Source organism: Pseudomonas sp. GM60 (assembly GCF_000282415.1).
GTDB classification, from domain to species: Bacteria; Pseudomonadota; Gammaproteobacteria; order Pseudomonadales; family Pseudomonadaceae; genus Aquipseudomonas; species Aquipseudomonas migulae.
Window position 1 is genome coordinate 1 of record NZ_AKJI01000007.1, and the last position, 55,239, is coordinate 55,239.

The following is a 55,239-nucleotide window of genomic DNA, read 5'->3' on the forward strand; positions in this document are numbered from 1 at the left end:
GCTTGCCCGCGAAGAGGCCCGTGCATTCACCACAAAATCTCAGACCGGCAAACTCGTCGTCGACTTGATCTCCGACAACGCCACAATCGAGTTCACCTCCTGAATCCCCGGCACCATCGACAGCTTCTCAAAGAAAAACCGCTCATACGCCTCGATGTCCGCCGTGACAATCCGCAACAAGAAATCCACCGACCCCATCAGCACATAACACTCCAGCACTTCGGGAAAACCGCGAATCGCCTCGGTGAACTCAGTGAAGTTCGAACGCCCGTGCGCGTTGAGTTTGACCTCGGCAAAGATCTGCGTGTTGAGCCCGATTTTCTTCCGGTCCAGCAGCGTCACTTGACCACGAATGATCCCCTCCTCCTTCATCCGCTGAATCCGCCGCCAGCACGGCGACTGCGAAAGCCCCACCTGCTCGGCGATCTGCGCGCTGGAGAGCGAAGCGTCCTCTTGCAGCAACGCGAGAATCTTGCGGTCGTAGCCATCCAGTTCGCTTTGCATAGAAAAACCTGTAATTGACGCCTTGTTGAATCGCACGATTCGATAAATCGTTAATTAGCCCCATCATAGATAAGAAATGCCCGGCATCGAATGTAAAAATTCCTCCAGTGATTTTGGAGACCGACCATGCCGCATCTTGAAGCCGTGAACACCTCGCCCACCCGCGCCGATGTCTGGAACGCCAGCAACACCCAGTGTCGTGTGCACTATCAACTGCTGGCCGAAGCCGAACCGGACCTGCTGTGTCGGGCGCTCAACCTGTTCGCACTGCAGTTCCTGACGCCGCAACAGGTCAACGTACAGCGCACGGAAGATCTGCTGGCGATCGACATCGTCATGGATGGACTGAGCTGGCACCGCGCTCAAGTGATCGCGGAAAAACTGCGTAACCTGATCAGCGTCTGCTCGGTAGACCTGCAAGCGTCTGATTCTGCGTGGGCTGAAGCCGCTCAGGCGACGGGCTGAAAAAACCCGATACGGATTCGTCGGGTAGTGGCCCAACGGTCGGTGGGTCCACGACTATCCTTTGCGAACTGTTGTTCACGAGGAGCCCGCATGTCCGTTCAACTTGCCCTTCAGGACCGCTGGCTGGATCTCAATGATTTGCTGCGCGAGTTGGTCGCCCAGGGCTTTATCAGCCAGGACTCGGCCGAGCACGCACTGAATGCCCGCCGCCGTCACGCCGCCAATGGCCAGATGCACCCGCTGGAGTTCATCGCCAGCCAACAGCTGGATGACCTCAGCCGTCCCGGTAAACACCTCGATCTGGAAAGCCTGACCCTGTGGCTGTCGCAGCAGGCCGGTCAGCCTTATCTGCGCATCGATCCGCTGAAAATCAATGTCGCGGCCGTTACGCCGTTGATGTCCTACGCCTTCGCCCAGCGCCACAAGATTCTCGCGGTGTCCATCGATCGCGACGCCGTGACCGTGGCCAGCGCCCAGCCTTACGTCAAAGGTTGGGAAGCCGACCTGACCCATGTGTTGAAGCTGCCGATCAAACGGGTGGTGGCCAACCCGGTGGACATCCAGCGCTTCAGCGTGGAGTTCTTTCGCCTGGCCAAATCGGTCAGCGGCGCAACCAACAACGATCATCAAACCAGTACCCTGGGCAATTTCGAACAACTGCTCAACCTCGGTGCCAGCGATCAGGAACCGGACGCCAACGACGCGCACATCGTCAATATTGTCGACTGGCTGTTCCAGTACGCTTTCCAGCAACGCGCCAGCGATATCCACATCGAGCCCCGACGCGAGCAAGGCACGGTGCGCTTTCGCATCGACGGCGTGTTGCACAACGTCTATCAATTCCCGCCGCAGGTGACCATGGCGATTGTCAGTCGCCTGAAGAGCCTGGGGCGGATGAACGTCGCGGAAAAACGCAAACCCCAGGACGGCCGGGTCAAAACCAAGCCCCCGGATGGCGGCGAAGTCGAACTGCGGCTGTCGACGTTACCGACGGCGTTCGGCGAAAAAATGGTCATGCGGATTTTCGACCCGGAAGTGCTGCTCAAGGATTTCGATCAGCTTGGGTTTTCCGCCGAAGACCTGCGCCGCTGGCAGGACATGACGAGCCAGCCCAACGGCATCATTCTGGTGACCGGCCCGACCGGTTCGGGCAAGACCACCACGCTCTACACCACCCTGAAAAAACTGGCGACGCCGGAGGTCAACCTCTGCACCATCGAAGACCCGATCGAGATGGTCGAGCCGGCCTTCAACCAGATGCAGGTCCAGCACAACATCGACCTGACCTTCGCCGCCGGTGTGCGCGCACTGATGCGGCAAGACCCGGACATCATCATGATCGGCGAGATCCGGGACCTGGAGACGGCCGAAATGGCGATTCAGGCCGCGCTCACCGGCCACTTGGTGCTATCGACGCTGCACACCAATGACGCGCCCAGCGCCATCAGCCGCCTGCTGGAACTCGGCGTGCCGCATTACCTAATCAAGGCCACAGTGCTCGGCGTCATGGCGCAGCGGCTGGTCCGTACGTTGTGCCCGCACTGCAAGGCCCCGCTGACCCTGAGTGAAGAAGACTGGCAAACCCTGACCAAACCCTGGCAAGCGCCATTGCCTGGCAATGCGCAACGCGCCATCGGTTGCCTGGAATGCCGCGACACCGGCTATCGCGGCCGCGCCGGGGTGTACGAAATCATGCAACTGACGGACGGCCTCAAAGCGCTGATCAACCCCGACACCGACTTGCTGGCGATACGGCGCCAGGCTTTCAAGGAAGGCATGCGCAGCTTGCGACTGTCGGGCGCACAGAAAGTCGCCGCAGGTTTGACGACGATCGAGGAGGTGCTGCGGGTGACACCGCAGAGTGAACAAAAGTAGCTGCGACCGTGATGGAACTCGGCAGGGTCATTGGCAATCCAACCCCGCGTAGTTAACCCAGTGGAGTCACCCATCATGCGTTTCAAACTTGCTGTTGCTACCCTCGCCGTGTTGTCCCTTCCAGTCGGTTCGGCGATGGCTGATGACAGCTTTTGGCGTAACGTCCTTACTTCCGGTGCCACCACCGGTTCGTCCTACCTGACCTCCAGGGATCAAAAGCTGATCGTCGCCGCCCAGGACGACGCCGGCAGCTTTGTCGCCAGTGACGGCGCTATTCGCGGCCCCTATCTGGAAGCCGCAATGCAGAAAGTACGCGCCGACAACCCGGGCCTGCAGGCCACGGATATGGAACTGGCGAATGCGATCCTGGCGAAGAATGCCGTCGCGTCGAAGTAAGATTTACGGCTGAACAAAAATGCCGCTCACATGAGCGGCATTTTTTGTGCCCAACACAAAACCCCTTGTAGGAGCGAGGCTTGCCCGCGAAGACGGCAGGATATTCAGCATTTATATCGACTGATACACCGCCTTCGCGGGCAAGCCTCGCTCCTACAGGGACATCGTTTCAGCGATAGTCGTCCACCGGGACACACGCGCAAAACAGGTTCCGGTCGCCGTAGACGTTATCGACACGATTCACCACCGGCCAATATTTATGCGCCTTGGTGTGCGCGTCCGGCGTGACGCCCTGTTCGATGGTGTAGGGCCGTTCCCAAACCCCAGTGATGTCGGCCAAGGTGTGCGGCGCCCGTTTCAGCGGATTGTCTTCCGCCGGCCAATTGCCGTTTTGCACTTCGGTGATTTCCGCACGGATACTCAGCATCGCCCCGATAAAGCGGTCCAGTTCCGCCTTCGATTCACTTTCGGTCGGCTCGACCATCAAGGTGCCCGGTACCGGAAAGGACATGGTCGGCGCGTGGAAGCCGTAGTCCATCAGGCGCTTGGCGACGTCCTCTTCGCTGATGCCGGTCAGCACTTTGAGCGGCCGCAGATCAAGGATGCATTCGTGGGCCACACGCTCGTTGCGCCCGGTGTAGAGCACCGGGAATGCACCCGACAAATGCTGCGCCAGGTAATTCGCTGCGAGGATCGCCACTTCGCTGGCGTCCGCCAGTTGCGGCCCCATCATCGCGATGTACATCCAGCTGATCGGCAGAATGCTCGCGCTGCCCCAGGGCGCTGCGCTGACTGCGCCGTTCTCCGGCAGCGGGCCGTCAATCGCCACTACCGGGTGGTTGGCCACGAACGGCGCCAGGTGCGCCCGCACGCCAATCGGCCCCATGCCGGGCCCGCCACCGCCGTGGGGAATGCAGAAGGTCTTGTGCAAATTCATATGGGAAACGTCGGCACCAATGTCCGCCGGCCGCGCCAACCCGACTTGCGCATTGAGGTTGGCGCCATCCATGTACACCTGACCGCCGTGACTGTGGATAACTTCACAGATCTCGCTGATGCCTTCTTCGTACACGCCGTGGGTCGAAGGATACGTCGCCATCAAGCAGGCGAGTTTGTCGCCCGCTTCGGCAGCCTTGCCTTTCAGATCTTCCAGATCGACGTTGCCCGCCTCGTCACATTCGACGATCACCACGCGCATTCCGGCCATCTGCGCTGAAGCGGGGTTTGTGCCGTGGGCCGAGGACGGGATCAGGCAGATATCCCGCCCGCCTTGATGCCGACTCTCGTGGTATTTGCGAATCGCCAGCAACCCCGCGTACTCGCCCTGGGCACCTGAGTTGGGCTGCATGCAGATCGCATCGAAACCGGTGATCGCGCAGAGCCAGCGCTCCAGTTCTTCGATCATCAGCGTATAACCGGCCGCCTGCTCTTTCGGCACAAAGGGGTGCAAGTTGGCGAATTGCGGCCAGGTGATGGGGATCATTTCGCTGGTGGCGTTGAGCTTCATGGTGCAAGAGCCGAGCGGAATCATCGATTGATTGAGCGCCAGGTCCTTGTTCTCCAATTGCTTGAGGTAACGCAGCATCTCGGTTTCGCTGTGATGGGCGCTGAACACCGGATGACGCAAGTAAGGCGAAGTGCGCAGCAGCCCGTCAGGAATGCCGGAAGGCAGAGTTTCAGCGTCCAGTTCGTCGACGTTGAGCCCGTGATCGGCTCCCAGGAAGACATCGAACAATTTCGCCACGGTACTTTCGTCAGAGGTTTCGTCGAGGCTGAGGCCCAATTGCCCGCGCCCCAGAATCCGCAGGTTGATCTGCGCGGCCTGCGCGCTTTCGATGATCGCGGTTTGAGTGCCACCGACCTCCAGCGTCAACGTGTCGAAGAAGTGTTTGTTCGGGCGGGTGATGCCACGGCGCTCCAGACCCGTGGCGAGGATGCAGGTCAGCCGGTGAACACGCTGGGCAATCTGCTTCAGCCCCTCCGGACCGTGGTAGACCGCATAGAAACTGGCGATATTGGCCAGCAGCACTTGGGCGGTGCAGATGTTCGAGTTGGCCTTCTCCCGGCGGATGTGTTGCTCGCGGGTTTGCAGGGCCATGCGCAACGCAATGTTGCCGCGCGCGTCTTTCGAGACGCCGATGATTCGCCCCGGAATCGCACGTTTGTATTCATCTCGACTGGCAAAAAACGCCGCGTGGGGGCCGCCGTAACCCATGGGCACGCCAAACCGCTGGGACGAGCCGAACACCACGTCGGCGCCCAATTCTCCCGGCGGCGTCAGCAACAGCAGGCTCAGCAGATCGGTGGCGACGCAGGCCAGGGCTTGCTGGGCGTGCAAGTGATCAATCCACGGACGCAGATCGCGAATCTCGCCGTGGGTGTCGGGATACTGCAACAGCGCGCCGAATACCTGGTGCTGCTTCAAGTTATCCACAGCGTCGATGATCAGCTCGAAACCGAAACCTGCGGCCCGGGTCTGCACCACGGAGATGGTCTGCGGATGACAGTTTTCATCGACGAAGAACAGATTGCTCCTGGACTTGGCGACACGCTTGGCCAGGGCCATGGCTTCCGCCGCCGCCGTGGCCTCGTCCAGCAGCGAGGCATTGGCCAGTTCCAGCCCCGTGAGGTCGATGGTCAATTGCTGGAAGTTCAGCAGCGCTTCGAGCCGACCTTGGGCAATCTCGGGTTGATACGGCGTGTAGGCGGTGTACCAACCGGGGTTTTCCAGGACATTGCGCAAAATGACGGTCGGCGTCAGCGTGCCGTGGTAGCCCATGCCGATCAGGCTGGTCCAGACCTGGTTCTGCTCGGCGTAGCCCCTCAGCTTGGCCAGCGCGGCCTGTTCGTCGAGGGCGGGTGGCAGGTCTAGCGCCCGGTTAAGGCGGATTCCCGGCGGCACCGTCTGCTCGATCAGCTCGACACGGCTACCAACGCCGAGGCTGTCGAGCATCGCCTGCTGCTCGGCGGCATCGGGCCCGAGGTGACGGCGGAGGAAGGCATTGGGGTCGCGTAACTGGCTCAAGGACGGCAACTGGGACATGACGGGCTCTCTCTTGACTGGCGCTCAACGTCGATGCAACACGGTCAAACCAGCATAGCTCCCCTGCGCGAGGCATGGCGTCTTTGGACGCGGCCCGTCCCTGATGCATATAAAACACGCCAGGACTTTGAGGCTCTTTCATTTCAGCGATATATACATCGCCGATAGTTATAAATAGTTATTCTTACTCGCCAAAAATAAAACTCTTCATAAGTTCCCGCGCAACGGCGCTTGCAAATAGGTGAAAAGCCAACACTTATTAAAACAGTCAAATTCTTAAAAAACCAATCGCGATAGATAGAATCAAACCATAGCCAATAGATCTATAGCACAATAATCCGCATGCTATGTTTGTTGAGGACTGGGCAACGGAACCAAAAAGCCACTACCCAGTTACAAACAACCCAAGCTACGCTTTATTCGAAATGGAGTTCAAAAATGAGCAGCCAACAAATAGTTGCATATATCGAAGAAGAGCAATTGAAGGCACAAAAAAATAACAACTACAGCTTCTATCTGGCAAAAAAAGTAAATAACAGCTTCACCGTGATCTGGCAGTCAAAAGGCCCTGTAGCTACCGTCAACAACCCTAGCTATCAATACAAAAATACGTTTGATTTAACGACTCCCTCATTCATGGTCAACTATACAAACGACCCCGTGACAACAGGCAATGTCACCTTCACATCCGGTGGGAAAAACCGGCCAATCAGCACAGGCCAATCGACCATACTGGATACAAACGGCACATTTTCGCCACCAAAAAATGACACCAAGCCATCGGATATTCTGATCGTCAACCAGTTACAAGCCAACCCACACGAAATATTGCTGGATGCCAAGGGCCAAAATATTTGGGTAAACCGTGAGAGTGGCATGAACATTGGTACCGCGACGTTAACACCAAAAAGTGAATACCAACTATGGTTCGGCAATCTACAAGAAACAGGCTCATTGATTGCTCAAAACCTGTCTTACTCGACTACCGTATCCGTGGTCGATGGACAAAGCGTGACCATTACCTATACCAATGCCGGTGTTTGGGTAGCAGGTGAACCCGCAGACCGCCTCAGCGACAAGGACGTCGCCGCACTGCATGCCAGGGTGGGGATCAAAGTAGCGGCATAGCATGGAGGGCAGATCGAGCATCGTTTGCACAATGGACCGAAAGCATATCGTCTAACCGTTGACCGTCTTCAACGTGCAAACCTGTTCAAAAAACCCTGTACATCCTGGATCTACAGGGTTTTTTATTGACTGTTCCAACGCTGTAGAAATGCAGGACAAAATGGAAAACCGCCATGAGCCAACAACAAATTATTGTTTATATCGAAGAGGCACAACTGATCGCTCAAAAAACCAATAACTACAGCCTTTACCTTGCAAAAATGGTAAACAACAGCTTTACCGCCATATGGTTCTCAAAGGCTGCAAAGGCCACAGTAACCCAGCCTAGTTATCAATACAAAAACATATTCGATATATCCAGCAATTCCTTCATGATCAACTTTACAAACACTCCATTTCAAGAGGGGGATATTACATTTACTTCAGGAGGTAAAAACCTCCCCATCAACATGGGACAAAAAACGACACTCAATGAATATGGCGTATTCAGCCCCGCCACAAATGGCGGTGTCTCTGGCGATGTTTTGATCAACAACCAATTACCGGGCAACCCTAGAGAAATATTGCTGGACTCCAAAGGTAACAATATTTGGGTGAACTGTTCAGGCGGCATGAGCATCGGTGCAACCACCATGACACCAAAAAACCAGTTCCAACTATGGTTCGGCACAGCCCAGGCGGTGGGGTCTTTAATCGCCGGAAATGTATCTAACTCTTACGTCGTCACGGTCAATGACGGAGAGACCAAAACAATCACTTACAACGACAGCGGTGTTTGGGTTCCGGGCGAACCGGCAACACATCTGACAGACGACCAGGTAACGGCGCTTCACGCCAGGGTAAACAAAGCGGTAGCAATGGCGGCATGACTGTTCAGCAAACCTTCACAGCAAGACCTCACCGCACGGCATTAAACAAAAACGCCGCGTTCTCCAGGAAAGGAAAACGCGGCGCTCTTGTAGCGGATCCGCTTTTGGCGATGTTTACTCGCCGATGGCGGCCTTGTAGCCAGCCGCATCAAGCAGTTTGTCCAGATCGGCGGTGTTGCTTGGCTTGAGCTTGAAGATCCAGGCACCGTACGGGTCGGAGTTGAGCAACTCAGGCGAACCGCTCAGGTCTTCATTGACCGCGATCACTTCACCGGCAATCGGTGAGTAGATGTCGGAGGCGGCTTTAACCGACTCCACAACACCCGCCTGATCTTCGGCTGCAAACACATTACCGACTTCAGTCAGCTCAACGAACACCACATCGCCCAAGGCTTCCTGAGCGTGATCGCTGATGCCCACAGTGACGGTGCCATCGGCTTCCAGACGGGCCCATTCGTGACTTTCGGCAAAACGCAGGTCGGCAGGGATATCGCTCATGTTCTGTGTCCTCAAGAAAATTGTCAGCGGTCGTTGCCCGCCAGAAAAGGTTAAATCAAGGTTTTGCCATGGCGTACGAAGGTCGGTTTGACCACTCGGACCGGGTACCACTTGCCACGGATTTCCACTTCTGCGCGGTCGGCAGTCGCCATTGGCACGCGCGCCAGTGCAATCGACTTGCTAAGCGTAGGAGAGAAACTACCACTGGTGATCTCTCCTTCGCCAACATTGGCGATGCGGACCACTTGATGAGCGCGCAAAACCCCACGTTCCTCAAGGACCAGCCCCACCAGTTTGTGCTGTACGCCGCCTGCCCGTTCAGCTTCCAGAGCGACGCGGCCGATGAACTGGCGAGAGGCCGGCTCCCAGGCAATGCTCCAGGCCATGTTCGAGGCCAGCGGCGAAACATCTTGATGAATGTCCTGACCGTACAGGTTCATGCCGGCTTCGACACGCAGCGTATCCCGTGCGCCAAGGCCAATCGGCGAGATGCCTGCACCCACCAGATCGTTGAAGAAACCCGGTGCCTGACTGGCCGGCAAAATGATTTCCAGACCGTCTTCGCCGGTGTAGCCGGTGCGCGCGATGAACCAGTCACCGTCAGGCTGACCTTCGAACGGCTTGAGCAACTGGATCAGGTTGCCGCGAGACTGGGTGACCAGTTCGGAGATTTTGTGTCGGGCATGTGGGCCTTGAATGGCCAGCATCGCCAGCTCGGAGCGCTCGTTGAGCTGCACATCGAAGCCGTCGAGGTGCGCCTGCATCCACGCCAGGTCCTGATCGCGGGTGGAGGCATTGACCACCAGGCGATAACCGTCGTCGAGACGATAGACGATCATGTCGTCGACGATGCCGCCACGTTCATTGAGCATGGTGCTGTACAAGGCACGGCCGGGGCTGTGCAGGCGTTCGACGTCGTTGGCCAGCAAATGCTGGAGCCAGGCCTTGGCCTGCCCGCCGCTGACATCGATCACGGTCATGTGGGATACATCGAAAACCCCGCAATCGCGGCGCACCTGATGGTGTTCCTCGACCTGCGAGCCGTAATGCAGAGGCATATCCCAACCGCCAAAATCGACCATCTTCGCGCCGAGGGCGAGATGAAGGTCATACAGAGGCGTACGCTGTCCCATGGGTTTCTCCTTCCGGGCGTGGCGAAGGTGCGGGCCGATGCTGCACGGAGTGAACGCCTTGAAATAGAAGGCTTTCAGCCGATATCAGCAACCGGGTCTGTAGGACGGACCGCACCGAATGCCGCGCATTGTAGCCTCAAGGTGTAGGACTGACACCTAGGTGTTTCGATGCGCTGAACGTCGAATCAATCCGATGACCGGTAACAGCCCGACCAAAACCAGGGTCAACGCCGGCAATGACGCCCTCGCCCACTCGCCCTCGCTGGTCATTTCGAAGATGCGCACGGCCAGCGTATCCCAGCCAAACGGCCGCATCAGCAGGGTCGCGGGCATTTCCTTGAGTACGTCGACGAACACCAGCAACGCAGCGCTCAATGTGCCGGGCAGCAATAACGGCAGATACACTTTGAAAAACAGTCGCGGACCACCGACTCCAAGGCTACGTGCCGCTTCGGGCAAAGATGGCCGTATTCGCGCCAGGCTGTTTTCCAGCGGCCCGTAAGCCACCGCGATGAATCGCACCAGATAGGCCAGCAGCAAGGCCGACAGGCTACCCAACAACAACGGCTTGCCGGCACCACCCAACCATCCCGACAGCGGAATCACCAGTTCGCGATCCAGATAACTGAACGCCAACATGATCGACACCGCCAACACCGACCCCGGCAACGCATAGCCGAGATTGGCCAGGCTGACACCGGAGCGGATCGCCCGGGTCGGCGCCAGGCGCCGAGCAAATGCCAGCACCAGCGCAACGCTGACAGTAATCAGCGCCGCCATGCCGCCCAGATACAAGGTGTGGACGATCAGGCCGGTGTAACGCTCATCCAGGTCGAAACGCCCGCGCTGCCAGAACCACACAACCAATTGCAGCACCGGGATCACGAAGGCGCAGGCAAACACCAGACCGCACCAGCTCATCGCTGCCAGCGCTTTGAAGCCGCGCAGGTGATACAGCGCTTTGACCCGCGGTCGTTCATTGCTTGCGCGGTTGGCCCCGCGCGCGCGGCGCTCGCCGTACAGCACGACCATCACCACCAACAGCAACAGGCTGGCCAGTTGTGCGGCAGTCGAAAGGCTGAAGAAGCCGTACCAGGTTTTGTAGATCGCTGTCGTGAACGTGTCGAAGTTGAACACCGACACCGCACCGAAATCCGCCAGGGTTTCCATCAGCGCCAACGCCACGCCCGCACCGATGGCCGGGCGTGCCATCGGCAGCGCGACGCGCCAGAACGCCTGCCACGGCGATTGCCCCAGGACTCGCGCCGCTTCCATCAGGCCTTTGCCTTGAGCGAGAAACGCCGTGCGCGCCAGCAGGTAAACGTAGGGATAGAAGACCAGTACCAGAACAAGGATGACGCCGCCGGTCGAGCGGACTCGCGGCAGTCGCAGGCCCGTGCCGAACCATTCGCGCATCAACGTTTGAACGGGACCGGCAAAATCCAGCAATCCGACGAAGACGAACGCCAACACGTAGGCGGGAATCGCGAACGGCAGCATCAACGCCCAATCCAGCCAGCGCCGACCTGGGAATTCGCAGAGGCTGGTGAGCCAGGCGAGGCTGACACCCAGCAGCGTTACGCCGGCACCGACGCCAAGCACCAGGGTCAGCGTGTTGCCCAGCAGCCGCGGCATCTGCGTGTCCCAAAGGTGGGACCAGATTTGATGATCGATGGTTTGCCAGGAGAGCAACAGAACGCTGAGGGGCAGCAAGACCAGCGCAGCGATGGCGAAGACCAGGGGATACCAGCGGCGTTGGGCGGGGTGGGCCAAGGACAAACTCTCAAGCGGATGGACGATATACAGAGGCCATTGTAGGAGCGAGCCTGCTCGCGATGAACGTCACGACACCGCGGACCGTCAGGCACCCCGCGTTATCGTTAACATTCATCGCGAGCAGGCTCGCTCCTACAGGGTCAGCGGTGTCTGCACACAGGCGGGGCGCAGTATATCGACAGACTCAGTTCCAGCCAGCCCGATCCATCATGCGAATCGCTTCAGCCTGACGTTTGCCAGCGACTTCCACCGGCAAGGTATCGGCGACGAACTTGCCCCAAGCGGCGACTTCCGCGGACGGCGCCACCGTAGGGTTGGCCGGGAATTCCTGGTTCACATCAGCGAAGATCTTCTGCGCCTCAGGCGTGGTCATCCACTCCACCAGCGCCTTGGCCGCTTCCGGGTGCGGCGCGTGCTTGGTCAGGCCAATGCCGGAAAGATTGACGTGTACGCCTCGATCAGCCTGATTCGGCCAGAACAGCTTCACCGCCAGATCAGGCTTCTGCTTGTGCAGACGGCCGTAGTAGTAAGTGTTGACGATGCCGACGTCGCACTGGCCGGCGTTGATTGCTTCCAATACCGCGACATCATCGGAGAACACGTCGGTGGACAGGTTGTTGACCCAGCCTTTGAGGATCTTCTCGGTTTTCTCGGCGCCATTCACTTCGATCATGGTGGCGGTCAGTGACTGGTTGTAGACCTTCTTCGCCGTACGCAGGCACAGGCGGCCTTCCCAGTTTTTGTCGGCCAGACCTTCGTAAGTGGTCAACTCGCCCGGTTTCACCCGGTCGGTGGAGTACGCGATGGTCCGCGCCCGCAGGCTCAGGCCGGTCCAGGCATGAGAAGCCGCACGGTATTGCGGCGGGATGTTGGCGTCGATGGTTTTCGAAGTGAAAGGTTGCAGGATGCCCATCTGCTCGGCTTGCCACAGGTTGCCGGCATCGACGGTCAGCAGCAGGTCGGCGGTGGCGTTCTCGCCCTCGGCCTTGATGCGCTGCATCAGCGGCGCTTCCTTGTCGGTGATGAACTTCACCTGCACGCCGGTTTTCGCGGTGTAGGCGTCGAACACCGGCTTGATCAGCTCGTCGATACGCGAGGAGTAAACCACCACCTCGTCAGCGGCCTGGGCGACGGTGCTGCCGATCAGGGTCAGGGCGAGTGCTGTCAGTAGACGCTTCGGTGCCAACATGGGAGCGATCTCTCAATTCGAAAAGTGAGGGCAAATGATAAGGACTCACATTTACCATCTCAATCGATCAGTTTGCGGAGGAGTTACCAGATGTTGCGTGGTTTGAAATGTGTGGTGGATGTGCCGACGCCTTCGCGGGCAAGCCTCGCTCCTACAGGTTTCGAGTTGATCGCGACATTGGCGTACAACACAAGACCTGTAGGAGCGAGGCTTGCCCGCGAAGAGGCCATCAACCCCGCCGAAGATGTCAGGCCTTGGCCAGAGCCGGCAGATCCCCGGTCAACCCCAACGCCTCACGCACAAACAACGCCTTGGCCTCCGGCATCTGCTCGACGATCTTCAACCCGGTATTCCGCAACCAGCGCACCGGCAGCGGATCCGCCTGAAACAAGCGTTCGAAGCCTTCCATCGCTGCCATCAACGCCAGGTTATGCGGCATGCGCCGACGCTCATAACGGCTCAGCACTTTCGCGTCCGCCAACCGCTCGCCCCGTTCGGCCGCTTGCAGCAGCACTTCAGCCAGGACCGCGGCATCCAGGAAACCGAGGTTCACCCCCTGCCCGGCCAACGGGTGAATGGTGTGCGCCGCGTCGCCGATCAGCGCCAGGCCTTCGGCCACATACCGCTTGGCATGACGCTGGCGCAGCGGCACGCAAAGACGTGGGTCGGCGCTCAGCACCGTGCCGAGCCGGCCTTCAAAGGCGCGTTCCAGTTCGAGGCAAAACGCTGTGTCGTCCAGCGCCATCAGCCGTTCGGCTTCGCTCGGCGTGGTCGACCAGACAATCGAACACCAATCCTGCTGACCGTCGCGCTCCAGCGGCAGAAACGCCAAGGGACCGTTGTCCGTGAAGCGCTGCCAGGCCGTCATTTGATGAGGCCTGGTGCTGCGCACACTGGTCACGATCGCATGGTGCAGATAATCCCACTCGCGCGTGGCCACCCCGGCCAGACGCCGAACCGCCGAGTTGGCGCCATCCGCCGCAATCACCAGAGGCGCACGCAAGGTGCGGCCATCGGCGAGCGTCAGCAGCCAGTCATCGCCAGAGCGGCGCATCTGCTCCAGGCGCGCATTGGCCAGCATCCCGAGGTCGCAGTCGTGCAAACGGTCGAGCAAGGCGTCCTGAACCACGCGGTTCTCGACGATGTGCCCAAGCACCTCGGCATGCACGCTGGCGGCGGAAAAGTGGATCTGCCCGGTGCCGCTGCCGTCCCAGACATGCATGTCGGTGTACGGGCTGCTGCGCCGGCTGGCGATGCCATCCCACACGCCGAGGCGTTCAAGAATCCGCTGGCTGGCCGCCGATAACGCGCTCACGCGCGGTTCGAACGGCGCTTGCCCGTCGAAGGGTTTGACGCTCATCGGGCTGCCGTCCAGCAGCAGGACTTCCAGCCCGCTGTCCTGTAACGCCAGCGCCAGGGCGCTGCCGACCATTCCGGCTCCGACAATCAGCAGATCTGCGCGCATGTCCATGCTTTAAGCCTGTCTCGCTTGCGGCTTGAGCCGCACGTAAAGGGTTTTCTGGACCCGCGCCACCAAGGTGCCGGCGCCGTCGTGGATATCGACCTGCAATTGCGGCAGGTATTTTTCGCCGTTCGCCGTTTGCCGGCGGACTTCGTCGAGCAAGGTCTCGTCGACCCTGAAGTTGGCGAACACCGGGCCTTTGCCCGGCGAGATGAAATCGATGTCTGCCGTTTTGTCCCAGACGATGTAATTGCGTCCGAGGTTTTCCATCAGCATCAGCATGTAGAACGGATCGACCATCGAATACAGGCTGCCACCGAACTGCGTGCCGACGTAATTGCGGTTGTACCTGCCCAGGCCCATGGACACCGTGATGTCCCGAAAGTCATCGCTGATGTGCCGCACGCGAACCCCGGCGCCCAGGTACGGCGGGTAGAAGGTCATGAACCAACGCATCAACCGCGCTTTGCCGAACCTGCTCGTCAGCCACTTACGCATCGGGACGCGTACCCAGGCCCATGGCCTGTCGGGCGAACCAGCGCTTGGCCGGCGGCAGCAGATCGAGGCCGAGCAGGCCGATGTTACGGCCCAGCGAAACCAGCGGTTGAGTGCTGCCGAACAACCGCGTGACCTGATCGGAGAAGCCCACGGTCAGGTTCTGATCCATCCGCTGGCGTTCGCGGTAAGCCTGCAAGGTCGCGAAATCGCCGAGCGAGGTCTCGCTCGCCAGCAGCGCGTCCGCCAACGCTTGCGCATCACGCAGCGACAGGTTGAAACCCTGGCCGGCAATGGGGTGCAGACTGTGGGCGGCGTTGCCGAGGATCGCCAGATGCGGACGCACCTGCTCTTCGGCTTCGATCAGCGTCAACGGATAAAGATGCCGTGCGCCGACCTGTTTCAACGTGCCGAGGCGGTAACCGAACACGCCCTGCAATTCGCTGAGGAAACTGCGTTCATCCAGGGCCGCAAGCCGTTGCGCGTCCATGCCCAGACGGGTCCAGACCAATGCGCAACGATTTTCCGGCAACGGCAACAACGCCATCGGACCGTCGTCGGTGAAACGCTCGAACGCCATGCCGTTGTGCGCTTCGCTCGGGGTGATGTTGGCGATCAGCGCGCTCTGGTTGTACGGGCGCTTTTTGATGCCGATCCCCAGTTGCTCGCGCAGACCGGAACGGCCGCCATCAGCGAGCACTGCGAGATCGCACTCCAGCATTGTTTCGTCGCTGAGGGTCAGGCGATAGCCGTCGGTCAGCGGTTCCATGCGCGTGACTTCCGCCGGGCAGCGCCAGGTGACCACGTCCTTGTCCAGACCTTGCCAGAGGCATTGGCCGAGCCAGGCGTTTTCCACTACATAACCCAGCGCCGGCACGCCCTCTTCCATCGCCGACAAGCGCGCGGTGGAGAAACGGCCACGGTCGGAAACGTGAATCTGCTTGATCGGCTCGGCACGGCGGGAGATTTCCTGCCACACGCCCAACCGTTGATAAATCTGTTTGGCACCGTAGGACAACGCCGAAGAACGGGCGTCGTAGCTCGGTTGGTAGGTGTGGCCGGGGGCAAACGGTTCGATCAGCACGATCTTCCAGCCGCGCGCCTTGGCTCCGGCCTGCAAGGCCAACGCCAGGCTGGCACCGACCAGGCCGCCACCGATAATTGCCAGATTGACTCGACTCATGCTGCTTTTGTCCGCGCTTGCGCCATCAAGGCTTCAATCTCGACGACCGTTTTCGGTACGCCATTGGTCAGGATTTCACAGCCGGTTTTGGTGACCACAACGTCATCCTCGATGCGCACGCCAATGCCGCGCCATTTCTTCGCTACGTTCTGGTTGTCCGGGGCGATGTAGATCCCCGGTTCCACGGTCAGCGCCATGCCGACTTCCAGCACGCGCCATTCGCCGCCGACCTTGTACTCGCCGACGTCATGCACATCCATGCCCAGCCAGTGACCGGCGCGGTGCATGTAAAACGCTTTATAGGCTTCGCTGGCGATCAGTTCGTCGACGTTGCCCTGCAACAGGCCCAACTTCACAAGACCGGTGGTAATCACCCGGACCGTGGCTTCGTGCGCCTGATTCCAGTGTTTGTTCGGGGCGATTTCGGCAAAGGCTGCTTCTTGTGAAGCCAGCACCAACTCGTAGATCGCCTTCTGTTCCGCTGAATACTTGCCGTTGACCGGCCAGGTGCGCGTGATGTCGCTGGCGTAGCAGTCGATCTCGCAACCGGCGTCGATCAGTACCAGATCGCCGTCCTTGAGCACCGCGTCATTCTGCTGGTAATGCAGGATGCAGCTGTTGCGCCCCGCCGCGACGATCGAACCATACGCCGGCATCTTCGCCCCGCCCTTGCGGAACTCGTAATCAAGCTCGGCTTCAAGGCTGTACTCATGCAACCCGGCCCGGCTGGCCTGCATCGCACGAATATGCGCCTGAGCGGAAATCCGCGCGGCTTCGCGCATCACCTTCACTTCTGCCGCCGATTTATACAGGCGCATGTCGTGCAGCAGATGATCCAGCGCAACGTATTCGTTCGGCGGCTGCGCACCGAGGTGCGCCTTGGAGCGGATCACGTTGATCCATTCCATCAGGTGGCGATCGAATTCCGGGTTGCTGCCCATGGCCGAATACACCCGGTCGCGCCCTTCGATCAGGCCCGGCAGGATGTCGTCGATGTCAGTGATGGGGAAAGCGTCGTCGGCACCGAAGTCGCGGATCGCGCCTTCCTGACCGGCACGCAGACCGTCCCAGAGTTCTCGCTCGGCGTTGCGTTCACGGCAAAACAGCAGGTATTCGCCATGCTCACGACCCGGCATCAGCACGATAACGGCTTGAGGCTCGGGGAAACCGCTGAGGTACTGGAAGTCGCTGTCCTGGCGGTAAACATGCTCGACGTCGCGGTTGCGGATGGCGACCGCGGCGGCGGGCAGAATCGCGATGCTGTTGGGTTCCATCTGCGCCATCAAGGCCTTGCGGCGACGGCTGTATTCCGATTTCGGGATATGAATCATGGGCAGATGGCTTTTCCTGGCTCGCGATTAATGCAACGACGGTTTGGCGGCAGCCGGTGCGTCTGGCTTGCGGGTTTCCGAGAACAGCAGCAGCGGCGCGACACGCAGGTACTCCATGACTTCCATGTAGTCGCTTTCACCGTCGTCGGACTCTTCCAGCGCGTCTTGCACCTGGGAAATGGCCGCCAGATCCTGCAACACTTCGGTGGCCTCGGTGCTGAGCATGCTGCTGTCGCGGCAGTTCAGGCCGAAACCGCTGAGGAAGCCCTGGCACCATTGGCCCAGTGCGGCGGCACGGTCAGCCAGCGGCGCGTCATCGGTCGGCAGCAGCAGAACGACGGTCACGTCGTCGCCGGTGAGCTCGCCCTTGACCATCTCTTGCAAGCCGATCAAGGCGTTGCGAACGTTGTCTTGCGGCTCACCTTCGAGCAGCTCGGCGGCATCGATCAGCCACTCTTCTGCATTGAAACCGGCGCCGGCGCAGCTGCGGCCGAGCAGCAGGCCATGCAGTTCGGCAGGCGAGACGTTGTGACCGCTGGAAGTCAGCAGGGTGGCGAAGGCTTGGTACGGAGAATTCTGAATGGGCATGGGCAGCTAGGCGCCAGACGGCGCTATGTCTAGAATGAAGGCCTTGTATCCTACATCGACTACCCCTGTAGGAGCGAGCTTGCTCGCGATGAACCCGAGAACGCCGCTGGGTGTCAGGGACCCAGCGTTATCGTTGGCGACCATCGCGAGCAAGCCCTCTCCTACGGTTCAACACCCATCAGACATTTCAGTGGACACAATGGAAGACACCGACCTGCAAGCGCTGATGGCCAGACTCGAACTGCTAATTGATCGAGTCGAGCAACTTAAGAGTCAAAATGGACTCCTACTAGCTCAGGAAAAAACCTGGCGCGAGGAACGCGCTCACCTCATTGAAAAGAACGAAATCGCCCGGCGTAAGGTCGAATCGATGATTTCGCGCCTCAAGGCCCTGGAGCAAGACTCATGAGTTCAAGCAATAGCGTCACCGTGCAGATCCTCGACAAAGAATATTCGATCATTTGCCCCCAGGAAGAGCGCAGCAACCTGGTGAGCGCCGCCCGTTACCTGGACGGCAAGATGCGCGAGATCCGCAGCAGCGGCAAAGTCATCGGCGCCGATCGCATCGCCGTGATGGCCGCGCTGAACATCACGCACGACCTTCTGCACAAGGAAGAACGGCCGGATGTACAGGTCAGCGGTTCGACCCGCGAGCAGGTGCGCGACCTGCTGGATCGCGTCGATCTGGTGCTCGCCACCGATCCAGACGTCACCAAGGGCTGATTCGTCCGACCGCTTGGGTTATACTCGCAACACTCCCTGGGGTGCTTGCCAGTTGACCACGTCCCTGAGCCGATTCGCACTACCCTGGAGGCTGCACGTTGGGCTGGTGTGCATGTCCGCTAGACGGAAAGCCTTAAAGCCTACTGCATCTTCCACCTTGAACTTTCGGGTTCAAGGGCTAAGTCAGCAGCGGTTCATCCGGGGAGCCTGATTCCAGTCCGATGCCGGTTTAAATACCGGCATCGGCTTTTTTACGGGTACGCTTTGTGTACCCGCACTGCCGAAGCCCGAATCCATGACCGAACCTGCGCTGCTGCCCCGCCCGCAACTTCGACGCATGCTGCGCAAGGCCCGCCGCGCACTGACAGCCAGTCAGCAGCGCCAGGCCGCCCGCGGGCTGTACAAGCAATTGGCCCAGCAGCCGTTGTTTCGCCGCGCCAAACATATCTCGCTCTATTTACCCACCGACGGTGAAATCGATCCGCGCCTGTTGCTGCGCGCCGCGCAACGTCGGGGCAAGGCGACTTACCTGCCGGTGCTCAGCGCCTGGCCGCGAACCAAAATGGTGTTCCAGCGGATTCGCCCCGGCGAAAAGCTCCAACCCAATCGCTTCCGTATTCTCGAACCCAGGCACAACCTCGCCCGACAACGCAAAGTCTGGGCGCTCGATCTGGTGCTGTTGCCGCTCGTGGGATTCGACGATGTCGGTGGCCGACTCGGCATGGGCGGTGGTTTCTACGACCGGAGCCTGGCGTATCTGGCGCGGCGGAAAAACTGGCGCAAGCCGACGCTATTGGGGCTGGCCCATGAATGTCAGAAGGTCGGAAGACTGGCTCAGGCGAGCTGGGATGTGCCGTTGCAAGGAACGGTTACAGACAAGGCGTGGTATTTCGCAGACTAGACGCCACTCGAATCAGCGGCGTCGAAAAGACAGGTTCAGCGCTTGAAGGCTGACGGCTGTTGTTGCTGCGCGATTTCAATCGGCGCATCGGTCTTGTTGCTCCACAAGCTTTGGGCATAGCCAGTGGTCACGACGCCAAGGCCGAACAAAATAACCAAAATCCATAGTAAATCCGGTTTGCGTTTCATCGATTGCCCCCCAAAGGCACATCAATACGATGACAGCAGCGGTTTCCGTTGTAGGTGTAGGCCGTGCAGCAGCGTCAAGCTTAGAAGGCCGGCATTTTGCGACAACGTGAACCGACACGCAAACGCTGGCGTCAACCGACCGTCGGTTTGTCATAAAATCGCCCGACAACTTGTCCACCTGACTCGCAAGGAGCAAAAACCATGGCCTATTGGCTGATGAAATCCGAGCCCGACGAGCTCTCGATCAAAGGTCTGGAGAAGCTCGGCAAAGCGCGCTGGGACGGGGTTCGCAACTATCAGGCGCGTAACTTTTTGCGTGCGATGGCGGTCGGCGACGAGTTCTTCTTCTATCACTCCAGCTGCCCGGAGCCCGGGATTGCCGGGATCGGGAAGATTGTCGAAGCGGCGTATCCGGACCCGACGGCGCTGGAGCCGGAGAGTCATTATTACGACCCGAAGGCCAGCGCCGAGAAAAACGCCTGGAGCGCGATTGATGTCGCGCATGTGGAGACGTTTTCCAGGGTGTTGAAGCTGGATTATTTGAAGCAGCAGACGGCGTTGGCGGAGATGCCATTGGTGCAGAAGGGTTCGCGGTTGTCGGTGATGCCTGTGACGGCCGAGCAGTGGGCGGCGGTGATTGCACTGCGCTGAAATGTATCTGGTGCACACGCTTTTGTAGGAGCCGGCTTGCCGGCGATGGCGTTTTTTTGGGCGCTATCGCCAGCAAGCTGGCTCCTACAAATCCAGCATTACTGGATAATCAGGTTGTTGAACAACAAATCCTCAACCACCGGCTTGCCGGTTTCATCGCTCATGATTTGCTGAGTCTGCTTCAATGCTTCCTGACGCAGCTTTTCCTTCCCCTCGATGCTGTTCATCGCCTCGGAGGTTTGCTGGGTGAACAACGCCACCAGTTGATTGCGAATCAACGGTTCATTGGCCTTCACCTGTTTTGCGGCCTCATCACCGGTGACCCGCAACGCTACATCAGCCTTGAAGACCTTCAACTTCGCCGTGCCATCCAACCCATAGTTGCCCACGAATGGCGGGCTCAGGGTGAGGTAACTGACTTTCGGGGCTTCACCTTCTTTGGCGGCTTCTTCAGCCACTGCTGCCACAGGCAGAGACAGGGCCAGCAACAACATGATCCACGCTTTCACAATTCGCTCCTTATCCGGTTTGCGGCCTAGCATAGCGACCCGCCGCGCAAGCACAAGCTTATGGCTGACTATCAGGGCGGGGCATGCTCGTTGACCCGTCGACTCACACACCTACACTTATCGGCCATCACTCCCAAAGGAATAGCCCTGATGAAAGCCGTGCTGTGCAAAGCCTTCGGCCCTGCCGAATCGCTGGTGCTGGAAGACGTCGCCAGTCCTGTCGCGAAGAAGAATGAAATCCTGCTGGACGTGCACGCCGCCGGGGTGAATTTCCCGGACACGCTGATCATCGAGGGCAAATACCAGTTCAAGCCGCCCTTCCCGTTTTCGCCGGGCGGCGAAGCGGCTGGCGTGGTCAGCGCAGTAGGCGAAAAAGTCAGCCACCTGAAAGTCGGCGATCGGGTCATGGCGCTGACAGGCTGGGGCAGTTTTGCCGAACAGGTCGCGGTGCCAGGCTACAACGTGCTGCCGATCCCGACCTCCATGGACTTCAACACCGCTGCCGCATTCAGCATGACTTACGGCACCTCGATGCACGCGCTCAAGCAACGCGGCAACCTGCAACCGGGTGAAACCTTGCTGGTGCTCGGTGCTTCCGGCGGTGTCGGCCTGGCCGCCGTGGAAATCGGCAAAGCCATGGGCGCCCGTGTAATCGCCGCCGCCAGCAGCGCCGAAAAACTGGCCGTGGCCAAGGCAGCCGGTGCCGATGAACTGATCAACTACACCGAAACCAGCCTCAAGGACGAAATCAAACGCCTGACCGATGGCCAGGGTGCGGACGTGATCTACGACCCGGTGGGCGGCGACCTGTTCGACCAGGCCATCCGCGCCATCGCCTGGAACGGCCGGTTGCTGGTGGTCGGCTTTGCCAGCGGCCGCATTCCGGAGTTGCCGGTGAACCTCGCACTGCTCAAGGGCGCAGCAGTAGTCGGCGTGTTCTGGGGCTCCTTCGCCCAGCGCCAACCGCAGGACAACGCGGCGAACTTCCAGCAATTGTTTGGCTGGTTCGCCGAAGGCAAATTGAAGCCGCTGGTGTCGCAGGTGTACCCGCTGAGCAACGCGGCGCAGGCGATCAATGACCTTGGCCAGCGCAAGGCGGTCGGGAAAGTGGTGGTGCAGGTTCGCTGAGTCGCCGCAGGATACAAAAAGGCCAGAACAACTGATGAGGTTGTTCTGGCCTTTTTATTTGCAGTTTTGAAAAACCGGCTGCCAATCATCGATTTCGATTGATGTGGCGGTAATTATGCACCGCCTACACCGCAGAAAATTTCTTTAGTTTGATACCCATACAGACACAAGGAGCAACTGTATGAGCGATCAAAACTGGACGCCTGGCTACATGAATATGGAAGATACGCCGTTAGTCATATCCCCGGATACCGAACAAGTTTTCGGAGATTATGAAGGTGGCGGATATGGCGGTTACATTCTACCCACTTACTTCCGAATGACCCCAAACATCGCCACAAAAGCCATGAGCGTAAGCAGCAACATAGAAACAGATTATCGCTCAAAACTTAGCAGCCTACCCGGACAAATACAGTCTGAACTATCCAGCAGCGGAGCAACAATTACAGCAACAAACATACCAACCGATCTTGCAACCATTGCGCGCGACAAATTCATCGTCGACAGAATGATTCAAATAAAAAATGCGGGACTGCAAAACAGTTCAGCAGAGGCGAACTCATTTTACGGAGGCGATCCGCACACCAAATCACAGCGGGACTACATAGAGACTTTCGACAGTTACATGCGACGCCAACGTAGCGCAGGGATCAAGACACAGAAACACTGGATAAAATCTTACACTGCCGGCTACTCGGCCAGACTTTATGCTGAATCCATTCGACTTCTTACGCAGCATTCCAATCAGTTAACTATCGCTTACGCAAATGCACTGGCTCTTGAAGAAGCGGCGCGGCAGGCAGAAGCGTTGGCCCGTGAAGAGGCGGCGCGGCAGACAGAAACTCTGGCTCAAGAGATCGCCGAGAACGATGCACAGAACACAAACCTGCCTACGTCCAACGATACGCCAGCCTATGCACGTCCTTTAGTCATAAACCCCGATGGGCTGATCGCTGGATACGACGCCTTACCCACCTCCTTGACAGGCGCGCTTGATGCTTTGGAAAAGGCCCTGTCAGCATTAGGACGTGGCCAGTTGGCTGCACTGCTGGCAACCGCTTTCTATTCGCCTCGGCTCGGAAACGGTGAACTGCAGCGCACCCCGGTGGTTCTGACAATGCCGCTGTCGCAACTTGTCACCGGAGACTACGCAGACCTGCTCACAGCTGATTCGATCAGTGTGCCGTATCGAGTGACGTCTACTGTTCGTGGAGAACACACCCAGCTTTTTCTCTCCCCGACTGGTAAGGACCTGTCCGACAGAGTCCGGGTTAGAGAGGCAAAACTTGATCCATCGACCAACCTCTACACTTTCAAAACCGAGGGCTTCCATCCAAGAATACTGACCTGGACGCCCAGCAACGCGCCCGGCAAGGACGCCTTAGGCTCAACGGAGCTACCCGAAGACCGGCCTGAAATCAAAATTTATCCAGGCGCCAGAGTAACCCCCGTTGAAGGCCGGATTGACGAGCATCCAGCGCGTGACGAGATTGATGTCGACGATTACGTCTTGGTATTTCCCGCTGAATCCGGGATCAATCCTGTCTATGTCATGGCTAGCCGCAGCGGCCCGCGCTATGAACCGGGGACGGCGACTGGTGCAGGACAAGCTGTAGGAGCAAACTGGCTCGGGAACGCAGCGGAACCCAGTGGCTCTCCGATTCCTGTAAACATTGCGGATGGATTGCGTGGCCAGAATTTCAGGGACTTTAAAGATTTTCGAGAGAAGTTTTGGGAGTTAGTATCAAGCGACGCTGAATTGGCTAACCAATTCAGTAAATCCAATTTGAAATTGATGCGCAAAGGCTCTGCCCCCTTCCCTATTCCAGCTGAGCATGTAGGAGGAAGAGACAAGTTTGAAATTCATCATATAATGCCCATTTCAGAAGGTGGGGCCGTATATGACATGGAAAACCTGAGAGTCACCACTCCAAAAAATCACATTGAAATTCATAAAAAAGGAAATGAATGATGATTTTCAAAGACAAACTTGAAGACTACACAGAATCCGAGTTTCTTTCCTTTCTAAATGAGTTTTTCGAGGACACAAACGATCTACGAGGAGAGGAGTTAGGGGATTACACAAGCAAACTCGTACATCATTTCGAGCGCATCACCGAGCACCCTGAAAAGTCAGCTTTGATTTTCTATCCAGCGAGCGGGCGAGAAGATAGCCCCGAAGGAATTCTGAAAGAAATCAAAGAGTGGCGCAAAGCAAACGGCAAACCCGGTTTCAAATCAGAATAATTCGCTTCAGCTAAAAAGAGCGCGACCTTACTCGGTCGCGCTCCATATCTTCAGTCAAAGCAACTCACGAATTTCCTCCGGAAGAAAATGCACGTACCGGGTCGCCTGATGTGTATTACAACGCCTCACAATAGAAGGCACGCTCTTGTTGAGCTTGGCGATGAGCGCCAGACGCTTCTCCTCTGGCAACTGCGTCGGCGAAAGGGAGTGAGTCAGATAGCTGCGGGTCCAGTTGAACACCGGCATGTCCACCCACGAAAAATCCGCTAGCTGCAGTGCTGCCTTGGCAACGTCTCCACAACTCAACTTTTTCAACTCCTCATTAGCGTGAATCGGCAGCTCGTCGTCCAACCTGAAAACCATTGGCGCGACCACCTGGATTTCCGCAGGCCGCTCGCGGGAAATGTCCCAGGGTTTGTATCGCCATTGGCTCACCGCCGCTCGGGAGGCTTCGACAAGTTCAGGATGAGCGTCCTTTGAAGCCTCGACCTTGCTGACCGATCCATCGGCATGGGCGGTGAAATTGACACGCACCATACCGGTAATACCGGCCCGATAAAGCGCCACCGGATAAACCGGCTTGGGATTGTTCTCCGGAATCAGAAACACCTCACCGGCCCTGACCTCGATGGACAAAACCAGAAAAAACAAACACACAAACCACCGCATAACCCCTCCCCTTCACCACTGAAAAGCCAGATCTGGCAACAGCACAAAGGTTAAGGCTCGGTGATTGTTTACATAACGCCATGGCTTCCTGTTCAGGCGCAGGACATTTCCCAAAGCCCTGCCCTACGCCGGGCATCGCTGCGTCATAAAAGGTTGCGAGGTAACAATTCCCACAGCGCCCTTCACTTATACCTGAGCGACATGTTCGTAAAAGAACATGCAATCTCCAACATTTCCGCTGTTTGGTCGATGTGAACCAGTGCTATTTTCGGTAACGAAACTGTAACATTCGCATCCGCAGTCAAAACAAGAAATCTGGAGCTCTTGAATGTTTGCTTTCTTTCGTCCTGCCGCACATCAGGCTCCATTGCCTGAAGAAAAAATAGACAGCGCCTACCGACGGCATCGCTGGCAGATCTTCGCCGGCATATTCATCGGCTATGCGGGTTACTACCTGCTGCGCAAAAACTTCTCCCTGGCCATGCCCTATCTGATCGAAGAGGGCTATACCCGCGGTGAGCTGGGCCTGGCGTTGTCGGCGATTGCTATCGCCTACGGCTTGTCCAAGTTCCTGATGGGCATTGTTTCCGACCGTTCCAACCCACGCTTCTTCCTGCCGTTCGGCTTGCTGGTTTCGGCTGGCGTGATGTTCATTTTCGGTTTTGCGCCCTGGGCCACGTCCAGCGTGACCATCATGTTCATCCTGCTGTTTATCAATGGATGGGCGCAGGGCATGGGGTGGCCGCCGAGTGGCCGGACCATGGTCCACTGGTGGTCGCAGAAGGAACGCGGGGGCGTGGTGTCCTTGTGGAACGTGGCGCACAACGTCGGTGGTGGTTTGATCGGCCCGCTGTTCCTGCTCGGCATGGGCCTGTTCAATGACTGGCACGCGGCGTTTTACGTGCCTGCGGCAGTGGCCATGGCCGTGGCGGTGTTTGCCTTCGCCACCATGCGCGACACGCCGCAATCGGTCGGCCTGCCGCCGATCGAGAAGTACAAGAACGACTACCCGGAAGGCTACGACGCCAGTCACGAAGAAGAGTTCAGCGCCAAGGAAATCTTCGTCAAATACGTGCTGCGCAACAAAATGCTCTGGTACATCGCCATGGCTAACGTCTTTGTCTACCTGCTGCGTTACGGCGTGCTGGACTGGGCACCGACCTACCTCAAGGAAGCCAAAGGTTTCAGCGTGGATAAAACCTCGTGGGCCTATTTCCTTTACGAGTGGGCAGGTATTCCCGGGACGCTTCTGTGCGGCTGGATGTCGGACAAGATCTTCCGTGGCAACCGTGGCCTGACCGGCATGGTATTCATGGCGTTGGTGACCGTGGCGACGCTGGTTTACTGGCTCAACCCGGCCGGCAACCCGACGGTCGACATGATCGCGCTGATCTCGATTGGTTTCCTGATCTACGGCCCGGTGATGCTGATCGGTTTGCAAGCGCTGGAACTGGCGCCGAAGAAAGCCGCCGGTACGGCAGCGGGCTTCACGGGTCTGTTCGGTTACCTGGGTGGTTCAGTCGCGGCCAGTGCAGCCATGGGCTACACCGTGGACCATTTCGGCTGGGACGGCGGTTTCGTCTTGCTGATCGGCGCGTGCCTGCTGGCAATGGCCTTCCTTGCGCCCACCTTGTGGCACAAGCAGGTCGCCAGTCAGACCCGCGAAGCGATCGCCTGATCGACCTTTGATTTGCAGCGCTTGAGCCGCGCCTCCAGATTCCGGTCTGGCATGGCGTGGCTACGCAGGGCGTTGGCGGTCTGCTCGACATAGTCGCGAGTGGTGCCGTAACGCCCGCAAGCGTTTTCGAACACGTGGCTCAGCACATGGTCCGGCAGGTTGCCGGCATAGCTGGGCAAGTGTCGCTCCAACACAAATCCCAATGCCTGAACCTGATTGCCATCTTCGAGACGGCAGTTCAACCAGTGTGGGCGATAAGAAGGGAATGGCATTTCGCGCTGCCACAAGGCATACAGCGACGCTTCGAGTTGTTCTTCGGGCAAGCGATAAGCGAAGCCGCTGCAAGAGCCGCCGCGATCCAGGCCAAACACCAGCCCCGGGACTTCCGGCGTGCCGCGATGTTCGTGGGACCACAGGTACAAACCGCGATGGTAGCCATGCACCCGACCGCGAACCCGTTCAACCGCCGCGCACTCAGGGCGCCAGATCAGCGAGCCGTAAGCGAACAGCCAGACCGGCCCACCCTTGTGGCGCGCCATGGTCGACTGCATCGAGCTGAGCAATTGTTCGTGCGTCAGCTGCGGCCCCAGATCGAGCCGCGGAGGGTAAGCCAGATTCATAAAAGCAGATTCAATGGCGCTCATGGCGAATAGCGTTCAGCTCCCCGCGGGTAATGAATTACTTAATAGAACGCACCGCTGTAACAATAAGGCACATATGTTTTAAGGCAATTTAAGTGCCACGGCACAGTTCTTAATTAATTGCCTGGATGCGATATAACCTACCGGTATTTATATAAATTTATAAATACCGATCGGCTATATATGAAGTTATATGTAGGAGCGAGCCTGCTCGCGATGGAGGCAGGGACAACGCGTTCATGCTGCTGCAGCGCGTTATCGTTGACCTCCATTGCGAGCAGGCTCGCTCCTACAGGGGAAGCGTCATCCTCTGGGTGCGTAGGCAAACACATCGGCACGCATCTGATGAGCATCCATCCCGGCGTTGACCAACGCGTCCAGTGTCCCGTAGACCATCGCCGGTGAGCCGCTGGCGTATACATGCAGCGCTTTCAGATCGGGAAAATCCTCGCACACCGCCTCATGCAACATCCCGCAGCGTCCCTTCCAGCCACATTGATCGCTGACGACTTTATGCAGGAACAGATTCGGCAGTTTCTGCCATTCGTCCCAATGCTCGATCTCATAAAAGTCTTCAGGGCGACGCACGCCCCAGTACAGGTGCACCGGATGCTTGAAACCCGACGCCCGGCAATGTTCGATCAGGCTATGGATCTGGCCCATGCCGGTGCCCGCAGCGATCAGCACCAGCGGACCGTCCGGCAACTCTGCCAGATGGGTATCGCCGAAGGGCATTTCGATCCGCACCATCGGATTGCGTTGCAGTTGCTCGATCAGGCTCAGCGCACTGCTTTCGCGCGCCAGTACGTGAATTTGCAGATCACGCCCCGCATGCGGTGCCGAGGCCAGGGAAAATGCGGATTTTTCGCCGTTCTCACGCTCGATCATCAAATACTGACCAGCGTGATAGCGCGGTGGCTTGCCGGCCGGCGCGCGAAAACTCACGCGCCAGGTATCGCCGCCGACATCCTTGCACTCAATGACCTGACACGAGACGCTGCGCACCGGCAATTCTCCCAGCGCGAGCACGCCATCCCACAGCACAATGCAGTCTTCCAGCGGCTCTGCTATGCAAGTGTAGAACTCGCCATGGTCGCGCACACCACCGGCCTGCTCGACTCGTCCTTCCACCAGCAGCGCGGCGCACACATGGCAATTGCCGTTGCGACAGCTTTGCGGGCAGTCATAGCCCAGGCGGCGTGCGCCATCGAGAATCCGCTCGCCGGGCAGTATCTCTAGCACTGCTCCGGAGGGCTGCAAAGTTACACGCATCAATCTATTCCTAACTGATTCCAGATGGCATCGATCCGTTGGGTGACGGCTTCATCCTTGACGATTACCCGGCCCCACTCGCGTGTGGTTTCGCCGGGCCATTTATGCGTGGCATCGAGCCCCATTTTCGAACCCAGGCCGGACACCGGAGAGGCGAAATCGAGGTAGTCGATCGGCGTGTTGTCGATCATCACCGTGTCGCGCTTGGGATCCATGCGCGTGGTGATGGCCCAGATCACGTCGTTCCAGTCCCGTGCGTTGATATCGTCGTCAGTGACGATAACGAACTTGGTGTACATGAACTGTCGCAAAAACGACCAGACACCGAGCATTACCCGCTTGGCATGACCGGGATACGACTTCTTCATGGTCACGATGGCCATGCGGTACGAGCAGCCTTCGGGCGGCAGGTAGAAGTCGGTGATTTCCGGGAACTGCTTCTGCAGGATCGGCACGAACACTTCGTTCAGCGCGACACCGAGAATCGCCGGCTCATCCGGCGGACGACCGGTGTAGGTGCTGTGGTAGATCGGTTTGATCCGGTGGGTAATGCGCTCGACGGTGAACACCGGGAAGCTGTCGACTTCGTTGTAGTAACCGGTGTGGTCGCCGTACGGACCTTCGTCAGCCATTTCGCCCGGATGGATCACGCCTTCAAGGATGATCTCGGCGGTGGCCGGCACTTGCAGGTCGTTGCCACGGCACTTCACCAGTTCGGTGCGATTTCCGCGCAGCAAACCGGCGAAAGCGTATTCGGAAAGACTGTCCGGTACCGGCGTCACAGCGCCGAGGATGGTCGCCGGGTCAGCGCCGAGCGCCACGGATACCGGGAACGGCTGGCCCGGATGCTTCTCGCACCACTCGCGGTAATCCAGCGCGCCGCCACGGTGGCTGAGCCAACGCATGATGACCTTGTTGCGGCCGATCACTTGCTGACGGTAGATACCGAGGTTCTGCCGGTCTTTGTTCGGGCCTTTGGTGACGGTCAGGCCCCAAGTGATCAGCGGGCCGACGTCGCCCGGCCAGCAGGTCTGCACCGGCAGCATCGCGAGGTCGACGTCGTCGCCTTCGATGACCACTTCCTGGCACACCGCGTCTTTGACGACTTTGGGCGCCATGGCGATGATCTTGCGGAAGATCGGCAGCTTCGACCAAGCGTCCTTCAAGCCTTTCGGCGGCTCGGGTTCCTTGAGGAACGCCAGCAGCTTGCCGATCTCGCGCAGTTCGCTCACCGCTTCTGCGCCCATGCCCAGCGCAACACGCTCGGGGGTGCCGAACAGATTGCCGAGGACGGGAATGTCATAGCCCGTCGGGTTCTCGAAAAGCAGGGCCGGACCTTTGGCACGCAAGGTGCGGTCACAGACCTCGGTCATTTCGAGCACCGGGGACACCGGAACCTGGATGCGCTTGAGTTCGCCGCGCTGTTCCAGGCCGCTGATAAAGTCGCGCAAGTCGCGATACTGCATGCGTGAGCCTCGTATTGGCCGTGGCGTTCGGGGGCTGGCAGTTTAGCGCCGAACCCTTCTGTTCAGAACAACGAAGTGCCGTTCATCAAAAATCAGATAGCAAAAAGCCGGGTTTCCCCGGCTTTTGCTGGTCTATCGACTTACTTGCGTTTCATCGACAGGAAGAACTCATCGTTGGTCTTGGTCGTTTTCAGCTTGTCGACCAGGAACTCGATGGCAGCGATCTCGTCCATCGGGTGCAGCAACTTGCGCAGGATCCACATGCGCTGCAACTCGTCGTCAGCCGTCAGCAACTCTTCGCGGCGGGTGCCGGAACGGTTGATGTTGATGGCCGGGAAGACGCGTTTTTCAGCGATACGGCGATCCAGCGGCAGTTCCATGTTGCCCGTGCCTTTGAATTCTTCGTAGATCACTTCGTCCATCTTCGAGCCGGTTTCAACCAGCGCGGTGGCGATGATGGTCAGCGAACCGCCTTCTTCGATGTTCCGCGCGGCGCCGAAGAAACGTTTCGGTTTCTCCAGGGCGTGAGCATCGACACCACCGGTGAGCACTTTGCCGGAGCTCGGGATCACGGTGTTGTAGGCGCGAGCCAGACGGGTGATGGAGTCGAGCAGGATCACCACGTCTTTCTTGTGCTCGACCAGGCGCTTGGCCTTCTCGATCACCATTTCGGCAACCTGCACGTGGCGGGTTGGCGGCTCGTCGAACGTCGAGGCAACCACTTCGCCGCGCACGGTGCGCTGCATTTCGGTTACTTCTTCCGGACGTTCGTCGATCAGCAATACGATCAGATGAACTTCAGGGTTGTTACGTGCGATGTTCGCCGCGATGTTCTGCAGCATGATCGTTTTACCGGCTTTCGGCGGTGCAACGATCAGACCGCGCTGGCCTTTACCGATCGGGGCGCACAGGTCGATGACACGACCGGTCAAGTCTTCGGTGGAACCGTTGCCGGCTTCCATCTTCATGCGCACAGTCGGGAACAGCGGGGTCAGGTTCTCGAAGAGAATCTTGTTTTTCGCGTTCTCGGGACGATCGTAGTTGATCGTGTCGACCTTGAGCAGCGCGAAATAACGCTCGCCTTCCTTTGGAGGGCGGATCTTGCCAACGATGGTGTCACCGGTGCGCAAGTTGAAACGGCGGATCTGGCTCGGCGAGACGTAGATATCGTCCGGGCCGGCGAGATAGGAAGCGTCAGCGGAGCGCAGGAAGCCGAAGCCGTCCTGGAGAATCTCCAGCACGCCATCACCGGAGATTTCCTCGCCGCTTTTAGCGTGCTTCTTGAGCAGGGAGAAAATCACGTCCTGCTTGCGCGAACGGGCCATATTTTCTATGCCCATCTGTTCGGCCAATTCGAGCAGTTCGGTAATCGGCTTTTGCTTGAGTTCAGTCAGATTCATATAGGAATGACGTAATCATTTATGGAGGGGGGGAAATTAAGCTTTTGGCTTAATGAGGCCGCGCCGCGGAGAAGGCGACAGGATCGCGTACTTATTCGAAAAGGAGTGCGTCGGCGACGGCTAGCAGGGGGCAGTGGAGAAACCAGTGCGGGGCCGAATGTAACACCTGAGTTTCGGAGCGTCTAGCCCTCAATAACGAAAAAGCCCCGCAATATGCGGGGCCTTTTTTCGGACACTTTACAAACGACGCTTAGATGTTGGCGTCGAGGAAAGCAGCCAGTTGCGACTTCGACAGTGCGCCGACCTTGGTCGCTTCAACATTGCCGTTCTTGAACAGCATCAGGGTCGGGATACCACGCACGCCATGCTTGGCCGGGGTTTCCTGGTTTTCGTCGATGTTCAGTTTGGCAACGGTCAGCTTGCCTTTGTAGGTTTCAGCAATCTCGTCCAGAACAGGAGCGATCATTTTGCAAGGGCCGCACCACTCAGCCCAGTAGTCGACCAGTACAGCGCCTTCGGCCTTGAGTACGTCGGCCTCGAAGCTAGCGTCGCTAACGTGTTTGATAAGATCGCTGCTCATGGAAGTCTCCAGGTTGTAAGCAAAAAAACGTGGCCCATCATAGCCGCCCTTCCCTCGTTCAGGAAGGTGCAGATGATTGAGTCTCACTATGGTGGTGCATGAGTTTGGGTATAGCTCAAGTCAGGATGTGGCGGGAGCGACGAAGGCAATTCCGGTGCGCAGGGCAGCGTTGCGCACATGTTCGTGCATGGCCTTCTGCGCCGCGCCGGACGAACGCCGGGCCAGTGCACGGAGGATTTTGCGGTGCTCGTGCCAGGTTTCCATGGCCCGTTCGGCCCGGATGAACGGTAGCTTCTGGCTCTCCAGGAAAATGTCGGCGCTGGCCGTCAGGATGCTCAGCATCGCCTGATTACCGCTGGCCAGCAGGATGCGCCGGTGAAACTCGAAGTCCAGGCGCGCCGCCGCCTCGAAGTCACCCACCTTCAGTTCATTGCGCATCGCGGCGACGTTGTCCTCCAAAGCATCGAGTTCATCGGTGCTCAACGTCACGGCGGCCAGCCCGGCGGCAAAACCCTCCAGGGCGTAGCGCAACTGGAAGATATCCAGCGGCGATGCCTGTGCCGCGAACGGCCAGCTCAGCGCCGCATCCTGGCGAGGCAAGTCCACCGGCGCCTGCACGAAAACGCCTTTGCCCGGCTGAATGCTGATCACGCCCAAGGCACTCAGCGACGACAACGCTTCGCGCAACGACGCCCGACTGACCCCCAATTGCACCGCCAGATCCCGCTGCGAAGGCAAGGCATCCCCCGGCCCGAAACCTTGTTCGGCGATCAGTTTGCGGATGGCTTGCAGCGCCACTTCAGGTACAGCTCGGGAGATCGAATTCATGGTTTTCGGACGAACCAGGCGAATGAGCGGCTAGTTTTAAAGCTATTCGCGGCGCCCGGCAAGTCGTGCCCCACCGGGGTTCGGTAATGGCCGACGATGCGCTATCAGAGTGCGAAACACAGACCGACTGTTCAGACCAGTAAGACCGAACAACACCAGTAAAACCGTGGCCTGGCACGGCAAAAACCCAATGTTGGCATGGCCCGTGCTCTGTCGATCCGCAGAAATCATTCCTCGCCGATCCGGAGATTTGCCATGACCCTGCGTTACAGCGCCCTCCTCGCCTCCCTGTTCGCCAGCCTGCTGCTGAGCCAGGTGCCCGCCCACGCCGACGGTCTGGAGGATGTGGTCAAACGCGGCGTCCTCAAGGTTGCCGTGCCTCAGGACTTCCCGCCATTCGGCTCGGTCGGCCCGGACATGAAACCCCGCGGCCTCGATATCGACACCGCGAAACTGCTGGCCGACCAACTCAAGGTCAAGCTTGAACTGACGCCGGTCAACAGCACCAACCGCATCCCGTTCCTGACCACCGGCAAGGTCGATCTGGTGATCTCCAGCCTCGGCAAGAACCCCGAGCGCGAGAAAGTCATCGATTTCTCCAGCGCCTACGCGCCGTTCTACCTCGCGGTGTTCGGCCCGCCGGATGCCGCCATCAAAGGCCTGGACGACCTCAAGGGTAAAACCATCAGCGTCACCCGTGGCGCCATCGAAGACATCGAACTGACCAAAGTCGCCCCCGAAGGCGTCACCATCAAGCGCTTCGAAGACAACAACTCGACCATCGCAGCCTACCTCGCCGGGCAGGTTGACCTGATCGCCAGCGGCAACGTGGTGATGGTCGCAATCAGCGAGAAAAGCCCGAAACGCGTGCCCGCGCTGAAAGTGAAGCTCAAGGATTCGCCGGTCTACGTCGGCGTAAACAAGAACGAGCCGGCGTTGCTGGGCAAGGTTAACCAGATCCTCGCCACCGCCAAGACTGACGGCGCGCTGGAAAAAAACTCACAGACCTGGCTGAAAGAGCCGCTGCCGGCCGATCTCTGATCGTCGCTCGGGAGATTTGATATGGCCTATCAGTTCGACTTTCTGCCGGTGGTGCAAAACACCGACCTGCTCGTGCGCGGTGCGCTGTTCACTCTGGAACTGACGGCCATCGGCGCGGTGCTCGGCGTCGGTCTGGGCATTGTCGGCGCGCTGGTGCGGGCGTGGAATATCCGCCCGTTCTCGGCGATCTTCGGGGTTTACGTCGAGTTGATCCGCAACACGCCGTTCCTGGTGCAGTTGTTTTTCATCTTCTTCGGTTTGCCATCGCTGGGCGTGCAGATTTCCGAATGGCAGGCGGCGGTGCTGGCGATGGTGATCAACCTCGGCGCTTACTCGACCGAGATTATCCGCGCCGGCATTCAAGCGATCCCTCGCGGACAACTGGAAGCCGCAGCGGCATTGGCGATGACCCGGTTCGAAGCCTTCCGCCATGTGGTCCTGCTACCAGCGCTAGGCAAGGTGTGGCCGGCGCTGAGCAGCCAGATCATCATCGTGATGCTCGGCTCGGCGGTCTGTTCGCAGATCGCCACCGAAGAGCTGAGCTTTGCCGCCAACTTCATTCAGTCGCGCAACTTCCGCGCTTTTGAAACCTACGCCCTGACCACGCTGATCTACCTGTGCATGGCGCTGCTGATCCGCCAATTGCTGAACTGGATCGGTCGTCGTTACATAGCAAGGAGCAGCCAATGAGCGATTTCACGTTCTGGGACATCGTGCGCAACTTGCTCACAGGCCTGCAATGGACGCTGGCGCTGTCGCTGGTGGCGTTTATCGGCGGCGGGTTGATCGGCTTGCTGATCATGGTCATGCGCATTTCGAAAAATGCCCTGCCGCGCAACGTTGCACGCACCTACATCGAGCTGTTCCAGGGCACGCCGCTGTTGATGCAGCTGTTCCTGGTGTTTTTCGGGGTGGCGCTGGCCGGGGTGGAAATTTCGGCATGGATGGCGGCGGCGATTGCCCTGACCCTGTTTACCAGCGCTTACCTGGCGGAGATCTGGCGCGGTTGCGTGGATTCGATCCCCAACGGTCAGTGGGAAGCTTCGTCGAGCCTGGCGCTCAACCCGCTGGAGCAACTGCGCTACGTGATCCTGCCGCAAGCGTTGCGCATCGCCGTGGCGCCGACCGTGGGTTTCTCGGTGCAAGTGGTCAAAGGCACCGCCGTGACCTCGATCATCGGCTTCACCGAACTGACCAAGACCGGCGGGATGCTCGCCAACGCGACCTTCGAACCGTTCATGGTCTACGGCCTCGTCGCCCTCGGCTACTTCCTGCTCTGCTACCCCTTGTCCCTCAGTGCGCGCTACCTGGAAAGGAGACTGCATGCCTCTGCTTAGAATTTCCGCCCTGCATAAATATTACGGCGACCACCATGTACTCAAAGGCATCGACCTCAGCGTCGAGGAAGGCCAGGTGGTGGCGATCATCGGTCGCAGCGGCTCGGGCAAATCGACCTTGTTGCGCACGCTGAACGGCCTGGAGTCGATCAACGACGGCGTGATCGAAGTCGACGGCGAATACCTCGATGCCGCGCGTGCCGATTTGCGCAGCCTGCGGCAGAAAGTCGGGATGGTGTTTCAGCAGTTCAACCTGTTCCCGCACCTGACGGTGGGCGAAAACGTGATGCTCGCGCCGCAAGTGGTGCAAAAAGTGCCCAAGGCCAGAGCGGTGGAGTTGGCGCGGGAGATGCTGGAACGGGTCGGGCTGGGCGAGAAGTTTGATGCGTTCCCGGATCGGCTGTCCGGCGGGCAGCAGCAGCGCGTGGCGATTGCCCGGGCGCTGGCGATGTCGCCGAAGGTGTTGCTGTGCGACGAGATTACTTCGGCGCTGGACCCGGAACTGGTCAATGAGGTGCTGAGCGTGGTTCGGCAACTGGCCAAGGAAGGTATGACGCTGATCATGGTCACCCATGAAATGCGCTTTGCCCGGGAGGTTGGGGATAAGTTGGTGTTCATGCATCAGGGGAAGGTGCATGAGGTGGGGGATCCGAAGATTCTGTTCGCGAACCCGCAGACGGTGGAGCTGGCGAATTTCATTGGGACGGTCGAAGCGACAGCCTGAGGTATTTCTAGAGCCAGTAATGCCGCCTTCGCGGGCAAGCCCGCTCCCACAGGGTTCTGTGCTGGAACAGGATTGCGTGTTCGACGCAAAAACCTGTGGGAGCGGGCTTGCCCGCGATTGGCTGCACCGCAGCCACCTGCTTTCCTGCTCAGGATCAAGGCTTTGAACGCTACGCGTTGGCGTCAGCGTTTGATCGTGGCACGATGTCGAGGTTATCGACCGAGACCCCCTGACCATGCCGCAATCCCAAGCCAAGAATCTGTCCCTGATCGCCGCAATCGACCTGGGCTCCAACAGCTTTCACATGGTCGTGGCCAAGGCCCAGAACGGCGAAATCCGTATTCTCGAGCGTCTCGGGGAGAAGGTTCAGCTGGCCGCCGGCATCGACGAAGAGCGCCACCTAAACGAAGAATCCATGCAGCGCGGGCTCGATTGCCTGAAGCGTTTTGCCCAACTGATCAGCGGTATGCCGCCCGGCGCCGTGCGGATCGTGGGCACCAACGCCTTGCGCGAAGCTCGTAACCGCGTCGAATTCATCCGGCGCGCCGAAGAAATTCTCGGCCACCCGGTGGAAGTCATCTCCGGTCGTGAAGAAGCGCGCCTGATCTACCTCGGCGTGTCCCACACCCTCGCCGATACGCCGGGCAAACGCCTGGTGGCCGACATTGGCGGCGGCAGTACCGAATTCATCATCGGCCAGCGCTTCGAGCCGCTGCTGCGCGAAAGCCTGCAAATGGGCTGCGTCAGCTATACCCAGCGTTATTTCAAGGACGGCAAGATCACCCCGGCCCGCTACGCCCAGGCGTACACGGCGGCGCGGCTGGAGATCATGAGCATCGAACACGCCCTGCACCGCCTGACCTGGGATGAAGCCATCGGCTCCTCGGGCACCATCCGCGCCATCGGCCTGGCGCTGAAAGCCGGCGGTCACGGTACGGGCGAGGTCAACGCCCAAGGCCTGGCGTGGCTCAAGCGCAAGCTGATCAAGCTCGGCGACGTCGAGAAAATCGACTTCGAAGGCATCAAGCCTGACCGCCGGGCGATTTTCCCGGCGGGCCTGGCGATTCTCGAAGCGATCTTCGACGCCCTCGAACTGCAACGCATGGACCACTGCGAAGGTGCTCTGCGCGAAGGCGTGCTCTATGACCTGCTGGGCCGTCACCATCATGAAGACGTCCGTGAGCGCACGCTCAGCTCGCTGATGGAGCGTTACCACGTCGATCTGGAGCAAGCGGCACGGGTCGAGCGCAAGGCACTGCATGCGTTCGATCAGGTGGCGGAGGATTGGGAGCTGGACGACGGCGTCTGGCGCGAACTGCTCGGCTGGGCTGCCAAGGTCCATGAAGTGGGCCTGGACATCGCTCACTATCAGTATCACAAGCACGGCTCGTACCTGATCGAGCACTCGGACCTCGCCGGGTTCTCCCGCGAAGACCAACTGATGCTCGCGCTCCTGGTGCGTGGCCACCGCCGCAATATTCCCCGGGACCGGTTTGCCGATTTTGGCGATGAAGGCATCAAGCTGATTCGCCTGTGCGTGCTGCTGCGCTTTGCGATCCTGTTCCATCACATCCGCGGCACCCAGGAAATGCCTCAAGTGGCGCTGCACGCCAATGGTGACAGCCTGGAGGTGTTGTTCCCGGAAAACTGGCTGGACGATAACCAGCTGACCCAGGCTGACTTTGCGCTGGAAGCTGAATGGCTGACGCGTGTGGGTTTCGTGCTCAACGTCCGATAACCCACCGAAAAACGCTCGCCGTACACGGTTCTGTAGGAGCACGGCTTGCCGGCGAAGGCGATTTCGAGGACGCCTTCGCGGGCAAGCCTCGCTCCTACGGGTCTGTGCGCTCAGGCGACACCTGTAGGAGCCAGCTTGCTGGCGATGGCGATTTCGAGGGCGCTATCGCCGGCAAGCCGGCTCCTACAGTAATAGTGTCAATGCAAACAAAAATGGCGATCCGCAGGGATCGCCATTTTTTTATGCCGCGTGAAGGTTAACGCACCGCCAGAATCGGGCTGCCCAACCGCTCCAGCAACGTTGCCTGTGCACTGCGCGGGTTCTGGTTGCCGGTCGGCGTGTTGCGGATGTAGCGACCGTCCGCCTGCAGGCTCCAGCTGTGAGTGTTATCGGTGAGATAAAGCTCCAGCTCTTTCTTGACCCGCATGATCAGCTTCTTGCCTTCCACCGGGAAGCAAGTCTCGACGCGCTTGTCGAGGTTGCGCTCCATCCAGTCGGCACTGGAGAGGAACATCTGCTCCTCGCCACCGTTAAGGAAGTAGAAGACCCGGGTGTGCTCCAGGAAGCGGCCGATGATCGAGCGCACGTGGATGTTGTGCGAAACCCCGGCGATGCCCGGACGCAAGCAGCACATGCCGCGCACCACCAGATCGATGCGCACGCCGGACTGGCTGGCCTTGTACAGCGCGCGGATGATCTTCGGATCGGTCAGCGAGTTGAACTTGGCGATGATGTGCGCCGGTTTGCCATCGAGGGCGAACTGCGTCTCCCGGGCAATCATGTCGAGCATGCCCTTCTTCAGGGTAAACGGCGCGTGCAACAACTTCTTCATGCGCAAGGTTTTACCCATGCCGATCAGCTGGCTGAACAATTTGCCGACGTCTTCGCACAGGGCGTCGTCGGAGGTCAGCAAGCTGTAGTCGGTGTACAGGCGGGCGTTGGCCGCGTGGTAGTTGCCGGTACCCAAGTGGGCGTAACGCACAATCTCGCCAGCTTCGCGACGCAGGATCAGCATCATCTTGGCGTGGGTCTTGAAGCCGACCACGCCGTAGATCACCACCGCACCGGCCGCTTGCAGACGGCTGGCCAGTTGCAGGTTGGACTCTTCGTCGAACCGCGCGCGCAATTCGATCACCGCGGTGACTTCCTTGCCGTTACGCGCCGCATCCACCAGCGCATCGACGATTTCCGAGTTGGCGCCGGAGCGGTACAGCGTCTGACGCACCGCCAATACGTGCGGATCCTTCGCCGCCTGACGCAGCAAATCGACCACAGGCGTAAACGACTCGAACGGGTGCAGCAGCAGAATGTCCTGCTTGCTGATCACGCTGAAAATGTTCTCGCTGTTCTGCAGCAGTTTCGGGATCTGCGGCGTGAACGGCAGGTATTGCAGCTCACGCTGACTGTCCAGGCCGGTGATGCTGAACAGGCGGGTCAGGTTGACCGGACCGTTGACCTGATACAGCTCGGTTTCGTGCAGGTTGAACTGCTTGAGCAGGTAGTCGGACAGGTGTTTCGGGCACGTGTCGGCCACTTCCAGACGCACCGCGTCACCGTAGCGACGGGAGAACAGCTCGCCGCGCAGGGCGCGGGCCAGGTCTTCCACGTCTTCGGTGTCGACGGCAAGGTCGGCGTTTCGGGTCAGGCGGAACTGGTAGCAGCCCTTGACCTTCATGCCCTGGAACAAGTCATCGGCGTGCGCGTGGATCATCGACGACAGGAAGACATAGTTGTCGCCAGGGCCACCGACTTCTTCCGGCACCTTGATCACTCGCGGCAGCAGACGCGGGGCCGGGATGATCGCCAGACCGGAATCGCGACCGAAGGCGTCGATGCCTTCGAGCTCGACGATGAAGTTCAGGCTCTTGTTCACCAGCAACGGGAACGGGTGCGTCGGGTCGAGGCCGATCGGGGTGATGATCGGTGCGATCTCGTCGCGGAAATAACGGCGGACCCAGGTTTTGAGCTTGGTGGTCCAGTAACGGCGACGGATGAAGCGGACCTGATGTTTCTCCAGTTCCGGCAACAGAATGTCGTTGAGGATGGCGTACTGGCGGTCAACGTAACCGTGTACCAGCTCACTGATCCGGGCCAGGGCCTGGTGCGGTTGCAGACCATCGGCGCCAGCCTGTTCACGGGCGAAGGTGATCTGCTTCTTGAGACCGGCCACACGAATTTCGAAGAACTCATCCAGGTTGCTGGAGAAAATCAGCAGGAACTTCAGCCGTTCCAGCAACGGATAGGACTCGTCCAGCGCCTGCTCCAGCACGCGGATGTTGAACTGCAGTTGCGAGAGTTCGCGGTGGATGTACAGGCTGCTGTCATCCAGGCCCGGAATGACAATCGCTGGCGCCGCCGGCGCGGTTTCGATCACCACCGCAGGTGGAGCAGGTTCCAGCTCCGGCGGGGTTTCGGCGATCGGCTCCACCACGGGTTGAGCCTCTTGTACTGCAACTTCAGTGAGTCCTTCGGTATTCATCGAATGTTCCTGGGAGGGCTATTTTTGCTCTCGTAACAATTGAGCAGCACGTACGGCAAAGTAAGTCAGGATGCCATCAGCGCCTGCACGTTTAAAAGCGGTCAGGGATTCGAGGATAACCCCTTCGCTCAACCAGCCATTCTGGATCGCCGCCATGTGCATGGCGTATTCACCGCTGACCTGATAAACAAAAGTCGGCACTTTGAATTCTTCTTTGACCCGGTAAAGGATATCCAGATACGGCATGCCTGGCTTGACCATGACCATGTCTGCGCCTTCTGACAAGTCCGCCGCCACTTCGTGCAGGGCTTCGTTGCTGTTGGCCGGGTCCATCTGATAGGAGGCCTTGTTGGCTTTGCCCAGGTTCAGCGCCGAACCCACCGCATCGCGGAACGGGCCGTAATAGGCGCTGGCGTACTTCGCCGAATAGGCCATGATCCGCACGTTGACGTGATCGGCCAGCTCGAGGGCTTCGCGGATCGCCTGAATGCGACCGTCCATCATGTCCGACGGGGCCACCACTTGAGCACCGGCTTCGGCGTGGGACAGGGCCTGCTTGACCAGTGCGTCGACGGTAATGTCGTTCTGCACATAGCCTTCTTCGTCGAGGATACCGTCCTGACCGTGGGTGGTGAACGGGTCCAGCGCGACGTCAGTGATCACACCCAGTTCAGGGAACTGCGCACGCAGGGCGCGAGTGGCGCGCTGGGCAATGCCGTCGGGGTTCCACGCTTCGGCGGCGTCCAGCGACTTGAGTTCCGGTGGTGTGACCGGGAACAGCGCCACGGCTGGAATCCCCAGTTCAACCCACTTGGCCGCTTCTTCCAGCAACAGGTCGATGGTCAGGCGTTCAACGCCAGGCATCGAGGCCACCGCTTCGCGACGGTTTTCACCGTCCAGCACAAACACCGGCAGGATCAGGTCATCGACGGTCAGGACGTTTTCACGAACCAGTCGACGCGAGAAATCATCACGGCGGTTACGGCGCAGGCGGGTGGCTGGAAACAAGCGATTGGCGGGGGTAAAGCTCACGGCAGACTCCTGAGCCCGCGCTGGCGGGCGAGCGTGACAGTTATAAGCGGCCATTATGACCGTGGTATTACAGTTGTGTGCACCCCCGCGACACGTAGTCGCATTCCATTGTCCTTGTAGGAAATGTTCACGTCGAGACACATTTGGACACTTTCATGAATGTGCACGAAGGGTTAGGCTGCGCGTTCATTTCGCCAGCACCCAGACAATGCTCCAACAATTTCTGCATGACTTCGGCTACTTTGCCCTTTTTCTCGGCACGTTCTTCGAAGGCGAAACCATCCTGGTGCTCGCAGGCTTCCTCGCGTTCCGTGGATACATGGACATCAATATCGTGGTGGTCGTGGCGTTTTTCGGCAGTTATGCCGGCGACCAGCTGTGGTACTTCCTGGGACGCAAGCACGGCCGCAAGTTGCTGGCGCGCAAGCCTCGCTGGCAGATGATGGGCGACCGGGCACTGGAACACATTCGCAGGCACCCGGACATCTGGGTGCTGAGCTTCCGTTTTGTCTACGGTTTACGCACGGTGATGCCGGTGGCGATCGGCCTGTCGGGTTATCCGCCGGGACGTTACTTGTTGCTGAACGGGATCGGCGCCGCGATCTGGGCGGCCGCACTGGCGGCTGCGGCCTATCACTTCGGCGCGGTGCTCGAAGGCATGCTGGGCAGCGTCAAGAAATATGAGCTGTGGGTGCTCGGCGCCCTGCTGGTGCTGGGCTTCGGCCTGTGGCTGCGTCGCCGCTTGAAAAATGCGCGCCTGGCCAAGCAGGTCTATGCCGAAGAGCAGGCCTTGAAAGCCGAACAGGCCAAGGCCGCCGAGGTCAAGACGCCAAGCGAGTGAAGCGGTTTCTGCAACAGTAGAGACCGATTCCGCTGAGCAGGCTGTAACTCAGCAGGCCGACCCAGCCCACCGCGCTGGCCGGCCACAGCCCGAGCAGCGGCGCCAGCCACACCAGCGGCACGTTCGACGCCAGCCGCAGCAGCTCCAGCTTCAACGCCCACGGGCGATTCTCCAGGGCCACGCCCAACGTAAACAATCCCAGCGCCACGGCGCTCCAGCCGAGCACCAGCGCAGCAGTCGGCAGGTGCGGCTCGAAGTTCATCAAGTAACTGCCCAGCGCGATGTAGACGCAGAACTGCAACAGCACATAAATCTGCTGACGCCCGTCCAGCGGCACTTCGAATTTGCGGAACTGGCTCAAGTCCGGCTTGCTCATCGGGTATTTCGCCGCCACGTCCGCTGGCCGCCAACCGGTGCGCATGAACCAGATCCGCAGCTTGTCCCACGTGCTTTCAGCCCGTCGCGCGTCATCCCACAGCTGCGCGTAAAACTGCACGTTCGCCCACAACGGGTTCCAGCTCGCCAGCGGCGTGGTCACGCCGAAAATCACCGGTTCGTTGTCGTCTTCTTCCTGGAACGAGCCAAACAGGCGGTCCCAGATAATGAACACCCCGCCATAGTTGCGATCCATGTAGAGAGCGTTCTGTGCATGGTGGGCCCGATGATTGGATGGCGTGACGAAGAACCACTCGAACCACCCGAGCTTGGGAATGTGCCGGGTGTGCACCCAGAATTGATACAGCAGGTTCAGCGCGGCGACGCTGACAAACACCAGCAGCGGCACGCCGAGTACCGCCATCGGCAGGTAGAAAATCCAGCTCAACAGGAAACCGGTACTGGTCTGGCGCAACGCCGTGGAGAGGTTGTAGTCCTCGCTCTGGTGATGCACCGAATGTGCGGCCCAGAGGATGTTGCGTTCGTGGCCCATGCGATGCAGCCAGTAGTAGCAGAAGTCGTAGAGAACGAAGGCGAACACCCAGACCCAGACGCTGTCGGCAGAGAGTTCGAACAGTGCCAGATGCTTGAGCGCAAAGGCATAGGTCACCAGCCCCACGCCCTTGGTCAACAGGCCCGTGGTGGTCGACAGCACGCCGGTGCTGATGCTGTTGATCGCGTCGGCCACCCGATAGTTGCTGACCCCGCGCCAACGGTCGGCCAGCAGCTCGACGGCAATCAGCACAAAGAAGAACGGCACCGCATACAGAATGAAGTCCATGACGCGCCCTGATCGGAATCTTGAGGACAGATGCTAGGTGTAGCCGCGAATTGAACCTATGGCAACGAGTGACAAATTAGTGGACATTTAACGCCATGAATCTGGAGAAAAGCCCATGAGCAAAAAAATTGCAGTGATCCTTTCCGGCTGTGGCGTCTACGACGGCGCCGAGATCCACGAAAGCGTGATTACCTTGCTGCGACTGGATCAGCGCGGCGCGCAGGTGCAGTGCTTCGCCCCCAACATCGCGCAGTTGCACGTGATCAACCACCTGACCGGCGAAGAAATGCCCGAGTCGCGCAATGTGCTGGTGGAGTCGGCGCGGATCGCCCGGGGCAACATCAAGGATATTCGCGAAGCTGACGTCGAAGAGTTCGATGCGCTGATCGTGCCGGGTGGTTTTGGTGCGGCGAAGAACCTGTCTAACTTCGCCATCGAAGGCGCTGGCTGCACCGTGCAACCCGATGTTCTCGCCCTGACCGAGGCGTTTGCCGAAGCGGGCAAACCGGTCGGGCTGATCTGCATCTCGCCGGCGCTGGCCGCGAAGATTTATGGACCGGGCGTGACCTGCACCATCGGCAATGACGCCGATACCGCCGCCGCGATGAACAAGATGGGCGCCACTCACAAGGATTGCGCAGTGACTGACATCGTTGAAGACAAAGCACGCAAGCTGGTGAGCACCCCGGCGTACATGCTGGCGCAATCGATCAGCGAAGCAGCGTCCGGCATCAACAAACTGGTCGACCGCGTGCTCGAACTGACCCACGAAAACGACGCCTGACACCGTCCAACTGTAGGAGCGAGCCTGCTCGCGATTACGGTCTAATCGTCGACATAAATGTTGAATGTGCCGGCCCTATCGCGAGCAGGCTCGCTCCCACAGGGGTTCAGAGCAGGGTTCAGGATTTGCGGGTCAGCCGCGTGAGGATCCGGTCCAGCGCATTGGCAAACGCCTGCTTCTCGCGCTCGCCAAACGGCGCCGGCCCGCCGCTCACCTGCCCCTGTTCACGCAAGTCGGTGAACAGGTTGCGCACCGCCAACCGATCACCCATGTTCTGCGCGTCGAACTCCTTGCCTCGCGGGTCCAGCGCCGCCACACCTTTCTTCACCAAGCGGTCCGCCAACGGCACATCGCTGCAGATCACCAGCTCACCAGGCACCGCGTGTTCCACCAGATAATCGTCCGCCGCATCCGGCCCGCTCGGCACCACGATCAACTTCACCAGCGCCAGCCCCGGCTTGATCTGCGGCTGCCCGGCCACCAGCACCACCTCGAACTGACGCTTGAGGGCGAACTTCACCACCAGATCCTTCGCTGCCCGGGGGCAAGCGTCGGCATCGATCCACACGCGCATAGAGTTTTTCCCCTTTAAAAGCTTCGCGGGCAAGCCTCGCTCCTACAGGTTATACGCGCCCACAAAAAACGCGCGAATCCTGTAGGAGCGAGGCTTGCCCGCGAATGTGAGCGCAGCGAATGCTTTTTAAGAAACCGGCACCCGCCGCTTCTCCGCCATCCAGCTACGCCCATACAACACAATGATCGCAAGGATCGCCACCGCCTGCGCACTCAGCGAATACGCATCGGCGTGAATGCCCAGCCAGTCGAAGTCAAAGAACGGCACCGGCCGTGTGCCGAAGATCCCGGCTTCCTGCAACGCCTTCACGCCATGACCGGCAAACACCACCGACAACGCGCACAACAACCCGGCGTTGATACTGAAGAACAGCGACAGCGGCAGTTTCGCCGAGCCCCGCAGGATCACCCACGCCAGGCCAACCAACAACACCAGCGCCGTCGCCCCGCCCGCCAACACCGCGTTATGCCCCGCCGGCCCCGCCTGCAACCACAGGGTTTCGTAGAACAGAATCACTTCGAACAGTTCGCGGTACACCGAGAAAAACGCCAGTGTCGCAAAACCGAAACGGCCACCGCCGCCTACCAGGCTGCTCTTGATGTAATCCTGCCAGGCCGCCGCGTGGCGACGGTCGTGCATCCACACGCCGAGCCAGAGCACCATGACCGCGGCGAACAGCGCTGTCGCACCTTCCAGCAATTCACGCTGCGAGCCGCTGACATCAATCACGTACGCCGCCAGTGCCCAGGTCGCCAGACCGGCCAGCAACGCCAGGCCCCAACCAACGTTGACGCTGCGCACCGCCGATTGCTGGCCGGTGTTGCGCAGGAAGGCAAGGATCGCCGCCAGCACCAAAATCGCTTCCAGACCTTCGCGCAGCAGAATCAGCAGACCGGAGATGTAACTCAAGGACCAACTCAGGCCATCACTGCCCAGCAGGCCGGCAGACTCTTTCAACTTGGCTTTGGCCGCCTCCAGACGCTCTTGGGCCTGTGCCACCGGCAAACCGTCCTGCAAAGACTGACGGTACGCCATCAGCGATTTTTCGGTGTCCTTGCGCACGTTGGCGTCGACGTTGTCCAGTGAGCTTTCGACCAGTTCGAAACCTTCCAGGTACGCCGCCACCGACAGGTCATAGGCTTGGTCGTGATCGCCGGCACGATAGGCCGCGATACTTTTGTCCAGCGTTGCAGCGGTGTAGTCGAGCAACTGCGCCGGGCCACGCTTGACCTGCGGCGGTTGCGCACGCTGCGCACGGAAAGTCGCTGCCGCTTGCGGGCCTTCGGCAGCCAGCACTTCGGCCGGAGTCTGACGGGCCAGGTCGGCGATGTTGTAGGTCTTTTCAGATGCAGCTGCGGCCGGATCGGCACTGAAACCGGCGATGTAGGTCGCCAGGTCCCAGCGCTGACGATCGTCCAGTTGGTCGGCGAAGGCCGGCATGTCAGTGCCTTCGACACCCATCCCCAAGGTGTTGTAGATCGCGTACAGGCTCAGGCGGTCCAACCGCGCGGCATCGCGCAGATTGGCTGGCGGCGGCGTCAGGCCGACACCGGCAGGGCCATCACCGGCCCCCGCATCGCCATGACAGACCGAGCAATGCTGGGTGTACATCGACGCACCACGGGTTGGGTCCGGTGTAATGATCGGCGCCTGACTGACTTCATAGGCCACCGCCAGCTTCGCACCGAGCTGCCGTGCCTGACGGGAAACGTCCGAGCCGTCCTGCCGCGCAGCGATGGATTTGCGCAGTGTGCTGACACCCTGCTCCAGCACCGCTTTTTCCGGCTTGGCCGGCAGGGCAGCGATCAGGCCTTGCAGCACCTTGCTGAATTCCAGCTGCTCGCGGTATTCAGACTCATTGATGACTTTGCCGGCCTCGACCGACTCCGGGTAATCGGCGCCGATGTAATCAAGCAAATGCAGCGCTTGCGGCGCACCTTCTACGGTGTCGGCCAGCAGATTGGAACTGCACAAGGCAAACAGCGGCAATACCAGCCAGGCCAAGAAACGGGACGGGGCAGTCATGAATGAATCTCAATTGGAAATACGAAGTAACACATTGTTCACTTCGAATGAGTTTCGCTCAAGCTTTGTTGTCTGAAACGCCGTCGCAGACCTCGATTGGTGCTTTTTCCAGATGATGGCACTTTCGGTTTAAAAGCAATCAAAAAGCCATTACCGCGCCACTATCCCTGTCTATAATGCCGAGCCTTCAATTGATCGATATGGCACTCAAAGCTCCTCTGCTCATGAGGAATTGGCAGGACGCCCGTCTGCGCCGATAGGTCCAAAAAGCCCGACCAGCAAGCGCGGCTGCCTACCATTCAGGGAAGAAGTACCTATGGCGTCCCGCGCCCTTGCAGTGATTGCGCTCAGCGCTGTCACGCTCCTCTCCGGCTGTTCGGTATTTCGCAACTACGACTCGGAACTCGCACAAACCAACCTGCAGCTGGCTACCGGCAATATCGATGCGGCGCTGACCCTGCTGGAAAAGAACAACTTCGGTGCCGACAAGGACCTCCTCTACTACTTCGAGAAGGGTGAACTGCTGCGCGCCAAGGGCGATCTGTCCGGCAGCCAGAGCGCCTGGAGCAGCGCCGATGTCGTGGTCGGTCAATGGGAAGAGTCGGTCAAACTCGATGCCGGCAAGTACCTCGCTCAGTTCGGCAGTTTCCTGGTGAACGACAAGGTCCGCCGCTACGAAGGCTACGACTACGAAAAAGTCATGCTGACCACGCAAATGGCCCTGAATCTGCTGGCCGTCAACGACTTCGACGGCGCACGTATCGCGATCAAGAAAACCCACGAACGTGAAGCGGTGATCGCCGACCTGCGCGACAAGGAATACCTCAAGAGCGAAGAGGAAGCCGATAAGGAAGGCATCAAGACCGAGTTAAAAGACTTGCATGGCTATCCCGTCGCCAGCCTTGACGCACCTGAAGTGGTTGGGCTGAAAAACAGCTACCAGAGTGCCTTCAGCCATTACCTGGCCGGCTTCGTCTACGAAGCCCTGGGCGAAAAAAACCTGGCCGCACCGGGTTACCGCACAGCAGCCGAACTGCGCCCGAACACTCCGCTGCTGGAGCAGGCATTGAAGGATCTGGACCAGAAAAGTGCCGAGGACGAAGACAGCGACATCCTGATCGTCGTGCAAAGCGGGCTGGCGCCGGCCCGGGGTTCGATCCGCGTGCCACTGACTCTGCCGATCAGCGCCGGCGTGGTGATCGCTCCGCTGTCCTTCCCGGTCATCAAGCCGGATACCTCCACCGCCCCGCTCACCCAGATTGGCGTGGACGGTCAGCAACTCACCCTGACGCAACTCAACAGCATTACCACCATGTCCCGCCGCGCACTGCGTGACGACATGCCGGGCATCATTGTGCGCACCACTGTTCGTGCAGCTACCCGTGGCGTGGCGCAGGAAAAGATCAAACAAGTCAGCCAGCTGGCGGGCATAGCAGTCGGTTTCACTTCAACCGTGTTCGAAGGTGCCGATACCCGTACGTGGCGCACCCTGCCGGACAACACCCATGTCGTGCGCCTGCGCCTGAAGAAAGGCGAGCACCAGGTCGCGGTTGGAACGACGGTGCTCAAGATCACCGTTGACCAGCGCTATCAAGTCATCAGCCTGCGCGCCGTGGGCAACCAGGTCTTCGCCAGCGGCCTGGCCGTTCACGCGACCCCGAGCGCCAGCCCGACAGCCGTGGCCAGCTTCAAACAACTTTAATTACGGAGTCTTCCCATGCGCTTCAAACTCATCGCTGTCGTCATCCTGGCCTTGTTGGCCGGTTGCGCCACAACAGCCGCCAGCAAGGTCGTGGCCTTGGGCAAGCTAAGGGACATTGAGATCGACGCCATGCGTGTCGCCCGGGAAAACGGCTTCATTACGGTCAATGCACAGCTGAGCAACACCAGCTCCGACAACAAGACCTTCTACTACCGCTTTGCCTGGCTCGACCCTGATGGCTTCCCGGTTGCCGAAGAAGAAACCTGGAAGAGCCAGATGATGTACGGCGAGCAGACCCGCTACATTCAGGCCATAGCGCCCACCCCCAAGGCCGTGGATTTCCGCCTGGAAATCAATACGCCTTAACACCCTATTCGTTCAGCTTCAGAGAGCATTCCCATGTTTTGTACGCTTTTCGATGATTGCCGCTATCGCCCTCCTGGCCAGTGGTTGCGCCAGCAACCACCCACCGACCCTGGGCAGCAAGAACACCAGCTATGGCGACACCAAGGCTGTGGAAACCATCACCAACGAGTTCAGCTCCACCGACCTGCAGATCATCGCCGAGTCCATGACCCGCTCTCTCGCCCAGTCCGGCATTCTGCGTGGACGCCCGGTGGTCCAGGTCTACGACGTGAAGAACAAGACCAGCGAATACATCGACACCCGTGAAATCACCACCACCATCAAGACCCAACTGATGAAATCGGGCACGGCACGCTTCTCCAGCGACAACACCGATATGCAGAGCCAGGTTGATCAGATCCAGCTGCAAAACCAGAGCGGTCTGTACAAGAAAGCCACCGTGTCCAAGATCGGCAACATGATCGCCGCCAAATACCGCCTTGAAGGTTCGATCAGCTCGATCGTCAAGCGCAGCAGCGAATACAAGGACGTCTTCTACAAATTCAGCCTGCAATTGATCGACGTTGAAAGCGGTCTGGCCGAGTGGATGGACGAAAAAGAGATCCGCAAAACTACGGAGCATTAATCAATGCGCGCATGGATTGGGATGATGGCCCTGGCTTGCACGTTCAGCGTGCAGGCGGCCCCGAAAGTCGCAGTAACCGACCTGGCGTACGAGGAGCGCGTGGAGCAGTACATCCACACCGTTTCGTCCAAGAACAATTACCGCGAGGGTGAGTACAGCGCCAGCGGTTCTTCGAGCTACGACGAGTTCGAATCCAAAACCAGTTACATCGAGCAAACTGAGCTGCGCAAATTCACCGGCGACATCAAGGGCCAGATGCTGCGCTCCGGAATGTTCCAGCTGGTGCAAGGCAAGCCGCACACCGCCGAGTCCAAAGGCGATATCTATGACGTGATCGAGCGGATCAAGGCCGGCAACTTCGAGGGCGCCGACTATGTACTGTTCGGCACCTTGTCGGACGTAGACTTCAACAGTGATGTCAACGAGATACCCAACACCGACAGCTATTCCTCGGTGCTGGCACTGACCCTGGTGGCGGATTTCAGCCTGATCGACACCAAAACCTTCGAAATCACCTCGGCCTTCACGGCGATGGGCGAAGGTCAGGACACCAAGTTGACGAACCATCGGGACGCGAAGATCTCACAGAGTCGCCCACGGGTGGTACGTGAGGTGTCCAAGTCCCTGGGGGAAGATGTGGCTCGTCAATTGAGCGAACAACTGGGTGGCAGCGGGAATGAGCAGCAAGAGCAGGCGCCGTTGAGCAATAACCTGCCAGAGGATACAGAGCCGGTCATTTTGCGCTGATCCCTTGAACGAAAAAGGCGACCTCAAGGGTCGCCTTTTTTGTGCCTGGCGGTTTTACACCGCCGCTTTGCGCAGCGTCGCCATAAACGCCGCAGCGCCAATGAACAGCCCGGCAAACGTGCGGTTCATGCGTCTTTGCTGCTTGGGCGTGCGCAACATGCGCAGCACTTTGGACGCCAGCCCGGTGTAACCGGCCATGACGATCAGGTCGACGCAGACCATGGTTACGCCGATGATCAGGTATTGAACCAGTAATGGCGCATGCGGATCGATAAACTGCGGCAACACCGCCAGCATGAACACCAGGGCCTTGGGGTTGCTGATGTTGACCAGGAAACCTCGGAACACCAGGGCCATCGGTTTGCCGATCTGACGCACCGCCGCGTCATCGCTCATGTCGCTGGGCAGTGCGCGCCATTGCTTGATCGCGAGATAAACCAGGTACGCCACGCCGAACCATTTGATCGCATAAAAAGCGCTGGCCGAGGCCGTGAGGATCGCGCCGACACCGGCGCCGACAATCGCGATCTGCACCGCCAGGCCCAATTGCAGGCCCAGGGCATTCCAGTAACCACGCCAGAAACCGTATTGCAGACCGCTGGACATCGACGCAATGGCGCCGGCACCGGGGGACAGGCTGATCACCCAGCAGGCGGCAAAAAACGCCAGCCATGTTTGAAGCTCCATCGCACACCTCGACTCAGACTCGTAAACAGATGTCTAAGCTAATGCGGCTTTGGGCCGATGACCATCGATTTTTTGCAGGATGTTGCGGTCGCCGACCAGCGTTTTAAGACTCAAGGGCCCCTTCGCGAGCAAGCCCGCTCGCACAGTTGACCGTGTTCTTATGAAATGACGCGGTCTAATGTGGGAGCGGGCTTGCTCGCGAAGACGATATGTCAGGCAACGGAAGGCTTACTTCTCGAACCCGCTCGAAGGGAGCACATCAGTCCCACGCCAGCGTCGAACCGAGCGCTGGAAGAACAGGCTGTTAGGCACCTGAACCATCGCACTGCCGGTCCCAAGCTCTTCAGCTTCGATCAACGTGGTGTAAAGCAGATTGATCGCCACCACCCGACCTTTGACGCCAGGCTTGTCAGTGGTGTCCACCAACTCGACCACATCGCCGAGGCGAAACGGGCCGACGGTGAAAATCAGGATCGCGCAGAGCAGATTGGAGAGCACGCTCCACATGGCGAAAAACGCCACCGCCGCTACCGCGACGAAGCCGGACAACGCGGTCCAGAGCACCGTCGCCGACACCCCGAGGCGTTCCAGCACGAAAATCAGCGCACTGCCCATGATCAGCCAGCGCAGACCGCCCCGCAGCGGCATCAGCAACTGCGGCGGAAACGGGTAGCGCTCGCCCAGGCGTGTCAGGCACTTCGCGACAAAGCGCTGGGTGAAGTAACCGGCCAACAGAATCAGCAGGATTTGCACGACGAGCCAGATCGGCTCGACCCACACCGCCGGCAGCGGCAGCTTGAACGCCTCCATCAGGACAGCGCCTCCAGCTCCGCCTGCATGCTTTCCAGCAATTCCAGGGCTTCCATCCAGGCTTCTTCCAGTTCGGCTTCACGCACTTTCAGCTTGGCTTGCTCGGCCAGCAGATCACGCAGGTCGTTCTTGCGCGCCGGCTCGTAAATGTCGCTGTCGCCGAGGCTGGTATCGATCTTCGCCAGCTTCTCGTGGAGCTTGCCCAGCTCGGCTTCGAGCTTGTCAGCCTCACGCTTGTGCGGTGCCAGTTGCTGACGCAACGCAGCGGCGGCCTGACGCTGGGCCTTCTTGTCAGTCTTGTCCGGATTGACCGGCGTGGAGCTGACCGGGGCGTTGCGCTGACGGTAGTCGACCAGCCAACGGGCGTAGTCTTCCAGGTCGCCATCAAACTCCTCGACCTTGCCGTCCGCCACCAGATAGAAATTGTCGGTGGTGCTTTTGAGCAAATGACGATCGTGGGAGACCACCAGTACCGCACCGCTGAATTCCTGCAGGGCCATGGTCAGCGCCAGGCGCATTTCCAGGTCCAGGTGGTTGGTCGGTTCGTCGAGCAGCAACAGGTTCGGCCGCTCCCAGGCAATCAACGCCAGGGCCAGACGTGCCTTCTCGCCACCGGAGAAGTTCAGCACTGGCTCGTCGATGCGCGCGCCGCGGAAGTCGAAACCACCGAGGAAATCGCGCAACGTCTGTTCACGCTCGGTTGGCGCCAGACGCTGCAAGTGCAGCAACGGGCTGGCCTTCGAGTCGAGGGAGTCGAGCTGATGTTGGGCGAAGTAACCGACGACGGTGTTCTCGCCACGGGTCAGCCGACCGGCCAGCGGCGAAAGCTCACCGGCGAGGTTTTTGATCAGGGTCGATTTACCGGCGCCGTTGGGGCCGAGCAAACCGATGCGCGCGCCGGGGGTCAGTTGCAACTTGACCTTCTCCAGCACGGCTTTGTCGCCGTAGCCCAGACGGGCATCGGACAGATCGATCAGCGGGCTGGAAATCTTCGTCGACTCGCGGAAGACGAAGTCGAACGGCGAATCGACGTGGGCGGCGGATAACTCTTCCATCCGCTCCAGCGCCTTGATCCGGCTCTGGGCCTGACGGGCCTTGGTGGCCTGGGCCTTGAAGCGGGCGATATAGCTTTCCATGTGCGCACGTTGCGCCTGCTGCTTCTCGTAGGCCTGCTGTTGCTGGGCCAGACGTTCGGCGCGGGCACGTTCGAAAGCGCTGTAACCACCGCGATACAGGGTGATCTTGCGTTGGTCGACGTGGGCCACGTGATCGACCACGGCGTCGATAAAATCCCGGTCGTGGGAAATCAGCAGCAAGGTGCCGGGATAGCTTTTCAGCCATTCTTCGAGCCAGATGATGGCGTCGAGGTCCAAGTGGTTGGTCGGTTCGTCGAGCAGCAGCAAGTCCGAGGGGCACATCAATGCCTGCGCCAGGTTCAGACGCATCCGCCAGCCACCGGAGAAATCGCCGACCTGGCGATCCATCTGCTCATTGGTGAACCCAAGCCCGGCCAGCAGCTTGCGGGCACGAGCATCGGCGGTGTAGCCGTCGGCGCTGTCGAGTTCCGAGTGCAGGCGGGCCAGAGCGGTGCCGTCATGGGCGGCTTCGGCCGCGGCGAGGTCACGTTGTACCTCGCGCAGGCGCAGGTCGCCATCGAGCACGTAGTCGACCGCCAGGCGTTCGAGCGTCTCGATCTCCTGGCGCATGTGGGCGATGCGCCAGTCGGCCGGCAGGAAGCAGTCACCCGAGTCCGGGTGCAGTTCGCCCCGGATCAAGGCGAACAGGCTCGATTTGCCGGCGCCGTTGGCACCGATGAGGCCGGCTTTGTGGCCGGCGTGCAGGGTCAGCTCGGCGTCTTCTAGCAGACGTTGCGGGCCACGCTGTAAAGTCAGGTTCTGAAGTCGAATCATAATGGCGGCGGAGTCTACCAGCTTCGCTCGCAACTGGCGCGAGTAGCACTATGTCCTCTGACCTGTGGAGCTTTTCCCTTGGCACTTACGCCCGTCCCGGCGTTGAAGCCGCGTGCCTGACCCTGCAATCGACGGGGGTGAATGTGTGCCTGTTGCTGTGCGGGTTGTGGCTGGGCCAGCGGGGAGTCGCCTGCAACGAACAACGACTGCAGCAGCTTCGCAACGTGGCGCAGCCTTGGGACTCGGATGTCGTTCAACCGCTGCGCGCCTTGCGCATGCGATGGAAAGTCGTCGCGACTGAGGACGCCGAACTGAATGCGTTACGCGAACAAGTAAAAACGCTGGAGCTGGAAGCCGAGCGGCATTTGCTGATGCGGCTGGAGCGAGCGGCGTTGAATTGGCCGCAGTGTGAGGCGACCGATTTATCGGCCTGGCTGGAGGGTGTGGCGGCGGGTGCCGCCCACCTGGACCGCGACGCGCTGCATCAGCTGCGCGTCGCGGCAACCGGCACTTAGGAAGCGCTGGTTGGGGTGGAGCTGGTGCTCGACGGTGCGACAGGCGTTGGCGCCGTGGTGACTGTCGAGGTGGAGGCTGCTGGTGCAGGCGCGGCCGAAGCGGATGGCGCCGGAGTCGCTGGCTTGGCAGCAATTACCGGGGTCGGCTTGGCAACAGCGGCCGGTTTTTTCACGGCTGGTTTGGCTGCTGGCTTGGCTGCTGGTTTTGCAGCCGGCTTGGCAGCGGCAGGTTTGGCTGCTGGTTTCGCTGCGGCAGGTTTTGCCGCGGTGGCTGGCTTGGCAGCGGCGGCAGGTTTTGCAGTCGCAGGTTTTGCAGCAGCAGTCCTGGTAGCGGCCGGTTTGGCAGCAGCAGTTTTAGCCGCTGGTTTTGCCGCTGGCTTGGCAGCGGTTTTAGCGGCGACTGGCTTGGCAGCAGGCTTCGCAGCGGCAGGTTTGGCGGCTGGTTTTGCAGCCGTTTTAACTGCCGGTTTTGCGGCGGGTTTGGCCGCTGCAGTTTTCGCTACGGCCGGTTTGGCAGCAGTGGTTTTTGCAGCCGGTTTTGCGGCAGCTGTTTTGGCAGCGGCTGGCTTGGCAGCAGGTTTGGCAGCAGCAGTTTTAGCGGCTGGTTTTGCAGCCGGTTTAGCAGCGCTGGCAGCGACTGGTTTTTTCGCCGCAGGTTTAGTTGCAGGTTTAGCCGCCGCTTTCACAGGTGCCTTGGCGGCAGGTTTGGCCGGTGCTTTTGCAGCAGCCGGTTTGGCAGCGGCTTTCTTCGCAGGGGCCGCAGCAGGCTTGGCCGCACGCAAGGACAACGCCTTGGCGACAGCCTCTTGAACACGACCGACGCCCTGGGCCAGTTTCAGGCTTTCCTGGGCATCGCGCTTGAGTTGCAGAATGTAGGCGCGGGTGTCGGACTGACGATCCTTGAGGGCATCGAGCACGTCTTCGAGTTGCTGCACGCCGTCCTTCGCCTTGGCTTGTGCCTTGGCTTTGCCGGCCGCCGCAGCGTCCTGCAATTTGGTGCGGGATTTGTGCAATTTCTCTTGTGCTTTTCCGCGCTGTTTTTCCAGTTTGGCGAGCAGTTTTTCAGCATCAGCCAAGGCTTGGGAACAAGCGGTTTCCAGATGCTCGAGCAGGCTGCCCGAGAGTTGTTGGAGTAAGTGCAACGGGGTATTTACAGGCTTCTTGGTGGCCGACATGGTTTACCTCCTGGCTGACGTGGGTGCGGCTCATACTAGACCTCTGCTGCTACCGCCGCTAGGGCATGTTGACAGTATCGAAAGCGTCGCGTTGC

54 protein-coding genes and 1 other RNA gene are annotated in these 55,239 nt (G+C 59.4%); 26 read left to right on the plus strand and 29 right to left on the minus strand.

The features are described 5' to 3' along the window. Positions 1–39: 39 nt before the first annotated feature. Positions 40–504, minus strand: coding sequence for an Lrp/AsnC family transcriptional regulator (locus PMI32_RS27820; protein ID WP_008024235.1), 465 nt, complete (start codon positions 502–504; stop codon positions 40–42). A 126-nt stretch (positions 505–630) separates the two neighbouring features. Between PMI32_RS27820 and PMI32_RS27815 the strand changes: the two genes are divergently transcribed. From PMI32_RS27815 to PMI32_RS27805, 3 genes are all read left to right on the plus strand, one after another. Next, positions 631–969 carry an ACT-like domain-containing protein gene (locus PMI32_RS27815; protein ID WP_008024236.1) on the plus strand — a complete coding sequence of 113 codons (339 nt, stop codon included), beginning with the start codon at positions 631–633 and terminating at the stop codon, positions 967–969. A 90-nt stretch (positions 970–1,059) separates the two neighbouring features. Continuing rightward, on the plus strand, positions 1,060–2,844 hold the full coding sequence (tfpB, locus tag PMI32_RS27810; protein WP_008024237.1) for a type IV pilus assembly ATPase TfpB: 1,785 nt from the start codon (positions 1,060–1,062) through the stop codon (positions 2,842–2,844). Positions 2,845–2,919: 75 nt separating this feature from the next. Further along, positions 2,920–3,240, plus strand: a complete 321-nt coding sequence (locus PMI32_RS27805; protein ID WP_008024239.1) for a DUF2388 domain-containing protein — start codon at positions 2,920–2,922, stop codon at positions 3,238–3,240. Positions 3,241–3,409: 169 nt separating this feature from the next. On the opposite strand, the gene gcvP is transcribed toward PMI32_RS27805, so the two are convergent. Next, positions 3,410–6,283, minus strand: coding sequence for an aminomethyl-transferring glycine dehydrogenase (gene gcvP, locus PMI32_RS27800; RefSeq protein ID WP_008024241.1), 2,874 nt, complete (start codon positions 6,281–6,283; stop codon positions 3,410–3,412). A gap of 438 nt (positions 6,284–6,721) precedes the next feature. On the opposite strand from gcvP, the gene PMI32_RS27795 reads away from it, so the two are divergent. After that, positions 6,722–7,411: a hypothetical protein gene (locus tag PMI32_RS27795; RefSeq protein WP_008024242.1), complete on the plus strand. Its 690-nt coding sequence runs from the start codon at positions 6,722–6,724 to the stop codon at positions 7,409–7,411. Between the two features lie 173 nt (positions 7,412–7,584). Beyond that, positions 7,585–8,280: a hypothetical protein gene (locus PMI32_RS27790; protein ID WP_008024243.1), complete on the plus strand. Its 696-nt coding sequence runs from the start codon at positions 7,585–7,587 to the stop codon at positions 8,278–8,280. Positions 8,281–8,394: 114 nt separating this feature from the next. On the opposite strand, the gene gcvH is transcribed toward PMI32_RS27790, so the two are convergent. The 9 genes from gcvH to PMI32_RS27745 all read right to left on the minus strand — a co-directional run bounded on the left by gcvH (position 8,395) and on the right by PMI32_RS27745 (position 17,935). Beyond that, a complete protein-coding gene (gcvH, locus tag PMI32_RS27785) occupies positions 8,395–8,778 on the minus strand; it encodes a glycine cleavage system protein GcvH (RefSeq protein WP_008024245.1) in 384 nt (127 codons plus the stop codon). A gap of 50 nt (positions 8,779–8,828) precedes the next feature. Beyond that, on the minus strand, positions 8,829–9,911 hold the full coding sequence (gcvT, locus tag PMI32_RS27780) for a glycine cleavage system aminomethyltransferase GcvT (protein ID WP_008024247.1): 1,083 nt from the start codon (positions 9,909–9,911) through the stop codon (positions 8,829–8,831). Positions 9,912–10,067: 156 nt separating this feature from the next. Further along, the gene (locus PMI32_RS27775) at positions 10,068–11,684 is read right to left on the minus strand and encodes an ABC transporter permease (RefSeq protein WP_008024249.1); all 1,617 of its coding nucleotides are present in this window, start codon (positions 11,682–11,684) and stop codon (positions 10,068–10,070) included. Positions 11,685–11,871: 187 nt separating this feature from the next. After that, entirely contained in the window at positions 11,872–12,876 is a 1,005-nt protein-coding gene (locus tag PMI32_RS27770; RefSeq protein ID WP_008024251.1) for an extracellular solute-binding protein, read from the minus strand. A 247-nt stretch (positions 12,877–13,123) separates the two neighbouring features. Beyond that, positions 13,124–14,341: a 2-octaprenyl-3-methyl-6-methoxy-1,4-benzoquinol hydroxylase gene (locus PMI32_RS27765; RefSeq protein WP_177318868.1), complete on the minus strand. Its 1,218-nt coding sequence runs from the start codon at positions 14,339–14,341 to the stop codon at positions 13,124–13,126. A 9-nt stretch (positions 14,342–14,350) separates the two neighbouring features. After that, positions 14,351–14,836 (minus strand): DUF4442 domain-containing protein, encoded by a 486-nt coding sequence (locus PMI32_RS27760; RefSeq protein WP_008024257.1) that lies wholly within the window; start codon positions 14,834–14,836, stop codon positions 14,351–14,353. Beyond that, positions 14,829–16,016, minus strand: a complete 1,188-nt coding sequence (gene ubiH / locus PMI32_RS27755) for a 2-octaprenyl-6-methoxyphenyl hydroxylase (RefSeq protein ID WP_008024259.1) — start codon at positions 16,014–16,016, stop codon at positions 14,829–14,831. Before ubiH ends, PMI32_RS27760 begins: the two co-directional genes overlap by 8 nt. Next, positions 16,013–17,347 carry a Xaa-Pro aminopeptidase gene (gene pepP / locus PMI32_RS27750; protein WP_008024261.1) on the minus strand — a complete coding sequence of 445 codons (1,335 nt, stop codon included), beginning with the start codon at positions 17,345–17,347 and terminating at the stop codon, positions 16,013–16,015. The genes ubiH and pepP overlap by 4 nt, the downstream gene beginning before the upstream one ends. Positions 17,348–17,374: 27 nt before the next feature. Next, positions 17,375–17,935, minus strand: a complete 561-nt coding sequence (locus PMI32_RS27745; protein WP_008024262.1) for a YecA/YgfB family protein — start codon at positions 17,933–17,935, stop codon at positions 17,375–17,377. A gap of 199 nt (positions 17,936–18,134) precedes the next feature. Here PMI32_RS27745 and PMI32_RS0128565 point away from each other — a divergent pair, with 199 nt between their 5' ends. The 4 genes from PMI32_RS0128565 to PMI32_RS27735 all read left to right on the plus strand — a co-directional run bounded on the left by PMI32_RS0128565 (position 18,135) and on the right by PMI32_RS27735 (position 19,559). Then, positions 18,135–18,344, plus strand: a complete 210-nt coding sequence (locus PMI32_RS0128565; RefSeq protein ID WP_003177365.1) for a TIGR02449 family protein — start codon at positions 18,135–18,137, stop codon at positions 18,342–18,344. Beyond that, positions 18,341–18,658 (plus strand): cell division protein ZapA, encoded by a 318-nt coding sequence (locus PMI32_RS27740; protein WP_008024266.1) that lies wholly within the window; start codon positions 18,341–18,343, stop codon positions 18,656–18,658. The genes PMI32_RS0128565 and PMI32_RS27740 overlap by 4 nt, the downstream gene beginning before the upstream one ends. Positions 18,659–18,688: 30 nt before the next feature. Then, positions 18,689–18,867: non-coding RNA, 6S RNA (gene ssrS / locus PMI32_RS29440), on the plus strand. A gap of 86 nt (positions 18,868–18,953) precedes the next feature. After that, positions 18,954–19,559 carry a 5-formyltetrahydrofolate cyclo-ligase gene (locus PMI32_RS27735; RefSeq protein WP_008024267.1) on the plus strand — a complete coding sequence of 202 codons (606 nt, stop codon included), beginning with the start codon at positions 18,954–18,956 and terminating at the stop codon, positions 19,557–19,559. Between the two features lie 35 nt (positions 19,560–19,594). Here the strand turns inward: PMI32_RS27735 and PMI32_RS30420 are convergent, their stop codons facing one another. Next, entirely contained in the window at positions 19,595–19,747 is a 153-nt protein-coding gene (locus PMI32_RS30420; protein WP_008024268.1) for a hypothetical protein, read from the minus strand. Between the two features lie 201 nt (positions 19,748–19,948). Here PMI32_RS30420 and PMI32_RS27730 point away from each other — a divergent pair, with 201 nt between their 5' ends. Next, complete coding sequence (locus tag PMI32_RS27730; protein WP_008024269.1) at positions 19,949–20,398, plus strand: EVE domain-containing protein; 450 nt, start codon at positions 19,949–19,951, stop codon at positions 20,396–20,398. A gap of 98 nt (positions 20,399–20,496) precedes the next feature. On the opposite strand, the gene PMI32_RS27725 is transcribed toward PMI32_RS27730, so the two are convergent. Next, on the minus strand, positions 20,497–20,907 hold the full coding sequence (locus tag PMI32_RS27725; RefSeq protein WP_032828551.1) for a flagellar basal body-associated protein FliL: 411 nt from the start codon (positions 20,905–20,907) through the stop codon (positions 20,497–20,499). A 150-nt stretch (positions 20,908–21,057) separates the two neighbouring features. Between PMI32_RS27725 and PMI32_RS27720 the strand changes: the two genes are divergently transcribed. From PMI32_RS27720 to PMI32_RS27715, 3 genes are all read left to right on the plus strand, one after another. Beyond that, the gene (locus tag PMI32_RS27720) at positions 21,058–22,035 is read left to right on the plus strand and encodes an NADPH:quinone oxidoreductase family protein (protein ID WP_008024273.1); all 978 of its coding nucleotides are present in this window, start codon (positions 21,058–21,060) and stop codon (positions 22,033–22,035) included. 181 nt (positions 22,036–22,216) lie between these two features. After that, positions 22,217–24,007: a pyocin-S2/colicin E7-DNase domain-containing protein gene (locus tag PMI32_RS29345; protein ID WP_008024274.1), complete on the plus strand. Its 1,791-nt coding sequence runs from the start codon at positions 22,217–22,219 to the stop codon at positions 24,005–24,007. After that, complete coding sequence (locus PMI32_RS27715; protein WP_008024275.1) at positions 24,007–24,282, plus strand: bacteriocin immunity protein; 276 nt, start codon at positions 24,007–24,009, stop codon at positions 24,280–24,282. Before PMI32_RS29345 ends, PMI32_RS27715 begins: the two co-directional genes overlap by 1 nt. A 54-nt stretch (positions 24,283–24,336) precedes the next feature. Here the strand turns inward: PMI32_RS27715 and PMI32_RS27710 are convergent, their stop codons facing one another. Then, positions 24,337–24,951: an energy transducer TonB gene (locus tag PMI32_RS27710; protein ID WP_008024276.1), complete on the minus strand. Its 615-nt coding sequence runs from the start codon at positions 24,949–24,951 to the stop codon at positions 24,337–24,339. Positions 24,952–25,279: 328 nt separating this feature from the next. On the opposite strand from PMI32_RS27710, the gene glpT reads away from it, so the two are divergent. Next, positions 25,280–26,629: a glycerol-3-phosphate transporter gene (gene glpT / locus PMI32_RS27705; protein ID WP_008024279.1), complete on the plus strand. Its 1,350-nt coding sequence runs from the start codon at positions 25,280–25,282 to the stop codon at positions 26,627–26,629. On the opposite strand, the gene PMI32_RS27700 is transcribed toward glpT, so the two are convergent. The 6 genes from PMI32_RS27700 to PMI32_RS27675 all read right to left on the minus strand — a co-directional run bounded on the left by PMI32_RS27700 (position 26,605) and on the right by PMI32_RS27675 (position 32,816). Further along, the gene (locus tag PMI32_RS27700) at positions 26,605–27,273 is read right to left on the minus strand and encodes a gamma-glutamylcyclotransferase (RefSeq protein WP_008024281.1); all 669 of its coding nucleotides are present in this window, start codon (positions 27,271–27,273) and stop codon (positions 26,605–26,607) included. The two genes, glpT and PMI32_RS27700, sit on opposite strands and share 25 nt — an antisense overlap. A gap of 300 nt (positions 27,274–27,573) precedes the next feature. After that, positions 27,574–28,542: a CDP-6-deoxy-delta-3,4-glucoseen reductase gene (locus PMI32_RS27695; RefSeq protein ID WP_008024282.1), complete on the minus strand. Its 969-nt coding sequence runs from the start codon at positions 28,540–28,542 to the stop codon at positions 27,574–27,576. After that, positions 28,542–30,008: a 4-hydroxy-3-polyprenylbenzoate decarboxylase gene (gene ubiD, locus PMI32_RS27690; RefSeq protein ID WP_008024285.1), complete on the minus strand. Its 1,467-nt coding sequence runs from the start codon at positions 30,006–30,008 to the stop codon at positions 28,542–28,544. The genes PMI32_RS27695 and ubiD overlap by 1 nt, the downstream gene beginning before the upstream one ends. Before the next feature lie 140 nt (positions 30,009–30,148). Next, on the minus strand, positions 30,149–31,408 hold the full coding sequence (rho, locus tag PMI32_RS27685) for a transcription termination factor Rho (RefSeq protein WP_007942421.1): 1,260 nt from the start codon (positions 31,406–31,408) through the stop codon (positions 30,149–30,151). 250 nt (positions 31,409–31,658) lie between these two features. Further along, positions 31,659–31,988 carry a thioredoxin TrxA gene (gene trxA / locus PMI32_RS27680; RefSeq protein WP_003206727.1) on the minus strand — a complete coding sequence of 110 codons (330 nt, stop codon included), beginning with the start codon at positions 31,986–31,988 and terminating at the stop codon, positions 31,659–31,661. A 120-nt stretch (positions 31,989–32,108) separates the two neighbouring features. Continuing rightward, positions 32,109–32,816 carry a FadR/GntR family transcriptional regulator gene (locus tag PMI32_RS27675; protein ID WP_008024287.1) on the minus strand — a complete coding sequence of 236 codons (708 nt, stop codon included), beginning with the start codon at positions 32,814–32,816 and terminating at the stop codon, positions 32,109–32,111. A gap of 255 nt (positions 32,817–33,071) precedes the next feature. Between PMI32_RS27675 and PMI32_RS27670 the strand changes: the two genes are divergently transcribed. The 5 genes from PMI32_RS27670 to ppx all read left to right on the plus strand — a co-directional run bounded on the left by PMI32_RS27670 (position 33,072) and on the right by ppx (position 37,656). Then, complete coding sequence (locus PMI32_RS27670; RefSeq protein WP_008024289.1) at positions 33,072–33,857, plus strand: transporter substrate-binding domain-containing protein; 786 nt, start codon at positions 33,072–33,074, stop codon at positions 33,855–33,857. Positions 33,858–33,878: 21 nt separating this feature from the next. Then, positions 33,879–34,547 carry an amino acid ABC transporter permease gene (locus tag PMI32_RS27665; RefSeq protein WP_008024292.1) on the plus strand — a complete coding sequence of 223 codons (669 nt, stop codon included), beginning with the start codon at positions 33,879–33,881 and terminating at the stop codon, positions 34,545–34,547. Further along, complete coding sequence (locus tag PMI32_RS27660; protein WP_008024293.1) at positions 34,544–35,194, plus strand: amino acid ABC transporter permease; 651 nt, start codon at positions 34,544–34,546, stop codon at positions 35,192–35,194. The genes PMI32_RS27665 and PMI32_RS27660 overlap by 4 nt, the downstream gene beginning before the upstream one ends. Beyond that, on the plus strand, positions 35,181–35,918 hold the full coding sequence (locus PMI32_RS27655; protein WP_008024294.1) for an amino acid ABC transporter ATP-binding protein: 738 nt from the start codon (positions 35,181–35,183) through the stop codon (positions 35,916–35,918). The genes PMI32_RS27660 and PMI32_RS27655 overlap by 14 nt, the downstream gene beginning before the upstream one ends. A 235-nt stretch (positions 35,919–36,153) precedes the next feature. Next, positions 36,154–37,656: an exopolyphosphatase gene (gene ppx, locus PMI32_RS27650; RefSeq protein WP_008024297.1), complete on the plus strand. Its 1,503-nt coding sequence runs from the start codon at positions 36,154–36,156 to the stop codon at positions 37,654–37,656. Positions 37,657–37,912: 256 nt separating this feature from the next. Here ppx and ppk1 read toward each other — a convergent pair whose 3' ends face one another. Both ppk1 and hemB read right to left on the minus strand, forming a co-directional pair. Next, positions 37,913–40,135 (minus strand): polyphosphate kinase 1, encoded by a 2,223-nt coding sequence (gene ppk1, locus PMI32_RS27645; RefSeq protein ID WP_008024298.1) that lies wholly within the window; start codon positions 40,133–40,135, stop codon positions 37,913–37,915. Between the two features lie 18 nt (positions 40,136–40,153). Beyond that, positions 40,154–41,167, minus strand: coding sequence for a porphobilinogen synthase (gene hemB, locus PMI32_RS27640; RefSeq protein WP_008024300.1), 1,014 nt, complete (start codon positions 41,165–41,167; stop codon positions 40,154–40,156). A gap of 208 nt (positions 41,168–41,375) precedes the next feature. Here hemB and PMI32_RS27635 point away from each other — a divergent pair, with 208 nt between their 5' ends. Continuing rightward, a complete protein-coding gene (locus PMI32_RS27635; protein WP_008024301.1) occupies positions 41,376–42,008 on the plus strand; it encodes a DedA family protein in 633 nt (210 codons plus the stop codon). Here the strand turns inward: PMI32_RS27635 and PMI32_RS27630 are convergent. Beyond that, positions 41,989–43,224, minus strand: a complete 1,236-nt coding sequence (locus PMI32_RS27630; RefSeq protein WP_008024303.1) for a sterol desaturase family protein — start codon at positions 43,222–43,224, stop codon at positions 41,989–41,991. The genes PMI32_RS27635 and PMI32_RS27630 overlap by 20 nt on opposite strands. Positions 43,225–43,339: 115 nt before the next feature. On the opposite strand from PMI32_RS27630, the gene elbB reads away from it, so the two are divergent. After that, positions 43,340–44,008 (plus strand): isoprenoid biosynthesis glyoxalase ElbB, encoded by a 669-nt coding sequence (elbB, locus tag PMI32_RS27625; protein WP_008024305.1) that lies wholly within the window; start codon positions 43,340–43,342, stop codon positions 44,006–44,008. 118 nt (positions 44,009–44,126) lie between these two features. Here the strand turns inward: elbB and PMI32_RS27620 are convergent, their stop codons facing one another. Both PMI32_RS27620 and PMI32_RS27615 read right to left on the minus strand, forming a co-directional pair. Beyond that, a complete protein-coding gene (locus PMI32_RS27620; RefSeq protein ID WP_008024307.1) occupies positions 44,127–44,582 on the minus strand; it encodes a YaiI/YqxD family protein in 456 nt (151 codons plus the stop codon). Positions 44,583–44,708: 126 nt separating this feature from the next. After that, positions 44,709–46,607, minus strand: a complete 1,899-nt coding sequence (locus tag PMI32_RS27615; RefSeq protein ID WP_008024309.1) for an FTR1 family protein — start codon at positions 46,605–46,607, stop codon at positions 44,709–44,711. Positions 46,608–46,923: 316 nt separating this feature from the next. Here PMI32_RS27615 and PMI32_RS27610 point away from each other — a divergent pair, with 316 nt between their 5' ends. The 4 genes from PMI32_RS27610 to PMI32_RS27595 are packed head-to-tail and all read left to right on the plus strand — an operon-like array spanning position 46,924 to position 50,047. After that, positions 46,924–48,309 (plus strand): COG3014 family protein, encoded by a 1,386-nt coding sequence (locus PMI32_RS27610; protein WP_008024311.1) that lies wholly within the window; start codon positions 46,924–46,926, stop codon positions 48,307–48,309. 15 nt (positions 48,310–48,324) lie between these two features. Next, a complete protein-coding gene (locus PMI32_RS27605) occupies positions 48,325–48,675 on the plus strand; it encodes a YcfL family putative periplasmic lipoprotein (protein WP_008024313.1) in 351 nt (116 codons plus the stop codon). Positions 48,676–48,727: 52 nt separating this feature from the next. Next, the gene (lpoB, locus tag PMI32_RS27600) at positions 48,728–49,300 is read left to right on the plus strand and encodes a penicillin-binding protein activator LpoB (protein WP_008024315.1); all 573 of its coding nucleotides are present in this window, start codon (positions 48,728–48,730) and stop codon (positions 49,298–49,300) included. A 3-nt stretch (positions 49,301–49,303) separates the two neighbouring features. Beyond that, positions 49,304–50,047: a hypothetical protein gene (locus tag PMI32_RS27595; protein ID WP_008024318.1), complete on the plus strand. Its 744-nt coding sequence runs from the start codon at positions 49,304–49,306 to the stop codon at positions 50,045–50,047. Positions 50,048–50,101: 54 nt separating this feature from the next. Here PMI32_RS27595 and PMI32_RS27590 read toward each other — a convergent pair whose 3' ends face one another. From PMI32_RS27590 to PMI32_RS27580, 3 genes are all read right to left on the minus strand, one after another. Further along, positions 50,102–50,734 carry a LysE family transporter gene (locus PMI32_RS27590; protein ID WP_008024319.1) on the minus strand — a complete coding sequence of 211 codons (633 nt, stop codon included), beginning with the start codon at positions 50,732–50,734 and terminating at the stop codon, positions 50,102–50,104. A 228-nt stretch (positions 50,735–50,962) separates the two neighbouring features. Further along, on the minus strand, positions 50,963–51,544 hold the full coding sequence (locus PMI32_RS27585; protein WP_008024322.1) for a mechanosensitive ion channel family protein: 582 nt from the start codon (positions 51,542–51,544) through the stop codon (positions 50,963–50,965). Further along, the gene (locus PMI32_RS27580) at positions 51,544–53,454 is read right to left on the minus strand and encodes an ATP-binding cassette domain-containing protein (protein WP_008024324.1); all 1,911 of its coding nucleotides are present in this window, start codon (positions 53,452–53,454) and stop codon (positions 51,544–51,546) included. Before PMI32_RS27580 ends, PMI32_RS27585 begins: the two co-directional genes overlap by 1 nt. Positions 53,455–53,504: 50 nt before the next feature. Here PMI32_RS27580 and PMI32_RS27575 point away from each other — a divergent pair, with 50 nt between their 5' ends. Further along, positions 53,505–53,969, plus strand: a complete 465-nt coding sequence (locus PMI32_RS27575) for a TIGR02444 family protein (RefSeq protein WP_008024326.1) — start codon at positions 53,505–53,507, stop codon at positions 53,967–53,969. Here PMI32_RS27575 and PMI32_RS27570 read toward each other — a convergent pair. After that, positions 53,966–55,144, minus strand: coding sequence for an AlgP family protein (locus PMI32_RS27570; protein WP_008024328.1), 1,179 nt, complete (start codon positions 55,142–55,144; stop codon positions 53,966–53,968). The genes PMI32_RS27575 and PMI32_RS27570 overlap by 4 nt on opposite strands. Between the last annotated feature and the right edge of the window lie 95 nt (positions 55,145–55,239).

What these genes read in the sequence shown, in the direction of transcription:
- pepP (WP_008024261.1), bottom strand. Translation starts at nt 17,347, where the DNA reads ATGATTCATATCCCGAAATCGGAATACAGCCGTCGCCGCAAGGCCTTG.
- PMI32_RS27765 (WP_177318868.1), bottom strand. Translation starts at nt 14,341, where the DNA reads ATGCGCGCAGATCTGCTGATTGTCGGAGCCGGAATGGTCGGCAGCGCC.
- PMI32_RS29345 (WP_008024274.1), top strand. Translation starts at nt 22,217, where the DNA reads ATGAGCGATCAAAACTGGACGCCTGGCTACATGAATATGGAAGATACG.
- PMI32_RS27590 (WP_008024319.1), bottom strand. Translation starts at nt 50,734, where the DNA reads ATGGAGCTTCAAACATGGCTGGCGTTTTTTGCCGCCTGCTGGGTGATC.
- trxA (WP_003206727.1), bottom strand. Translation starts at nt 31,988, where the DNA reads ATGAGCAGCGATCTTATCAAACACGTTAGCGACGCTAGCTTCGAGGCC.
- PMI32_RS27715 (WP_008024275.1), top strand. Translation starts at nt 24,007, where the DNA reads ATGATTTTCAAAGACAAACTTGAAGACTACACAGAATCCGAGTTTCTT.
- PMI32_RS27615 (WP_008024309.1), bottom strand. Translation starts at nt 46,607, where the DNA reads ATGACTGCCCCGTCCCGTTTCTTGGCCTGGCTGGTATTGCCGCTGTTT.
- PMI32_RS27795 (WP_008024242.1), top strand. Translation starts at nt 6,722, where the DNA reads ATGAGCAGCCAACAAATAGTTGCATATATCGAAGAAGAGCAATTGAAG.
- PMI32_RS27745 (WP_008024262.1), bottom strand. Translation starts at nt 17,935, where the DNA reads ATGCCCATTCAGAATTCTCCGTACCAAGCCTTCGCCACCCTGCTGACT.
- ubiD (WP_008024285.1), bottom strand. Translation starts at nt 30,008, where the DNA reads ATGCAGTATCGCGACTTGCGCGACTTTATCAGCGGCCTGGAACAGCGC.
- PMI32_RS27605 (WP_008024313.1), top strand. Translation starts at nt 48,325, where the DNA reads ATGCGCTTCAAACTCATCGCTGTCGTCATCCTGGCCTTGTTGGCCGGT.
- glpT (WP_008024279.1), top strand. Translation starts at nt 25,280, where the DNA reads ATGTTTGCTTTCTTTCGTCCTGCCGCACATCAGGCTCCATTGCCTGAA.
- PMI32_RS27820 (WP_008024235.1), bottom strand. Translation starts at nt 504, where the DNA reads ATGCAAAGCGAACTGGATGGCTACGACCGCAAGATTCTCGCGTTGCTG.
- PMI32_RS30420 (WP_008024268.1), bottom strand. Translation starts at nt 19,747, where the DNA reads ATGAAACGCAAACCGGATTTACTATGGATTTTGGTTATTTTGTTCGGC.
- PMI32_RS0128565 (WP_003177365.1), top strand. Translation starts at nt 18,135, where the DNA reads ATGGAAGACACCGACCTGCAAGCGCTGATGGCCAGACTCGAACTGCTA.
- PMI32_RS27770 (WP_008024251.1), bottom strand. Translation starts at nt 12,876, where the DNA reads ATGTTGGCACCGAAGCGTCTACTGACAGCACTCGCCCTGACCCTGATC.
- PMI32_RS27580 (WP_008024324.1), bottom strand. Translation starts at nt 53,454, where the DNA reads ATGATTCGACTTCAGAACCTGACTTTACAGCGTGGCCCGCAACGTCTG.
- PMI32_RS27585 (WP_008024322.1), bottom strand. Translation starts at nt 51,544, where the DNA reads ATGGAGGCGTTCAAGCTGCCGCTGCCGGCGGTGTGGGTCGAGCCGATC.
- PMI32_RS27790 (WP_008024243.1), top strand. Translation starts at nt 7,585, where the DNA reads ATGAGCCAACAACAAATTATTGTTTATATCGAAGAGGCACAACTGATC.
- PMI32_RS27700 (WP_008024281.1), bottom strand. Translation starts at nt 27,273, where the DNA reads ATGAGCGCCATTGAATCTGCTTTTATGAATCTGGCTTACCCTCCGCGG.
- elbB (WP_008024305.1), top strand. Translation starts at nt 43,340, where the DNA reads ATGAGCAAAAAAATTGCAGTGATCCTTTCCGGCTGTGGCGTCTACGAC.
- PMI32_RS27670 (WP_008024289.1), top strand. Translation starts at nt 33,072, where the DNA reads ATGACCCTGCGTTACAGCGCCCTCCTCGCCTCCCTGTTCGCCAGCCTG.
- PMI32_RS27805 (WP_008024239.1), top strand. Translation starts at nt 2,920, where the DNA reads ATGCGTTTCAAACTTGCTGTTGCTACCCTCGCCGTGTTGTCCCTTCCA.
- PMI32_RS27660 (WP_008024293.1), top strand. Translation starts at nt 34,544, where the DNA reads ATGAGCGATTTCACGTTCTGGGACATCGTGCGCAACTTGCTCACAGGC.
- PMI32_RS27695 (WP_008024282.1), bottom strand. Translation starts at nt 28,542, where the DNA reads ATGCGTGTAACTTTGCAGCCCTCCGGAGCAGTGCTAGAGATACTGCCC.
- PMI32_RS27710 (WP_008024276.1), bottom strand. Translation starts at nt 24,951, where the DNA reads ATGCGGTGGTTTGTGTGTTTGTTTTTTCTGGTTTTGTCCATCGAGGTC.
- PMI32_RS27760 (WP_008024257.1), bottom strand. Translation starts at nt 14,836, where the DNA reads ATGCGTAAGTGGCTGACGAGCAGGTTCGGCAAAGCGCGGTTGATGCGT.
- PMI32_RS27655 (WP_008024294.1), top strand. Translation starts at nt 35,181, where the DNA reads ATGCCTCTGCTTAGAATTTCCGCCCTGCATAAATATTACGGCGACCAC.
- PMI32_RS27740 (WP_008024266.1), top strand. Translation starts at nt 18,341, where the DNA reads ATGAGTTCAAGCAATAGCGTCACCGTGCAGATCCTCGACAAAGAATAT.
- PMI32_RS27610 (WP_008024311.1), top strand. Translation starts at nt 46,924, where the DNA reads ATGGCGTCCCGCGCCCTTGCAGTGATTGCGCTCAGCGCTGTCACGCTC.
- PMI32_RS27630 (WP_008024303.1), bottom strand. Translation starts at nt 43,224, where the DNA reads ATGGACTTCATTCTGTATGCGGTGCCGTTCTTCTTTGTGCTGATTGCC.
- PMI32_RS27620 (WP_008024307.1), bottom strand. Translation starts at nt 44,582, where the DNA reads ATGCGCGTGTGGATCGATGCCGACGCTTGCCCCCGGGCAGCGAAGGAT.
- PMI32_RS27735 (WP_008024267.1), top strand. Translation starts at nt 18,954, where the DNA reads ATGACCGAACCTGCGCTGCTGCCCCGCCCGCAACTTCGACGCATGCTG.
- PMI32_RS27720 (WP_008024273.1), top strand. Translation starts at nt 21,058, where the DNA reads ATGAAAGCCGTGCTGTGCAAAGCCTTCGGCCCTGCCGAATCGCTGGTG.
- PMI32_RS27815 (WP_008024236.1), top strand. Translation starts at nt 631, where the DNA reads ATGCCGCATCTTGAAGCCGTGAACACCTCGCCCACCCGCGCCGATGTC.
- tfpB (WP_008024237.1), top strand. Translation starts at nt 1,060, where the DNA reads ATGTCCGTTCAACTTGCCCTTCAGGACCGCTGGCTGGATCTCAATGAT.
- PMI32_RS27595 (WP_008024318.1), top strand. Translation starts at nt 49,304, where the DNA reads ATGCGCGCATGGATTGGGATGATGGCCCTGGCTTGCACGTTCAGCGTG.
- PMI32_RS27675 (WP_008024287.1), bottom strand. Translation starts at nt 32,816, where the DNA reads ATGAATTCGATCTCCCGAGCTGTACCTGAAGTGGCGCTGCAAGCCATC.
- lpoB (WP_008024315.1), top strand. Translation starts at nt 48,728, where the DNA reads ATGATTGCCGCTATCGCCCTCCTGGCCAGTGGTTGCGCCAGCAACCAC.
- rho (WP_007942421.1), bottom strand. Translation starts at nt 31,408, where the DNA reads ATGAATCTGACTGAACTCAAGCAAAAGCCGATTACCGAACTGCTCGAA.
- PMI32_RS27575 (WP_008024326.1), top strand. Translation starts at nt 53,505, where the DNA reads ATGTCCTCTGACCTGTGGAGCTTTTCCCTTGGCACTTACGCCCGTCCC.
- ubiH (WP_008024259.1), bottom strand. Translation starts at nt 16,016, where the DNA reads ATGAGTCGAGTCAATCTGGCAATTATCGGTGGCGGCCTGGTCGGTGCC.
- PMI32_RS27570 (WP_008024328.1), bottom strand. Translation starts at nt 55,144, where the DNA reads ATGTCGGCCACCAAGAAGCCTGTAAATACCCCGTTGCACTTACTCCAA.
- ppx (WP_008024297.1), top strand. Translation starts at nt 36,154, where the DNA reads ATGCCGCAATCCCAAGCCAAGAATCTGTCCCTGATCGCCGCAATCGAC.
- ppk1 (WP_008024298.1), bottom strand. Translation starts at nt 40,135, where the DNA reads ATGAATACCGAAGGACTCACTGAAGTTGCAGTACAAGAGGCTCAACCC.
- gcvH (WP_008024245.1), bottom strand. Translation starts at nt 8,778, where the DNA reads ATGAGCGATATCCCTGCCGACCTGCGTTTTGCCGAAAGTCACGAATGG.
- PMI32_RS27635 (WP_008024301.1), top strand. Translation starts at nt 41,376, where the DNA reads ATGCTCCAACAATTTCTGCATGACTTCGGCTACTTTGCCCTTTTTCTC.
- PMI32_RS27730 (WP_008024269.1), top strand. Translation starts at nt 19,949, where the DNA reads ATGGCCTATTGGCTGATGAAATCCGAGCCCGACGAGCTCTCGATCAAA.
- gcvP (WP_008024241.1), bottom strand. Translation starts at nt 6,283, where the DNA reads ATGTCCCAGTTGCCGTCCTTGAGCCAGTTACGCGACCCCAATGCCTTC.
- gcvT (WP_008024247.1), bottom strand. Translation starts at nt 9,911, where the DNA reads ATGGGACAGCGTACGCCTCTGTATGACCTTCATCTCGCCCTCGGCGCG.
- PMI32_RS27665 (WP_008024292.1), top strand. Translation starts at nt 33,879, where the DNA reads ATGGCCTATCAGTTCGACTTTCTGCCGGTGGTGCAAAACACCGACCTG.